Below are 57,393 nucleotides of genomic sequence, written 5' to 3'. Positions count from 1 at the left end.
CGGATTGCTTACGTTAAAAGGAGGTTTCATGAATGGGCACCGCATTTATTAATTATGTTTTTCAGGGCATTCCAGAAATGGCTGCCCTAATTTTTACTGCGTTTTCTCTTGTAGGTCACCGGACTACGCGATGGAAAGTTCTCTGGTTTGGTGTTTTTTTAGCATCATTAACTTGGTTACTGCGGCTTTGTGCAGTGATACCTTTCGGTTTGCATACATTGGTAGCAGCATTCACTTTAGCAATAATAATCTATAGAGAGGTAAAGATATCTCTTGGAAAATCTTTTTTCATATCATTTTTCACATTTTTTTTACTAATGATTTTGGAAACAGGTTTTCATTATATAATGGAAAATATTTTAGGAATTACATTTAGTAACCAGGGTTGGACCTGGGTAATGGCTGGATGGCCACAGGTACTTGGACTTTTGGCATTATCTATAATACTAAGAAAGTACATCCCCCCCCGGTTATTTAATTCTTAAATCACGGGGTATTTTAAGATGAACAAATTAACACCAGCGGATCAACTAAAAGATATATACTGGGTTGCTCATTTTTTCTTTTTCTTCATTATTTCAGTTACTAGAGTCATTGAAAAACCGGAGCCTGCGCCGATAGGTAAGATCTTGTATGAGTATTCATTTTCATTCCTACTGGCGTTCAGTGTTTTCTTTTTTATAAATAGCATTTTTCTTAAAGCAATAAATGAAAAATTTTCAGACAAGGGAAAACTGTTATATCAGATACTATATTCTATGTCTCTGGTTGTATTCACTATTGCCTTTATCGTGACTGCAGAAGAGAAAGTAAGTAATTGGATATATGTTGTTCCGATAACGATGGTGTCACTTACTTGTGGTTTTAGAATTGGTCTTGCCACAACACTACTACTTGGAATACATATGCTTTGGATGGATGGAGATATTTCTGTTCATAATTTGCCTGTATTTTTATGCCTCCTTTTGATGTCTTGGCTGGTAGGGCAGATATCGGAGGTTAACTTCCGCCAGGCTTTGCAGTTGGAGAGTGAGAGAAGGTTTCTGGCTGATTTAATTGAAACCTTTTCCGGCGGTATAGTTGTGAGTAATTCGGATGGGGAAGTAATTCTTTGTAACCGGGAAATAAAGAATGTATTCCATAGGGAGAAGGCAGATATTATCGGTAAAGGGGAATCTTTGCTGTGGGTTAATAGCTCAATACCCTTTCACAAATGGCAGTCTAACTTTATTAATATGGAATTATCTATTGGCTCCAGGGAATACCTGGTAAGCCGATTTTCAATAGCAGGGATCGAACCAGGGAAAAAATGTTATGTAACTGTTCTAAATGATATTACAGAAGTCCAAATGCAGAGAGAAAAGCTCCATAATCTTACCACACTATCCGCCCTAGGGGAGCTGGCCGCCGGGGCAGCCCATGAAATAAAGAACCCGCTGACCACTATCAGGGGTTTTTTGCAACTGCTTAGGGATAAAAATGGCAGCCATCAGCTAAATGAACTGTATGCCTTATCAATTGAGGAATTGGATCGGATTAATTATATAGTTAATAGTATGCTGCAACTGGCAAAGCCGGATATGGATGAGCCCCAAAAACTCAGCCTTTCATATCTTGTGAAAGAGACCTGGGAGCTATATACTTGCTCTGCTGTTAAAAAGGGGATTAGAGTTGAAAATAATCTTGACGATGATTTACACGAGATTATGGGCAGTAGAAAACAAATAAAACAGGTGCTGCTAAACTTTATTCAAAATGCCGAAAAGGCATGCTCCCAAGGAGATAAGATCATAGTAAAAACCTATATGAATTCGGGGTGGGTATGTCTGGAGGTAAGGGATACAGGTAAGGGTATCCATCCGGACCACGTTGATAAATTATTCTCCCCATTTTTTACCACCGAGGCAGAAGGAACCGGTATTGGACTGGCCATATGTAAACGCATTATCTCAGATCATAATGGACGTATTCAGCTAGAAAGTGAGTTAGGACTAGGAACCAGCTTCACTGTTTCTTTTATCCCTATAGATAATCAGCCGGCTGGTTAAAATATACTAAAATTAGTCCCAATTAAAAATAAAGCCCAGATCCGAGATCTGGGCTTGTTATGATGCTTATTTAGGCCTTTTCACCAGCCAATTCCATTTTGGGAGCTCCAACGGAACCATCTGAGAATTTATCTACCATCAACGCTATGGCACCGTCACCAGTTACGTTGCAGGCTGTACCGAAGCTGTCCTGGGTCAGGTAAAGGGCAATCATTAGGGCCAACTGGGCTTCAGTAAAGCCCAGCATAGATTGTAACAGCCCCAGGGCGGCCATTACAGCGCCACCAGGAACTCCAGGGGCTGCCACCATGGTTATGCCCAGCATTAGAATAAAGGGGAACATGGCACCGAATGCCGGTGTAATTCCTGACATCAGCATTACGGCTATGGCACACATGGTCAGGGTAATTGTACTACCCGACAGGTGGATGGTAGCGCACAGGGGTACGGCAAAGTCAGCCACTTCATTGGAAACATTATTCTTCTTAGCGCTACGCAGTGTAACGGGAATGGTAGCTGCAGAGGATTGGGTACCAATGGCTGTAAAATACGCCGGGATCATATTTCTCAGGGCAGTAAAGGGATTCCTTCCAGTTACGGCACCAGCGATAGTATATTGGGACAAAATCATCAGCATATGGGTAATAATGATGATGGCAAATACTACGCCAAAAACCTGCATGATTCGTGCAACTTCACCCGCATAGGTCATATTGGCAAATATACCGGCTATGTGAATGGGCAGCAGGGGGATAATTACCCCTTGAATAACCTTTTCAATAATACCCTGGAAATCTTTAGTCACTTGATAAAGGGATTTATTTTGCAGGGCCGCCATACCTAGGCCTAACATAAAAGCGGTAACCAGTGCTGACATTACGCCCATAATTGGGGTGATGCCTATGGAGAAAAAGCCGCTAACCAGAGCCTCTTCAGGATTTTCAGCATGCCCTCCCACAGAAGAAACAATTTTTGACAATATTCCGGTTCCCACCAGGAAGGCCAGGGTGCCGGCAGTAATGGTAGACACATAGGCCAGAAGAGTTGTTATACCTAAAAGCCTGCTGGCACCTCTACCCAATTCCGCAATCCCGGGAGCGACAAAGCCAATAATGATTAAAGGGATAATATAAGTCAGGAAGCTGCCGAAAATACCGTTAAAGGTGGCTAATAAACGTACCAGGAAATCAGCTTGAATGATTTCTTTAGAAATAAAACCTACAAGGATACCAAGGGCAAGGCCGATAATTAATCTTGTAAGTAAACCTAGTTTTTTCATGGGAAACCCTCTCTTTCAGCTAGTAGTTATTAAGTCTGGTTTCCAAATACAATTTTGTCATAATCACTCCTTAAGAAACTGATTGACTAATCATCCAAGGGGGTTTAGGTTAAAACCCTCTGCAGAACGGATTTTCTGAAGGTAGTTATAGACTGTATATTTAGATACTCCTAAAACCGTAGCAATGTAATCCACAGAACCCTTGATCAAAAATGCACCCCTTTGTTCAAGGGCAGCAACGAATCTTATTTTATCCTCCATTTGCATATTAGCTGGAGCTTTGCCTACAATTTCAACAGCTTGATTTACCAGAGAGTCGATGGTCTCATGAACCGCCGAGGTAAAAGTTTCCCGCCTTTCGTCAGAATTTTGACTTGGTAAATTTATTAAATCTCCCAGGGTACTTTGTAATTGTTGAAGGTCGGTTATATCAAAGTTGATACACAGGGCGCCGATGATTTTTCCCTGCTCGTTTCTAATAAAGGTGGTGGAAGACTTCAGTATGCGGCCGTCAGGGGTAATGCTTTTATAACCTACCATATCCTGGGCCTGATCTCCTTCCTGGTGCAGCACCCGGACCACCAGATCGGTAATTGGGGCACCTGGCTTACGCTTAGTTATGTTACCTGCAATATAAATTAGAGATTTATCCAGATTAGCCAGGTCATGTACTGCAACCTCGCAATTGCGTCCGAAGGTGTCCGCCATGACTTGGGCTATACGGATCAAGTTTTTAAAAATTCCCTTTTCCACTGCTGCACCCCCTGTAGAGGAGATTAACGTTGATTATTTTTTTTCTTAATCACATGTTACAATTTTGCTGCAATGATTACAATAAATTTTTAATATTCTATACAATGTAAATCATTCCTCTACAAGAAAAAAGAGGCCCTGGGGGGCCGCTTTAACATTCATGATCCTATCTAGTTATAATTAATATATATTCCTCATTTTGTTCCTGGACTTTGACCAGCCACCCAAGATTTTCAGCTGTTCGGGTGATATTTTCTACGGCGGTTTTATTGTCCACTATGACTTCCACCTGATCGATACCCTGCTCCTGGAGTACTCGCCTGGTTAATATAACCGGCTCAGGACAGGATAGACCCCTGGCATCCACTACCTTTTTCATATTTAACGTCACCTCCAACCTTAAACTTGCAAACAGCAAAGGCTATAACAAAGGTAAAGACTAAGCCAATAACTACCGCAAACTTTCCATTTAGGGGAACCCCATTACCACTGGCCGCCAGCCCAAAGTTATGGGCAAAGGCTGCTCCTGCTATAATACCAAGGACAGTAATTGCCGAATCGGTATTACCCTCTGAGGCTGAGACTAACTGGCGGAGTGGGCAGCCTCCTAAAAGAACCGCAGTGAATCCTGCCAGCAGCATTCCTAGGAAATTCCACAGACCATCGGTATGGGCTAAGGGCTGGCCTGTGAAACCAAGTTTAAAGGAACCCACCAGGAGATTGCCAATTAAGGCAGCAACAAAAACGGCAAGGAAACCATACATCAAATGAAAGTCTTTAAAGAAGATTAAGTCCCTGATTCCCCCAGCCATACAAAGACGTGAACGCTGGGCTATGATGCCAATAAATAAACCTGCACCAAGGGAAATAAGCAGTGGTGCATGCATTGAGCCAGGACCCTCTTGACTTATAAAGATAAAGGCCGGTGCTGCTAGAGCTAGAAGCAATAGACCAATAACCAGTAATGGGAAGACATAACCATTGGAAGGGGGCTGCTTTGCTGTCCTGCCCAAAGAAAAACCTTTAATTAAAAAATATGTGCCAATTACTATACCAACAATAAGTCCAATTAAACCAACTCCGGCATTTAAATCCCCACCGGCAAGGCGAAGTACTGTTCTAACGGGACAGCCAAGGAACACTAACATGCCAATCATACCTACAAAACCAAGGGAAAATCTGAGGATGGGACTTGAGCCACCGGTAGTGCGGAACTCCTTGGTGGCAATTGCTGCCACAAAAGCACCCAAACCCATGCCAATTATTTCTGGGCGAAGGTATTGAACCACTGCTGCCCGGTGTAAGCCTAAGGCTCCGGATATATCCCGCAACATACAGGCAATACAAACGCCATAGTTGCCGGGATTACCCATCAGGACCAGAATTACTGCCAAAGCCCCGATACTTAAACCAGACATAATAATCAATAAATGTCTTTTCAAAATTGGTCCCTCCCAAAATTATAATAAGCAAGATTATGTGATTTATTCAGACCCCCTTTTAAAGTTTTGGTATAATTTATCTATTTATATTAAAAATACCTTTATATTAAATATGAATAAATGTTATTTAAATTTAGCGATTAATAAACTTAGATAATATAATGACAGCATTTGAGCTTGTTCTCGAAATTTCGGACATATATTTGGTGCCTAAAAATAAAAATGCTACCTCCCAAAGGTGGTAGCTAAGTATTAAATGTAATTATTTTTCTTCTTGATTTGAGTCAGGTGGCTCTACTACATTTCCCCGGTTATTTAACATAGCCTGGAGTTTTTCTCTGCCCGCATGTATCACCAAGGAGTTAAAATAGCTGAACATTGTTAGACCCAGCAACAGTAGTAATGTTTCTTGTAGGGTTGCCTCAACCAGGTAGCTAATTACCAGAGCTACTCCTGCCCCAAGGACTAAGGAAGGAATGGTCCAGGCCTTTTTCCTTTCCCAGCCCTTTTTCTCATAACCTATGGAAAGCCTGATAGATACAACCCAAAGTCCAATACCTGCCACAATAAGTATTAATAATTGTTCTGCATTCATTTTTATACCCCTAGTTATTTATTAAAAATAAGAATGGCCATACCAAACTGTATAATACTAAGTTAGTTTATGTGAAAATCGAAAAATTATGAGAAAGAAAAAGCTCAAGGTATACACCAAGGCGAGGCACTTCAGGCACTAGTTCTTTGTTTCTCCAAGAAATTCCAGAAAGTTTTCAAATTCTGTCATAGCTTCAGGCTCCAGATAATTATCATAGCCACAGTGGTGCTTTTTGCATTTCTTTTCATGATCACCAATTATTGGTACTGAAACTAGCTCTTCCCGAGAAATTACCAGTTTAACTTCTAGAATCACTTTAATAATTATATTCCATTTTTGGCAATTAGCACTATCAGGAACACCCCTGACGCTTATAGCTTTAACTTTAACCTTTTCCTGAACATGATCATCGGGACATAAGTTGTCAATTTTATGAACGGATTGAACAGGTACAACAACTTCCCTGACAATTTTCCTTCTTGCATCAGAACATGAGGTGGGACAAGGATCATTAAATGTTAATTGCAGCTTAAGAAATCCTTGATTAATAAGTAAATTTTTTTCGATTTCGGGTTTTAATACTACGTTGCCCATTGGTTTGATATTAATCGGAACCTTTAATTCGCCAGTTTTGTGATCAATATCAACCCCAATTGGAGCAGGTAAAATGGTTTCACCAATTTTTAGGATATTTTTTTGGAAGATAACCACAAGAGTTTTAATTTCTTTAATTTTTTTGTTGCATTCCATGGCAATTCTCCTTTTGGTATTTTCTACATAATACTCCGAAAAATGTATAATGTGAATTTAGATAAATGGTAAAATTTTGCAATAGAAAAATTTATTAACAGCAAGACTTCAAAGGGATTCTTAAGTAAAACTAAGAATCCCTTGCTCATAAGTGATAGAAAAAATTATTTACTTTGGACTTGAACGCAGATAATTTCTTCTCGGGCAATGATAACCTCAACTTGCAGAGTAACTTTTATTAGTAGATTCATTTTTCGACCGGCAAATTTGGAAATAGACTTATCAGGAATGCCTTTAACTTTAATAGATTTAATTTCGACCTTTTCCTGAATATGGTCCTCTGGACAGATTTCCTCGATTTTATGAACAGACTGTATTGGAACTAATACTTCATGGCTGATACTCTTTCTAACATCAGGACACGGCCCTGGATATAAATCCTTGAAAGTTAACATAATCTTAAGGGAGCCTTCATTAACTAATTTGTTTTTGCCAATTATGGGGTTTAAAACAACGTCTCCCATTGGTGTAATTTCTAAGGGAACATTAACCTCACCGGTTTTGGGATCAATATCAACCCCGATGGGAGCAGGTATAGTTGCTTCACCGATTTTTGTTAATGTATCTCTAAAAACTACTACAAAGGTCTTTATTTCTTTGATGGTTTTGTCACAGTTCATAACAACTCTCCTTTGGTATTTTCTAACATAATACTCTGGTGGTTTTTTTATGGTGATTTAGTAGGATTATTATCTAATTGGTAATTTATCTCAGGTAAAAATTAATAACTAAAAAAATAAATATTAAGTCCTTGGCCTCTTTTGAGAGACCAAGGACTTGTGGTAGCATATAAAATCTTGTTTTAACTTAGCTTAGTGGTTTAGGGGCAAGGACAGAACAGGCTGGCGGCATTAACCTTAAGAATTTCTTCTCTGCTGATAACTGCGCAGCCTTCAACGATAACGGTAATTAGCAGGGTTAATTCAGTTATCAGACCATCAACCACAGTAAAGTCAGCAACAACAGGCACGATAGGCTCTAACACTTGTAGATCATGCTTTTGTACGTTTACTGTACCATCAGGAACGATGCCTGAACATACAATTTCACCTGTAATAAAGAAGCCAGGGATATCAAGTGTAAGAACTTCTACACCTAATAATGTAACAGTTACTGTTAAGGGAACAGAGATAGTGTTTAGGACCTTGTTTGGTAATACTGTGATGTTAGGTACTGTAGGAATACCTGCCTCTACATCAAACACAAGTAGATCAAGGTCGGCAACTGGGAGATCAATACCTACTGCCAGGCCGGGAAATGCGGTTGTGCCCATTTCTTGGAAACAATCTTGACAGAGAACCTTTAATACCTTTAGCTTCTGAGGAACGAAGTTGGTTGTACTTACCTGATTAACAAACGCCATATATATAACCTCCTTTTTATTATTTGCTACATGATATTCTGCAGCTGGAAAATTGTGATCTACTTACAATTATTTTCCTGTTATTTTTGGATGATTTTATTTATGTGTTATTTTTAACTATCCTCCTTTTATTATTTGATAAAGAATATTCCACAAAATGGTATAATGTGAAAGAAAAATGTAAAATTTTATCATTGATGGAAAATTTTATTTATGGTAGAATAGGTCTAACGATAGCCTTCCAAATAAAAACCCTTGGTCTCTGTTCAAGACCAAGGGGGAAGAGAATAAAGCTATTTGAATTTTTGCTTGGGCTTTAGAGCACGTGAATTAATCACAGTTGCACATCTGGCTGGCGGCATTAACCTTGAGAATTTCTTCCCGGCTGACAATAACGCATGCTTTAACAATGGCTTTGATAATCAAGTGAAGATTTAGGGCACAGGTTGCGGTATCGTACTTTTGGATTGGCGAAAAGACTATCCCTTCAACGTGTAAATCGTGCTTTTGTATATTGGTTTCATCATCTGGCTCTGCACCAGTACATTCAACGACCCCTTGAAAGGGAACCTCTAACAGAGGGTAAATAACACAATCATCCACTAGTAAACGAACGGGGACGACGCCCATGTTAACTACTTTACCCATTAGAACTTCAATGGTTCGAACTTGCGGGGAACCAATAAGCTCTAGAGTTACAGGGGCGTTTAGCAGGCCGGTTTTTGGATCGAGGATTAGGCCTGTAGGTGCAGGAATAATAAGGTCCCCAATTTCCTGCACACATTCTTGGCAAATTACCTTTAATACTTTGATTTTCTGGTCAACAAAATTTGACGCAGTTACTTGATTGACAAAACCCATTTAATACTCCCCCTTTTAGTATTTGCAACTTAATCTACCGAAATAAAAGTAGGATTCAGTTTGCAAAATGTTTAAATTAACATAAAAATTATAAATATCCGCATGATAGAACAGGAATTATTTCCTCACGGCAGATAGTTAAATTAACCTCAAGAATAATTTTGATAATAAGGTTCACTTTTCTGCCGCTAGAATTAGAAACTGAGTCATCGGGAATACCCATGACACTAATTGACTTAATCTCAACCTTTTCTTGAACATGGTCGTCCGGACATATTCCTTCAATATCATGATAGGACTGAATTGGGATGGTAGCCTCTTTTACAACACAAGTTTTTGCATCAGAGCAAGGTTCGGGACCTTGATTGTAGGCAATTAACTTAATTTTTATAAATCCCTCATTAATCAGCAGACTGTCTACAATTTTAGGATTTAATACCACCTCCCCAACTGGGACAATTTCTACCGGCACAGTTAATTCTCCAGTTTTGGGATCAATTTCAACTCCAACTGGAGCTGGTATAACCCCTTCACCAAATTTAATAATTTTATCCTTGTGCAGTAATACTAAGGTTTTTATCCTTTTTACTACGACATCTTCAACGGAAGCAGGTATCTTAAAATCCACCAATGCGCGGGTTGATGTGTTGTTTGCTTCGGTTGATGTAATTTCGGGTGTAGGTAAAGATTCAACTGTGGTAGGAGACTCTGATGTAGTGGTATCTGCAGAAGCGGATGAAGATATAGGCTCAGCTGAAGTTATAGCTGGAACTGCAGGCTCATCTGCGATGCAGGGTGAGCTTGTAGGTTGTGGTCTATTTCTAGTTCTGGAATAGAGGTAGTCCAGAAATTCAAAAATTTGATTATACACGTTTGTTCTTCCCTCCTTTATATGAAAGTACCAAGCTAATAAAATTCAGCCAAAATATACTAACTTAGACTAATTTATACTATTCTAGCTTGCTAAAATGGTTACGTCGTAGTGCTCAAAATGAAGTAAAACTCAATAAATTATCAAAGGAAGGCTGCCTATTGGCAGCCTTCCATGTTAAACTCCTTTATTAATTTTGTTAGTGCCCTTTTCTCAATACGGGAAACGTAAGAGCGGGAGATGCCTAGGGTTCGGGCAATTTCCCGCTGGGTTTTGCGGGCGGTTGCACCTAGGCCAAATCTCATTTCAAGCACCCTTTTCTCCCGGCGGTTTAATTTGTGTACCTTTTCCAGTAAGCGCTTCTTTTCAAAGGCCGACTCCACTGTATCGGCCACAACCTCCGGGTCTGTTCCTAAAATATCTATTAAGCTTATTTCATTTCCTTCCTTATCCACACCGATCGGATCATAAAGGGATACTTCAGCTTTTACCTTCTTGATGAACCTTAAGTGCATGAGAATTTCATTCTCTATGCAACGGGCCGCATAGGTAGCGAGACGAGTGCCTTTGTCTGGCTTAAAGGTGTTAATGGCTTTAATTAACCCAATGGTACCAATAGAAATTAAGTCATCTACATCTTCTCCGGTTGAGTCAAATTTTTTAACTATATGGGCAACTAGACGGAGGTTTCTTTCTGTAAGCACGTTTCGAGCATGTTCATTACCCTTGGACAATTGCTCCAGGTATCTGGCCTCTTCAGATTCACTCAAGGGTTGGGGAAAGGTGTTGTTGGCAATATAAGAAACCAGCGCCATTACCCCATTAACAACCGACAGGACAGTGACCGTCCACAGGCCGGGTAGCATCAAGTAATCCCCCCTTAGAAAATTAAGTCAACAATATATGTTATGTATGTAGCCTGGTTTGGTGTCTGTCCCTGGGGATGTAAAGAATGGTGGGGCAAGTGTGCAGAAGGTTTGACAACTAGCATAAATAATCTGATGCTAAAGTTGACTATTAGCACAGAAAGCAAATGTATAAACATGTGCTTTTTTGTTTCCAAGTGTAATTACAAGTGTTATAATCAATAATATAAGGAAGGTGGTGTTATTGAAAAAGAAGTGTTATTCATCCACGGAACTGCTAAAAATACTTAAAAAAGAAGGCTGGATTATAAAGGGTCAGGAAGGTTCTCACATACATCTGATTCACCCAACGAAACTAGGGAAAGTAACAGTTCCACATCCAAGAAAAGATTTTAAACAAACAACACTCCGGTCAATACTAAAGCAGGCGGGTCTAGAACTAAAATAAGCCCCGCCCCAAAAAGGGGGTTTTAATATATAGATGAAAGATAAATATATTTTTCCGGCCATTTTCCAAGCTTGTGAAGAAGGGGGATATTGTGTTACCTTCCCCGATCTTCCTGGATGTATTACTGAAGGTGATACAATGGAAGAAGCATTTTATATGGCAAAAGATGCACTTTTGTTACATCTCTGGTGTATGGAAGATGAAGGAGATATTATTCCAGAACCTACACTGCCAGATATGATTCAGGTAATAGCAGGGGGGTTTGTAAGCCTAGTAGAAGTGTGGATGCCATCTATGCGAGATAAAATGGCCAATAAGGCAGTGAACAAGACGCTAACCCTACCAAAATGGCTAAACGATTTGGCAGAACAAGAGAAAGTCAATTTTTCATATATACTCCAAAATGCTTTAAAACAGTATCTTGGGGTTTCAGAGTATAGGCCAGCAATTAAAAAATAGTTTATTAAAAGAATAATATAATAGTGAAGCAGGGAAACTCGCAGAAATTCGAGTTTCCCCTTTTTTAATATAGGTAGTGAGAGGAATGCCTTTGACGAGCATAAATAATCTGATGCTAAAGTTGACTATTGTTGTAATAAACAGGTAAAATAGGCACATGCAATTCATAAATAAACGGTGCTACGGTACCATATAAAAGTGGTGTAAAATGCTATCAAAACTATATCCTAAGATGTACGTTACTAGTCTGTTTCAAATAGATCTGGAAGACCTAAAACAAAGGGGCATTAAGTCTATTCTTTTCGATATAGACAATACCGTGATCCCTTGGGACAGCCATAAGATGGCCCCGGAGATTGAGCGCTGGTTTAGAAGCTTATCTGAGCAGGGATTTAAGGTGTGCTTTGTTTCAAATAACAATGAGCATAGGGTTTCTAAACTTTGCTCCTCATTACAGGTTCCTGGTGTACATAGGGCTGCCAAACCGAGGCGTAGGGGATTAAGGCAGGCTCTTAGGCTGCTTGGAACAAAAATTAATGAAACTGCCTTCGTAGGGGATCAGGTTTTTACCGATGTGCTGGCCGGCAATAGGCTAGGAGTATATACAATACTTGTTTCACCCCTAGCAGGCAAAGAGTTTATTGGGACCAAAATTAATAGGCAACTGGAAAAACTAGTTTTAAAACGCATCAAAAGGAAAACCCAAGGGTGAGTCAGGGAGGTCCCAAATGAGTCAGGGGACGGTTCTCTGACTCACTTGTTAAACTACACAAAAATGAGTCGAAGAAACCTGACTTATTTTGGGGGGAAGATAGATGTGGCAGGAGATTAATGGAAAGTCTAGGGTCTGTGGCTTGTTTGGACATCCGGTGGAACACTCCTTTTCCCCGGCCATGCATAACGCAGCCTTTGCTGAAAAGGGGCTAAACTGGGTTTATGTTCCGTTTGATGTCAAACCGGAAAGTTTAGCTAGGGCGGTAAGTGGAATAGTGGCACTAAACTTGGCAGGGGTAAATGTAACCGTCCCCCATAAGCAGGCAGTAATGCCTTTGCTGGATGAAATAGATCCAATTGCCCAAATGATCGGGGCAGTAAATACCATTGTCAACCATGGGGGAAGGCTTATTGGCTATAATACTGATGGCAGTGGTTTTGTGGAATCCTTGGCCAGGGAAGGGGACTTTTCGCCTGCAGGAAAAAACGCCCTAATACTGGGAGCGGGAGGAGCAGCCAGGGCTGTGGCTGTTAAGCTGGCCCTTTCGGGAGTAAAGACATTAGCTTTGTCCAACAGGTCACTGGATAAGGCAGCAGCCCTGGCCAGTCAGATTAGTAAATTAACCGGGGTTCAGGCCAAAGCTTTACCCTGGGGCAAGGAACTACCCAAGGAAAGGGTCGCGGAAAGCCACTTGGTGGTACAAACAACCCCTATAGGTATGAGCCCCGGTAAGGATTCATATCCTGAGTTTCCCTTTGAGGTATTACAACCAGGTCAATTAGTGTGTGACTTAATTTATAACCCGGACCAAACCTGCTTTCTAAAGCTGGCAGCCCAGAGAGGAGCAGCTGTTTTGAATGGTATCGGCATGCTTTTATATCAGGGTGTGCTGGCCTTTGAACTTTGGACAAAAGAGAAGGCCCCGGTTGAAGTTATGAAAATTAGCCTGCGGGAGCAGGTTTGTAAATAGAGGAGTGATTATTTAGTGCTTCGTTTTTTAACTGCGGGGGAGTCCCATGGCCCAGGTCTCACGGCAATTGTGGAGGGCATGGTGGCCGGCTTGCCCCTGACCAGGGAATATCTGGATAGACAGCTGACCAGACGCCAGGGAGGTTATGGCCGGGGTGGTCGTATGAAAATAGAACAGGATCAGGTGCAGTTTTTATCAGGTGTTAGGGGAGGCACAACCACCGGCAGTCCCATAACCCTACAGATTACCAATCGGGATTGGGCCAATTGGTCGGAAATAATGTCGGCGGAACCAGGGGCCAAGCTTGAACAAAGGGTGGTAACCAGGCCCAGGCCGGGACATGCGGATCTGGCCGGGGCCATAAAATATGCTCATCGGGACATGCGCAATGTGCTGGAGAGATCAAGCGCCCGGGAAACGGCTGCCCGGGTGGCTGTGGGAACACTGGCCAGGCGATTGCTGGAGGAACTGGGTGTTACAATTCACGGTTTTGTTAGACGTATTGGTTCGGTGGAGGCTGAGGTCGGCAGCAGCCTTTCGGCAATGGAGCAGGAGAATATTCAAAACTCCCAATTGCTTTGCCCGGATTTAAAGGCAGAAAAACAGATGATGCAAGGGATCGATCTAGCCAAGGAGCAGGGGGATTCCTTGGGAGGAGTCTTTGAAATACATGCCTATGGCCTGCCGGTAGGTTTGGGCAGCCATGCCCAGTGGGATCGCAAACTGGACAGCAGGCTGGCCGGTGCCCTGATGGGTATTCAAGCCATTAAGGGGGTAGAAATAGGCTTGGGCTTTGGGGCAGCGGAAGTACTAGGGTCCATGGTACATGATGAAATTAATTATACCCCTGAAATAGGTTTTTATAGGGCTACCAACCGGGCTGGGGGAATCGAGGGAGGCATAACCAATGGTGAGCCGGTGGTTGTCCGGGCGGCCATGAAGCCAATTCCCACCCTATATAAACCCTTGCGCAGTGTTGACCTGGAAACTAAGGAGCAGTTTGAGGCCTCGGTGGAGAGATCCGATGTATGTGCTGTGCCGGCGGCCTGTGTTGTGGGTGAAGCGGTGGTGGCTTGGGAGCTTGCTATTGTCTTTTTGGAAAAATTCGGTGGAGATAGCTTGCAGGAACTTAAGGAGCGGGTTGATCTGTGGAATATGCAGGTCAGGCAGGTGTAAATAATGAAGAGTGTTATTTTAATTGGCTTTATGGGTTCAGGGAAAAGCACAGTGGGCAGCAGATTGGCTAAAAGGCTGGGCTATAAGTTCATTGATACGGATTGCGCCATTGAGGATGTAACGGGGCTGACTGTTGAGAGGATTTTTTCTAAATACGGGGTTAAAAGATTTCGTGGGGAAGAGGCCCTGCTAGTTACCAAACTGGCTGGTAAAGATAATTTGGTGATTTCCACTGGGGGAGGGCTGGTCTTAAGTGAGGAGAATGTAAGGCTCCTTACCACCAATGGGGTGTTTGTAAGTCTAAGGGCTACAGCAGATACCATCATGAAACGGGTCAGAAATAAACGTACCCGTCCCCTGCTAGCCAAGGGTAACCTGCGGGAAACTGTAACATCCCTCCTTGAACAACGTAAAGAGGCCTATGGCATTGCGGAATTAACTATTGATGTGGACCAACTGACTCCGGAGCAGATAGTTGACATAATATATAAGTACCTTAAGGAAAGGGAGTATATTTAATGAGGACAATTCCCGTGTCACTGGGCAACCGGAGTTATCCCATCTATATAGCCGGCAATATATTGCACCGTTTAGGTGAGATAATGGCAGAGCAATCCCTGGGTAAAAGGGTTTTGCTAGTAACTGACACCAATGTGGGCCCCATTTATGGAAAACAGGTCACTGATATACTGGTACAAGCTGGTTTTCAGGTATCCCTGGCCATTGTTGCTGCTGGGGAGAGTTCCAAAACCTTAGAGCAGGCTGAGAAGCTATATGATGCAGCCTTTAAAGGGGGACTCGACCGTTCTTGTCCAGTAGTTGCCCTGGGTGGAGGGGTTGTAGGTGATTTGGCCGGATTTGTAGCTTCCACCTATATGAGGGGAGTTCCCTTTGTTCAGGTACCCACTACCCTGCTGGCCCAGGTTGACAGCAGCGTGGGAGGCAAGGTGGCGGTAAATCACCCCAGGGGGAAAAATATTATTGGCTCCTTTTATCAGCCCAGGCTGGTGTTGATTGATGTGGTTACCCTGGGTACCCTTGGTGAGAGGGAAATCAAAGCCGGATTAGCAGAGGTTATTAAATACGGAGTCATCTGGGATAAGGACTTTTTTGCCTGGCTGGAGGAAAATATATTTAAGGCCCTTGAATTGGACAATGAAGCCTTGGAATATATTATCGAAATCTGTTGCAGAATTAAGGCAGAAGTTGTTGAACAGGATGAAACTGAACAGGGTCGTCGTGCTATTTTAAATTATGGACATACTGTTGGCCATGCGGTGGAAACACTGTCCGGCTATGGAGCTTATTTACACGGTGAAGCGGTGGCCATAGGTATGGTGGCCGAGGCCAGGCTGGCACAGGATATGGGCTTAATAGCTCCTGGAGAAACAGAGCGGATCGTGAATTTGCTAAATCAGTCAGGACTTCCGGTAAAACAGCCCTCAAAGCTAGATATTGGGCAGATGATCGACTCCATGTACACGGATAAAAAGGTTACCGACAGTAAATTAACCTTTGCTTTGCCCCAGGGTCTGGGATGTGCCGGGGTATATAAGGGACTGGCTGAAGAGGCCATTATAAAGATAATTAAGTAACAAATAGGCTATATGTGCATGATTAAGGAGCCTCCGCCCCTTTAGGGGTGGGGCTTTTAATTTTTGGAGGTAAGGAAATGGCGGAAGCTAACGATTTTTCTCTAAATGAAGAAATACAAAGGATCCTAGGCCCGTCTGTGGCTAATGAAGCAGCGCTCCCCTATCATTCAGGGGTTGAGCGTGTTCCAGAGGAAGCTGGAATTGGTGATGCACCAGTGGTTAGAGTGTTAAACACTATTATTAACCAGGCAATAAGGGATAGAGCCAGTGATATTCACATTGAGCCCATGAAGGGTCAATTAAGGATAAGATTCCGTATCGACGGGCTGCTTCATGAAAAAACATTCCTCTCCCCCTCCGTTCTGCCTCCCCTTGTAACCCGCATAAAAATCCTGGCCAGCTTGGATATTGCAGAAAAAAGATTACCCCAGGATGGACGCTTTCATGCCAAATCAGACAAGGGGGAAGTTGATTTAAGAATATCTACCCTGCCCACAGTATTTGGTGAAAAGGTGGTTATCCGAATCCTTAGCAAAAGTCCGGAGCTTTTGCAAATGGGGCGCCTTGGTTACAACCAGGCAAATCTAATGAGGCTATCGGAGATAATTCGTTATTCCTGCGGCATGATCTTAATTACCGGCCCTACCGGCTCAGGTAAAACTACCACCCTTTATGCATTGATCAACCAATTGAATAATAGTGAAAGAAATATTGTTTCCATTGAAGAACCCGTTGAATATGTTATGCCCGGGGTAAATCAAACCCAGGTAAATAATAAAACAGGTCTCTCCTTTGCTGCCGGTTTACGATCCATTCTTAGACAAGACCCAAATATCATCATCGTGGGGGAAATTAGGGATTTAGAGACTGCTAATATTGCCGCTAAGGCTGGTAATTCGGGACACCTGGTACTTAGCACCCTACATACAAATGATGCCCCGGGGGCTATAGCCAGACTAGTTGATATGGGGGTTGAACCCTATGTGGTGGCCTCATCGGTGGTGGGGGTAGTTTGTCAGAGACTGGTAAGGGTTCTCTGTCCGGGCTGCAAGGAACCCTATCAACTTGAAACGAGGGGTATGGAGCGGGATTTTTCCGGCATTCCCAAGGGGCAAGATGTCATTCTGTACCGACCCAGGGGTTGCCCGGCGTGCCGGCATATAGGCTACCAGGGGCGTACCTGTATCCAAGAAATTCTGCCGGTTTCAAATACAATCCGGCAAATGATCAAAAACAGGGCATCCGAACTGGAGATCAAGCTGCAAGGGATTGCCGAGGGAATGAAAACCATCAAGAAGGATGGACTTGAGCGAGCCATTGAGGGAGTAACATCCATTGGTGAAGTGATGAGAGTGGCATTCTCCGAGGAGGAAAATTAATTAAATTAACTAATAAATCAATTTATTTTGACAAATTAGTTGATTTATTAGACGGTTTTTTGTAAAATTTACCTGTATAGCCAGTGGAATTTAATGACCTTTGAGAATTCACATTTAGACGGCTGTCCGGGAATTAGGGACAGGCTGATAGAGAGTACCGATAGTTCCAAGCTTAGGCTTGGAATTTTTGTTTTTGGAGGAGTTATGACGACCTTTCAATATAAAGGAAGGAAAGAAGACGGAAAAAAGGTATCTGGCTTTATGGAGGCTGGTTCAACCATTGAAGTAGCAGCCAGTACCAGATTGCAGGGTATCTTTGTAACGGATATCCGGGAGGTCTGTGGGGGATGTGGTAAACCCAACAAGTTAGTTAACATAATTAAATATTTGCCTGGTTACAGGAAGAATAAATTAGAACATTTGGCATCCTTTTGCAGGCAGTTATCTACTCTGGTTAATGCCGGCATTCCCATTACTAATAGTCTCGATATCTGCCGTGCCCAGACTGGCTCACGGGAGCTAAAGGGGGCCTTGAAAATAATTATCAAGGGTTTGGAAGAGGGCAATTCATTAGCCCCGTCCTTTGCCAGATTTCCAAACCTGTTTCCGGAAATATTTATTTATATGGTAGAGGCCGGGGAATTGGGGGGAGTTCTTGATGAGGTGCTGGAACGCTTGGCTGACCACCTTGAGCGGGAGCATGAATTGTATGAGAAGCTTAAATCCGCCTTGATTTATCCCCTTACGGTACTTGTATTTTCCCTCATAACTTTAACGGTAATGTTGACCTTTATTTTGCCAAGGATTATTGAAGTACTTCTTGTCATGGGAATTTCTTTGCCACTACCAACTAAAATAGTCATGGCTGTCAGCGAGTTTTTCAGTAGGTTTTGGTACTTGAGTCCCCTTATATTAGCAGTACCTGTACTGCTTCTAAAACAAATTAAATCCAACCCCGGAGGCAGGAGAATATTAGACTCATTAATCCTAAAGACACCTATCTTTGGCCTGGTATATACAAAAATTATCACAGCTCGCTTCTGTCGAACCCTGGGCACCCTCCTAAAGGGCGGTGTAACCATAACCCAGGCCCTACAGGTAGTTCAAAAGTCCACGGGAAATCTCGTGGTGGCAGATGCGGTAGGGGTTGCTCTAGAAAGGGTACAAAGTGGTTCGGAATTATCGGCCCCCCTTGGAGAATGCGGAGTCTTTCCTCCACTGGCAGCAAGAATGATGGCCGTAGGTGAACAAACTGGATGCCTTGACAAAATGATGGAAAAGGTTGGCCTCCATTACGACAAGGAGGTGGGTATTTTGGTGGGACGTCTATCAAGCATTATGGAGCCAATATTAATTGTTTTCTTAGGCGGCATTGTGGGATTTATTATCCTTGCGGTAATGTTGCCAATGATGAGTAGTGTAGTGGGCGGATTTAGTTAGTTAACTAATAGGTATTATGTAAACTAATTAAAGGGGAACCAGCAGCCTATGTTATTAAGAAACTGCCAGGGCCTTACCCTGGTTGAATTAGTGGTGGTTATCGTAATTATCGGTATTTTATCTTCGATAATTGCACCCAATGCAGTGGCCTCTATTGAAAAGAGTAGAGTGGCAGCTACCCTGGCAGATTTTCAGGCCATCAAAGGGGGAGTATTAGCCTACTATGGGGATACCGGGAAGTGGCCCCAATCAAATGAACAGGGAAAGGACCCGGGGCTGGCCACTAAGGATTCCACCAGTGGTTGGAATGGTCCCTATATAGACCGATGGGTTGAAAAATGCCCCTTAGGAAATCAATACAGCTATAACCGGGGTCAAAATATCCCCAATGGTTTAAATATGGATAGCAAATATAAGTTCATTACCATAACTGGTATAGCAACCTCGGCGCGGGATCGCTTAGAAAGGGAATTGGATGGCACGATCAGTGCCAATGCGGGGGTTGTTCGCTATGGGGGAAGTGATGACAACTGGACAGTTTATTTAATTATCTCGGAGCATTAAAGGAGCTTCTAGGAAGTCAGGCACTGACATTGCTGGAAACGGTTACCGCCACAGGTTTGCTGGCAGTACTTATTGTGTCCTTTTCTGGAGTTATGAGCACCGCCCTTTTTACTGCCCATATAGCCAGGGAACAATCCGTAGCCTTATACCTTGCCCAAGCAAAGATGGAAGAGATCTTGTCAAGTAGAAGCAACCAGGAAAGAACTGCTTCGGGAAGCTTTGAGCAATTCCCCGGGTATGTATATGAATATAAGGTGGAGAAATATAAGCAATCTGACCTATTGGCTATAAAGGTCCAGGTTTTTAGATGGGAAGAGGATAAACAGTGCAACCAGGTGGAGCTCTTTACCTTGAAGGCCAGGGGTACCAGTAAATGAAGCTCCCCTTTGCTAGTACCAAGGCAGGCTTTACACTGATAGAAATAATGGTTGTCACCTCCCTGGTCTGCATCCTACTGGCCATAAACTATTCCTTGGTGCAAAACCATACCCTGCTGGCTAAAAAGGGCTACTACCGGGGGGATGTTCATGAAAACCTTAGACTTGCTGCAAACCGTATGTCCAGGGATATACGCCAAGCCCTGGAATATACCATTGGGGTAGATCAAAGGAGCATTCAAATTACCCGATCGGAAAGGGACGGGGCTGGGAATGAGGTCATTAGATATATTACCTATTCCCATGATCCGGTGGACATGGAAGTTGAACGAAGCACCAGGCTTACTGGCCCGGTATCATCTCCCCTACCCCTGGCCAGCCACATCTGTTCTTTGAAATTTGAGCAGGAAGGAAATGCAGTAGTCATTACCATTACGGGTGAAAAAACCTATGTCAAAGAGGGTGACAAGGGTAATGAGCTATACGACTGGCAGCCCTATGGCCTGGTGCTCCAGACAAAGGTTACGCCCAAATTATATAGGGAGCTGCAATAATGGCTTTGCCCTGCCCATGGTTATCATGACCACCGCCCTATTGATGGTTTTAGCCGTAGGTTTTATGACAGTTGCCAGTCGTGAAAGGCAGGGAACCAGTGACGAGATTAACCTTACCAAGGCCCTTTACCTTGCAGATGCAGGTGTAGAACTCACTTTACAATATTTGGCGGAAAGTTCGTTTGTTTGGTCCGATTTTGTTACAAACCTGGGTCAGGGACAGAGCGTTAAGGTGTCCAGAGCGGTGGGGGAAATTGGGGATGGCAGCAATGAAGTGTGGCACTTTAATTCAGAGGGTACTATTGAGGATGAAGAGGGCAAGGTCTTAGCTAGAAGGAGCCTACAGGCCACCGTGAAAAGGGCCTTTTTACCAGGCCAATTTACTGAGGGCGTCGACCCAGGCAACTCCCTACTGCTGGGAGGCAATGAAGACCCCCAGGAGGCTATTTTTTATCACCGGGGAGATTTAACGCTATTTGGGCAGGGAGAATTTAGGGGTAGGTTTATCCTGGCGGTGGACGGAAAAATAACCGTGGAAGGCTGTTTGCAGCCAGGGGAAGCCGAGGACTCCCTGACAATAATCAGTTCCCGGCAGGTTGAACTGGCCGGTGGCTGTACCCTCTGGGCTGTTATTTTTACACCTACCTGCCTTTTGGGTAATCACTCCTCCCTATTTGGCCGAACAATCTGCGGCACAGTAATCAAGCAACCAGGTTCAGTACAGGTGAGTGATAGTTCCACTTACTCATTTGAAGAGCAGTCAATAAATTTTGTCCAAGGCATCGCCCCCTACCGCCCTATGTTGGTTAGATGGCGTGAACTATATCCGGTATTTTAGTTGAACTAAGGTGTATTTATTATGAGGGAACATGGCTTTACAATTATTGAGACCATCCTTGTCCTGTGCATCTTTATTTTTCTTCTGACTACCACCCTAGCCCTTTGGCCAGGTCATCTGCATAAGCATCAATTGGAAAGGATAGCAAGGGAGCTGGTAGCAGATATCCGATATCTCCAGCAGCGTTCCTTGACGGATAACAGCTCCTTCTACGATATCAGGTTTAGTACAGCCTCCACCGGCCATTATTATGAGCTGAGGCTGGCCGAGGGCAATCAAATGAAGAGGATTAAGCGGGTTTACCTACCCGAAGGAATAGAATTTGCAGCCTTTACCTTTAACGACACCACCATGTCATTTACCCCGAAGGGAACTTCCGCCAATCCCGGCACCATTGCAATGGTACACAGGGGATTGAATAAATTTATATACATTAAAGTGGCGGTAACTACCAGCAGGGTTAGAATGACTTACCTTAATACCAATCAATCAGATGAAAAGTAAAGAACGGATGAAATGTATGAGTTACTGGTTAAGAAACGAGATTTGTGCCGTTGACTTAGGGAATCATAGCATCAAAATAGTTCGTATGCAAAGAAATGGTCTAAGCTGGAGGGTCTCCCATAGGATTGCCTGCCCAATCCTGGAATTTGGGGACAGCAGCCATAAAAAAAATGCAGAATTACTCAAGAAGGCCATTGGGCAGTTGGGAATACAGGGAAACAGGGTTGTTTCCCAACTTGGGGCTCCCCAGGTAATTATTCACCAGTTAATCATGCCAGATATGCCCACCAAGGAGCTTGCTAAAGCTGCTAATTGGGAAGCGCAGAAATTACTATCCGTACCGGTTTCTGAGGCTGAAGTTCGGCCCATAGTATTGGAGAGGATAAAGGGAAGAAAGGATCGCCAGGAGGTTAAGATACTCCTTGCCGTTGTCCCCCACTCCCTGCTCTATGGTTTTTATGAAATATTTGAACGGGCTAATCTTATCCTATTAAACCTTGAACTATCTATATTGAATCTTTGGAGGGTCTTCCATAGAGAAACCTGTAAACCTGAGGCAACCAAAATACAAGGGGTTATAGATGTGGGATATGACTCCAGCGATTTTATTATTATTAATGAAGGAAGACTGTCCTGGGTCAGGAACTTTGCCCATGGAGCCAGTTCAGGTATACAGGTCGTACATCAGCTAATAACAGGGCTTAATGAAGAATTGGAAGCCTTTCGTTTACAGGAGATGGCCGGCAGGCCGGAGAGATTGCTCATAACAGGTGGTGGCAGTGAGCTGGCTGGATTACCCGAAGGTCTGGAGGAAGGCTTGGGACTGCCTGTCCAAATTGGCTATCCGATGTTGAAGGACGAAAGGGGTGTCCCGCAGACCCTGGCACCACAATATTCAATGGCCGCTGGCTTGGCCCTGGGAGAGGTTTGTCGATGAATTACCGGGTTAATCTCCTGCCTGAAGATTTAACACCCAGGGATACTGGTGGGATGAAACAGCTTAGGCCCTATGGTTTTGGCTTAATTGTTTTGTTCTTGGGGTTCCTTCTTTATTTCAGTATGGTAACAGCAAAAGAGGTGCAGGCTGATTTATTAGCAGTAGAAGCACAGCTTGACCAATATAGACCAATTACTAGGGAATTCCAGGAAATTAAACTGCGACAGGGTGAAGCTCAGGAAAAAGTACTTCATTTAAATAAATTGATCAAGGGTCGGAAAAACTGGTCGGTTTTTCTGGCCGAATTAAGCAGTCAGATTCCCGAGGGGATATGGATAAATAAGATACATTTATATCATATAGCCGAGGAAGCCCTTGACGAGGAAGAGAGGCCGGTACCACCGCCAAACTCGCTGCTAATCAGAGGTAGCAGTGAGGGGGTGGAAAATATCGGCAAGCTGATATTTGCACTAAATCAGCTAAGGGAGCTGTCTTCTATAAAATTAGATGAAATAAAGGAAGTGTCCTCAGGCGATTACAGCTATACAATTACTGCCTCTATAGGAGTAGGGGGAGGTAATTAAGGAATTGTTTAACAGGAAGATAAAAGTACAAAGTCAGTCCTTTAGATTGGTTGTTCTAGGATTATGCCTAATCTACCTGGCAATATTATGTATACTTGTAAGGGAGATTTACCAGGGCAAGGTGGCCATTGCCCTGGCAAGGTCAGAATTAGCCAGTATCAGTAAGGACATAGGTATGGTTGAGAAAAACAGGGAGGGGCTTATTGCCTTAGAGGCCAATTTAGAGTCCCTGTATAAAAACTTCGCTGCCAACTATCGGGACGGTCAGTTCCTGGTAAATCTGGATCGCAGCCTAAGGGAGGCGGGGGTCAGGCTAATTGGTCTTCGAACTATCGGTATAACCCAGGAAGAAGGATGTTTTGCCCTGTCTTTGGAGATTGAGCTGTCAGGTGATTACAACAGGCTCTGTGGAATCGTCGGGTATTTAGAAAACCAGTCTAATCTCACCGAAATAAGAGAACTACTGATCACCAAAGCTCTAACCGAGTCTAAAGAAGAGGACCTGACAGGAGCCGATCCTTTGCCTGGCGAGGTACCTGGTTATTTGCCACCGGATCAGGTTGTCGCGAAGTTCACGATGCTGATTTTTTTCCTGGAACCAGGGGATGTAGGACTTTTACAAGAGGAGGTAAAAAATTGGTCCTTTGGCAGGCAAAACCCCTTTTTGACACCTTCCAGGTAAATACAAATGAATAAACATCTTTAAGAAAGTAGACAATAGAATGATAAAGGGCTAATATATTACCAGTATTTGCTTTGGGAGGCGTTATTATTGGTTGATAAACAGCTATTAAAAGAGGTGCTTGGTGTTGCCCTGTCCAACGGGGGAGACTTTGCGGATATTTTTTTAGAAGAAAAACAAAGCACGGGCATAGGCATGGAAGCTGGCCGCATTGAGAGGGTTAATTCCGGCCTTGATGCCGGGGCAGGTCTAAGGGTACTGTCCGGTGAGGCCACTGCCTATGCCTATACCAATGATACCAGCAAGGAAGGACTGCTGGAGGCAGCTAAAATAGTTAGCCATGCGGCCCAGGGGGGCAAAAGAGATGTTAACCTTGATCTAACAACTATTAAGCCCCTAGTGGATTTTAAGATTAAAACCAGGCCCGAGGATGTACCTACCCATGATAAGGTGGAGCTTGTCAGGAAAGTAGATAATGCTGCCAGGGCTGTGAACGGAGAAAAGATAAAACAGGTCATTGTAGGTTATGGCGATACAGTTCAAAGGGTAACCATCGCCAACAGTCAGGGTACCTTTGTTGAAGACGAAAGGGTGCGTACCAGGCTGATGGTCAATGTGGTGGCCTCGGAAAATGGTAAGATCCAGACCGGCTATGATGCAGTGGGCAGTCACAATGGCTTTGAGCTGTTTGAACAGTACGACCCGGAGGCCCTGGCCCGGAATGCTGCCAGACGAGCTGTGAGCATGCTGGACGCCCTGCCGGCCCCTTCGGGAAAGATGCCGGTGGTTATGGCCGGGGAAGCTGGTGGCACCATGGTCCATGAGGCCTGTGGCCATGGGCTGGAGGCTGATTTAGAGCAGAGGCAGCTCTCGGTCTACTCGGGCATGAAGGGACAGCAGGTGGCCAGTGAACTGGTGACTGTGGTGGATGATGCCACCATGCCGGATCGATATGGCTCCTACCGTTTTGATGATGAGGGAGTACCCTCTGAAAAGGTAACCATGATTGAAAATGGTATACTAACGGATTATCTATATGATCGTTTGTCGGCAACCAAGGAAAACCGGGAATCCAATGGTCATGGACGAAGGGAATCCTACCAGCATAAACCCCTGCCCAGAATGGCCAATACCTATATTGGGCCGGGCAAGGAAGAACCTGAAAATATTATTAAAGGTTATAAAAATGGACTGCTGGTTAAAAAGATGGGCGGCGGACAGGTCAATACCACCACGGGAGATTTTGTTTTTGATGTGGCTGAAGGGTATCTAATCAAAGACGGTGAAATCGGTTCCATGGTGCGGGGTGCCACCCTTACCGGAAATGGACCGGAGGTATTGCGGATGGTGGAGCGGGTCGGCTCTGATTTGGGCTTTACCATCGGTACCTGTGGTAAGGACGGTCAGGGGGCGCCTGTTTCAGATGCCCAGCCCACCATGGCCATCAAAGAGCTGGTGGTAGGAGGAACAGCAGGCGGAGACGAGGGTGCCTCACTGTCGCCATATTTGGATACCAGTTTTAAAAAGATTAAAAGAATTTAAGAAATTTGGTCGGGGTTGTCAAAAAACCCGGCCAATTTTTATACATTAAATTTTTATTAAATATTGGCAAATTTATATTATTTATATAGGATTTTTTATAAATTAGTCGAATACAGTTTCAATAAATATTAATGTTGGAATCTGCTATTACATGATTAAAAATAAGGAACAGTGTGAGTAATTAATGTTAGAGTATATAGCTATCTTTGTCTTAGGACTGTTGGTGGGAAGTTTTTTAAATGTTTGTATCTACAGAATACCCCGGGGTGAAACGGTTATTACCAACCCATCACACTGTTTGGCCTGTCATACTAGAATCAAACCCTGGGATTTAGTGCCGGTGGCAAGTTTCCTTGTACTGGGTGGCAGATGCCGTTATTGTGATACCAGATTATCCTGGCAGTACCCTTTGGTTGAGTTGGCTACAGGCATTCTATACCTGACTGCCCTTTGGAAATGGGGTGTCGGCTGGGAAACCCTAGCCATGCTGGTTTTCTTCTCTATGTTACTTGTTGTTACTGTGATAGATCTATATCATCAAATTATACCTAATAGAGTATTGCTGGTAAGTGGTGTGCTGGGCCTCCCCCTGATATATTTACAATCATTTGAAATGCTTAAAACAGGAACCATCGGGTTCTTTGTTGCTGGCACATTGTTGTTTATTATAGCAGTGGCATCCAAAGGTGGTATGGGTGGCGGAGATATTAAGCTGGCCGCAGTGATGGGAATGTTCCTTGGGCTTAAGTTGGTAATGATTGCCCTATTCCTGGCTTTTCTAATTGGGGGTATAATTGGAATTATACTTTTGGCCACAGGTCAAAAGGGCAGAAAGGACCCAATACCCTTTGGTCCCTTCTTAGCCTTAGGCTCACTAATAGCTGCCTTGGTTGGCGAAAAAATAATTAGCTGGTATACTGGATTTTGGTGATAAAATATTGTAACTTATTAAATAAATACTTGTTTTTTAAAGGCAAACTTTCCGAAAGGAGAGGACGCAAAACCACGGGCCTAAAGGAGAAATCCGATGGCGGCCGGGTTGCCTTAGGAAATCAGGCCCATGACCTAAGTTAAACCTTACAGTTATGGGCTTTTTATTTTAACGTTTTAAAGTATTAGCCTATCATGGAGGCAAAGGATGAATTTAAAGCAAAACAATAATTACCTGGGAACCTGGTTAGTTAGGGAAGGAGTCATTACCCAGGAACAGTTAGATAATGCCCTGAGTAGTCAGTCCCTCAAGCAGGGTAAGAAAGCTATGATCGGTCATTCTCTAATTGAACTGGGTTACTGCAGCGAGGATGATATTGCCAAGGTTATTGCCAAAAGGGCTGGCGTTCCCTTTGTTTCCCTGGAAAATTATCCAATAGATCCGGCAGCCTTAACTACCATTTCAAATGATGCCATTAAGCGCTACAGGGCACTGCCCATTGCCTTTAGTGAAGGAAAACTATTGGTGGCTATGCAAAGACCCACCGATATTATGGTTATTGATGATCTCCGTTTGTTAAGCGGGTTTGATATAAAGCCGGTATTTGCCCCCGATAGCGAGCTGGAGGTGGCTATAGAAAAGCAAATTCGGGCGAGCATTGAATTTGATAAAACAGAGGAAGAAATCATCCCGGAGGAAGATATCCTGGGAGCATCGGAGGATTCCGACCAAAAACCCGCTGTTCAGCTGGCAAATATGATTATCTCCCAGGCAGTAGCTGCCAAATGCAGCGACGTACATATAGAGCCCTACGAAAAAGCTTCCCGGGTGCGCTTTCGGATAGATGGAGTGCTGCATGATGTCATGGAGCCCCCTATAAAAATACATGCCTCCCTGGTTTCTCGGATAAAGGTTATGGCAAATATGGATATAGCCGAACGCCGGATACCCCAGGACGGTAGAATGTCCCTAAAGGTTGAGGGTAAAAACATTGATATCAGGGTGGCATCCCTGCCCACAAGTTTTGGTGAAAGACTTACTCTGCGGCTTTTGGATAGTTCCAGCCGGGTGATTACCTTGGAGGAGTTGGGTGTAAACCCCTCTATCCTAAAAAAATATAAAGAAGTTATCAAGATGCCCTACGGACTGATCTTAGTAACTGGACCAACTGGAAGTGGTAAAACCACAACCCTATATGCCAGCCTTGGTTCAGTGGATCGGGTGCTAAAAAATGTTATAACCGTTGAAGATCCGGTGGAGTATAGAATGGCTGGCATAAATCAAATCCAGATCAACACTCAGGCAGGACTAAATTTTGCCTCGGGCCTAAGATCTATTCTGCGGAATGACCCGGATGTGATTATGGTTGGTGAAATTCGGGACAGGGAGACTGCTAAAATTGCCATTGAGTCAGCCATGACGGGACACATGGTGTTTTCCACCCTCCATACCAATGATGCACCTGGGGCAGTCAGTCGATTGATTGAAATGGGTGTGGAGCCATTTTTGATTTCATCATCCCTTGTATGTGTGCTGGCCCAGCGCTTAGTACGACAGCTCTGCCCCCATTGTAAGGAAAAATACCTAAAGACCCGGGAGGAATTGAGCAGCATACCGGATTTTCCACTGGAAAGCTGGGAGAAATCCGTTACCTTGTATCACCCAAGGGGCTGCATGAGATGCAGCAATACCGGCTACCGTGGCAGAGTTGGAGTTTACGAGCTGCTTTTTATAAGCGAGAATATACAGCGTTTAGCCCTGGAAAGGTCTTCCGCCAGGGATATTAAAAAGGTGGCAGTGGCTGAAGGTATGATCACACTGCGTGAAGACGGTTTAGACAAAGCCAAACAGGGTATTACATCCCTTGAGGAAGTAATGAGGGTGGTATTATGAGCGAAATTAATATACCTACAATTGGTGATATACTGGCCCAGGCTGTGAAAATGGACGGCTCGGACCTTCACATATCTGCAGGGGTTCCCCCGGTGGTTAGGGTTTATGGAGAACTGGTGCGCATGGATTTTCCGAAACTTATGCCAAAGGACATTGAAGAATTGATTTTTCCAATATTGCAGCCCCACCAAAGGGAGCAGCTGGATAGGGATTTGGAGCTGGATTTTTCCTATTCAGTTCCGGGACTAAGCCGTTTTCGGGGAAATATTATGTGGCAAAGGGGCTCCCTGGCAGCAAATTTCAGGGTGGTTTCCATGAGCATACCCTCCTTTGATAGTTTGGGACTGCCACCGGCAGTAAGGGATTTATCCCGTTTGCCCAGGGGTTTAGTCCTTGTTACCGGACCAACAGGCAGTGGTAAATCAACCACCCTGGCATCCATCATTGATTTAATTAACCAAGAGCGTGCCCTTAATGTTGTGACTATAGAAAACCCCATAGAGTTTTTACACAGCCATAAAAAATCCATGATCAAGCAAAGGGAAGTGGGGATAGACACCCACTCCTTCGCCAACGCCCTGAGGCATGTGCTGCGCCATGATCCGGATGTCATACTGGTGGGTGAGATGAGGGATATGGAGAGCATCTCCATTGCTTTAACCGCTGCTGAAACAGGACACCTGGTCTTCTCCACCCTGCACACCCAAACCGCTGCCCTGGCTGTTCACCGGATTGTGGATGTTTACAGCGACAGTATGAGAAACCAGGTTCGGCAGCAGTTGGCAGACTCACTGCAGGCGGTGGTGGCCCAGCAGCTCATTCCCCGCTCCGACGGCAAAGGAAGGGTAATAGGGGTTGAACTTCTCCTGACTAACCCGGCAGTTAGAAACCTGATCCGGGAAGGAAAGGAACACCAGCTCTATACCGTAATGCAGACCTCCCGCAGCGCCGGGATGCAGACCATGGATCAAGCCCTGGCAACCCTTTGCCTATCAGGGAAAATCACCCGGAATATGGCCCTGGAACGTTGTGTTGACAGACTTGAGCTGGAGCGGGCCCTAAATAAAGGCTTTAGCTTCTAAATTAGACATAAGGTGGAGATAGCCTTGCCTTTGTACTCATATCAAGTAATGGATAAAACAGGCAATACCTTAGATGGTCGATTGGAGGCCGATAATGAATGGACTGCAGCTTCCAGGCTAAGCAGTATGGGCTATGTTCCGCTGGAAATAAATGAAATAGCGGATGCCAAGAAAAAGAAATCATCCAGCTTATTCAGCAAGAAAATAAAGATAGCGGATCTTAGTTTTTTTACCCGGCAGTTATCCGCCATGCTTAATGCCGGCATTCCCCTGACCCGCTGTCTCTATACCCTGGGTGAGCAGTCAAATAACCCCCAGTTGGCCCAAAGTGTATCTGAGGTAGCTAAGAAAGTAGAGGGAGGCATGAGCTTTTCCGATGCCCTAGGTGAGCATCCCAAGATATTTAATACCATGTATGTGGAAATGGTCAGAACAGGTGAGATAGGCGGTTCCCTACATGAAATTTTAAGACGGCTCTCTGAACAGCTTGAGCGAGAAAAGAGCCTCCGGGATAGTATCAAAGCGGCCACCTTTTACCCTTCAGTGGTATTAATATTTGCCGGTTTGGTTGTATTGGCCATGATGTTTTTTGTAGTACCCATCTTTGTGGGCTTTTTCCCTGAGGGAATAGAATTACCCCTTGCTACCAAAATTATCATGGCTTTCAGTGAGTCCCTACGCAGCTCCTGGTATATGTATATAGTTGGCCTGATTGTTTTCGTGATAGGTATGAAGATATTTATTGCGAGCAGTTTTGGACATAGGATTTGGGAAAATATAAAATTTCGGCTGCCAATTTTCGGTGATCTTTTCAAAAAGGTTACTATCGCACGTTTTTCTCGGACCTTGGCAACCTTACTGTCAGGAGGTATCCCGGTACTGCAGGCCCTGGCTGCCGTTGGCCCCGCCACTGGCAGCAGCCAAATTGCCGAGGCCATGAAGTTTACCGGATCCAGTATCCAAGAGGGGCAAAGCATTGCGGCGCCCCTCAAAAAAAGTGGACTATTTCCACCCATGGTAATTAATATGATTGCCGTGGGTGAGGAGACCGGGCAGTTATCCCAGCTTTTAGGCCGGGTGGCGGACTTTTACGAGGAGGAAGTTGCCACCATGACCAAGGGACTAACGGCAATTATTGAACCCCTATTACTGATTACTGTAGGTGCCTCCATTGGTGGGGTAGTAATTGCTATTTACCTGCCGATCTTTACCGTGGTGACAACGGTAGCAAAATAAAACTGACAACAAGGGGCACCTGAGGAGGAAATCACAAGCATGGGTTTACTTAAATCAACCCCCGCGGTGGGCTTAGAATTTGACACCGGAGCAATTAGGGCTGTGCAGCTTAGGGGAACAGCCCGTTCAGCAAGCATTGAAGCTATTGCTAAAGTAAGCATTCCGGAAGAAGCCGTGATAGAAGGTGTCATTATAGATACAGAAAGGGTGGCCGTCGCCCTGGAGAACCTTTGGAGTACATATCAGATCAAAAGTCGCGAAGTAGTGCTGGGCATCTCCAACCAGGGTGTATTTATGAGAAATGCCACTTTTCCCAAGATCCCGGAAAAGAAGTTGGCCCAGGCCCTAAGATTTCAGGCCGCTGATTATTTTCCCATACCCATGCCTCAACTAATATTTGATTTTTCCGTGGTGGGAGAACATGCCGGTGAAAGCAGCACGGAGTTGGAAGTGCTGATGGTGGCAGCCAGGAGAGAAATGCTGGATAATTTTTTGAAGGTACTGGAGAAGGCCAAGCTGCAGCCTGTAATTGTTGATGCCTCCTTCCTGGCCCTCCTGAGGGTTATACCGGAGAATCGCCTTTCCGGAACAGTGCTATTGGCCGAAATAGCGAATGGGCTAGCCACATTACTGCTTATTAGCGGGGGGATTCCCCGTTTTGCCAGGCTAATTCCCTATTCCCTGCAATCCTATGCCAGGGAGATGAAACTACAACTGTCGGAAATCCTGACTGCACTACCCCAGGTTGCAGCAGCTAAGGAGGAAGAAATTTCGGAAGCTTATAATGTATTCCCCGTTGCCTGGGGCTCCATCCTGGCGGATGATATACGCTCATCGGTAAATTATTATTTAACCCAGCGCAGTGACAATGCAGTGGATACCATATTTCTTAGCGGACGGGGTGCCCAGATACCCGGTCTAAAAGAATTCCTGTACCAGGAGCTAGAAGTCCCGGTTGAGATTATCAACCCCCTGACAGCCCTGGGAGATTACCTGCCAACTAATGATATAAAAAAAGAGGCCCCAGAATTTTCTGCAAGCATTGGCCTGGCCCTACGGGGGTTAGAAGGGTAATATGCAAATAAGAATTAATTTACTACCCCCTGAAATTATAGCCAGGCAGGAGCAAAAGAGAAAGCAGAAGAAGCTGTTGGCGGTGGGAAGTCTGGTTCTCTTGCTTTTTATCGCTGTTTACTGCACCTTATCGTTCCTGACAAGTCAGGTTCATAACGAAATTGCTGACATCCAAAGGGAAAGGGAAACCCTGCAAATACAAGCGGGAGATCTAAGGCAATTTGCAGAGCTCCAGAATCACAAAAATAAAGTGGAGAATATAGTGCGTCAGGCTACGGAAGGAAGCCCAGAATGGTCGGTAATCTTAGAAGATATAGGCCGAAGCATTCCTCCCGATATCTGGTTGGACAGCTTTACAGCTAAGTATGTTTATGAAGAAGGCAGCACTAAATCAACAAAGAACGCCTCTTTAGTTCAGCAGGCTGTGGCTGATGTCCAGGCCCAGGTGCAAAAACTGCAGGAGGTTGAGGAAACACCCAATGGAGAAGTTGTGCTCCAGGGTTGGGCCCCGGACAATTCTTCGGTGGCAAACTGGCTGGAGAAGCTTCAGGGAATATCCGGATTAACGGAAGTAAGGTGCACCTTTTCCACAGAAGAGACTATCAATGGACAAGTACAGAGAAGGTTTGAGATCAAGGCAATGCTAAACTTAAAGAAGCCTGCCCAGGCCGCAAACAAAAAGGCAGGTGAGTGAATTTGACAGCAAAGTTGACCAAAGCAGAATTGCCTTTAATAATCGGTATTGTTGCCCTATTGCTCATTCTCTTGTTGATATACAAACAGGTGGGTCTGTTAAATCAAGCCAGGCAGGAATTGCAGACTGAACAAGCGGCAGTAACCCAGGCCACATCACAGCTGCAGTCTCTGGTGAAGATTAGGGACCAATCCGAGCACTTCCAGCAGGAGCTCAAAATGTTAGAGGAGATAATGCCTAAGGAACCCAGGGAGAATTTATTAATCAAACTACTGGAAAGTAAGGCTGCCAAAAGTGGAATGCAAATTAAACAAATAAAATTTGGACAATATGAGTCGAAGCAGGAACACTATGAAATTCCCATCTTTTTAACCCTGGAGGGGCAATATCATGGGCTGCTCAACCTGCTGGACGAACTACAGGCAGGCCCGCGTGCCTTACGTACGGAAGAAGTAAAAATCGGCAAGGGCGGGAATTTATCTTCCATCCAGGTGGAGTTGACTGCCAAAGCCTTTTATTTGAAATAACATTTTAATTTTTATTTTCTTTGTAAATTGTACAAGCAACTTCCTCGAATAAAAGGTTTTTGGGAGGTAAGACCATGTCCGACAAGGAATCAACTGCCGAAAAGTTAAAGCGTATCTGGGACAAGCTTAACAACACCAGACATGATGAAATAATCCCTTTAATAAAAGCTAATAAAAAGGTGTTTATCATTTCCGCTATCTCAATGGTGGTTGTCATAGGAGCGGCCTTTCTAATAAAGATAAACTATGATCTTATGGGTAAGGCAAATCAACCAGCAAACAACCCAATAACCACCACACAGAACAGCTCTAACCCAAACACCGGACAAAACCCTAGCTACACCTATCTGCCCGATACCAAAAGGCAGATAGAAAATCGTGATGATATCAGGGACCCCTTTGCCGGGACCATGCTCCTTAAGGGAGTAATAACCGGCGGTGGCGGCAAAGATATGGCCATCATCCAGGTGGGCAATATCTCCCACATTGCTGAGGTGGGAACCGAGCTTTCACCAGGACTATTCCTGGAAGAGGTAAAAAAGGATACTGTGGTACTTAAATCTGAAATAGAGATCATTCAACTAGATATTAACGGGAAAACCAAGACAGAAATAATCCAACAGGAAGAGGACAAAAATACTGGTGAACAAGGCGGTGGCAGCAATGATCAAAATAACCACTAGAAACATAAAGCTACTCTTTCTCACTGCCATCTTTGTCTTTAGCCCTATGCTATCCTTTTTCAACCTGAACTCAGCCCCAAGCACCCAGGCCTATGCAGAATCTGGAACTATGACAATGGAAGTTAGAAATGCTGACCTAAGGGATGTGCTATCTGCCCTGGCTATAAAAATGGGGGTTAATATTATCCTGGCAGATGTTACAACCGAGGAGATAAACTTCAGTGTTCAAAACGTAACTCCACGGACTGCCCTGGATATGCTGATCCAAAGCAGGGGTCTGTCCTATATACAAAATGGCGACATCATAGTAATTGGGTCATCGGGCACCCTGGAAAAAGACTTCTTCAACCAGATGATACTAATCAGATTTGATACATATTATATATCATCAAAGGACCTACAAGGATTGATTAGTCAGTTAGGCATCCAAGGTGTCAAAAGCATATATTTAGATTCAAACCCCAATACCATTTGGGTTCAGGGTACAACCCAGGGTATACAAAAGGTAAATGAACTTATAAATCAGGTTGACATACCGGCCAAGGTCGAAGAAGAAAACAAAACCCGCTTTGTATATACCCTAAGCCACATAGTCGCCGAGGATGCAGCCAAAAGGCTAAGCCAATTTGGCTTTGGGGATAAGCTCACAACCATATACACCGAGGATGATCGATTTGGCAAGCAGCTAATGGTTCTCTGCACTAAAGACATCGAAGTCCAAGTAAAAAGCGTCCTAACCAGCCTTGACGCCCCCCGGCAAAAAACAAAAGCCCCCCTGGTAACCAAATCAGGCTCAGGTGCTTACGAAAGCCTAGGAGTCACCCGGGATTTACTCAGCGAACTAAGCGGTGTCTCCACTGCCAGCATGAGCATATCAAGGAACCTAGGAAACACAGCTAACCCAACCTACGTCCTATGGGTAGAAGAAACACCCGACCGCATAAAGCTACTAAAAGACCTAGTGTCCGAGGCTGATTTATAGGAATAATTTTAGAGTTAGAAAAAATTTAATCGAAAGGAGGTGAAAACATGTTTAACAGACTATGCTACACCTTAAAAAACCGTAAAGGCTTCACTCTGGTGGAATTGATGGTAGTTGTAGTTATTATCGGGATTTTAGCTGCTATTGCTGTGCCTTTGTATAATAATTCACAACAAACTGCAGAGAGAAGGGCTGTGGAGGCCAACTTAAGAATTATTGATGGTGCTATAAGTCAATACCAAGCTAATAACAGCGGAGGTAACCCCACAGATTTAGCTGCTTTAGTGGGTACCTATTTACAATCTACTCCGACAGGACCTGGTTCTGCTACCTATAGTGTTGGTGGTACTCCACTTAGAGGTTTAGTTAGTGGTACAGTAGGAGGCAAGACTTTTTCTGCTGGAACATCATTGTCAAGTACAATGTGGGACTAATAGAGAATTAGGGTGCCAGGCACCTAACTTATTAACTTAATTGACTAGAATGAAGCACACCTCTGGCTTAGACACGTCAGGGGTGTTGCTTTAGCATAATATGTTGGTAACAGTTGCGGGAGGTTAGATATCGGTGACAACAAAATCAGGGATTGCGAATGCCAACCACCGTACTAACACAATCAAATCAACAAATAGTCGAGGGTTTGTTTTTACAGAACTGCTGGTAGTGCTCATAATCATAGCCATTCTAGTTGCAATAGCGGTACCATTTTACAGCTCGGCAAAGCAGACATCCAGAGATAGAGTGGATCAAGCCAACATAAAAATCCTAAACAGTGCCACCCTGCAATGGATGCTGTCAAACGAAAACAACGACCCCCGTGGACCGGGTATTAATACCGATTCGCTAAAAGAACAGTTAGAGGGTGTTTACATAATGGAGTGGCCAACATCCCCTAACAATAATAGCTACATCCTGAGAAATGGTCAGTGGACAGTTGAATAGGGTGCCAGGCACCTAACTTATTAACTTATTATTTAGGCATACCTCCAATAAGAATATAGCAGGAGGTGTATTGTTTTGGGCAGAAGGCCTAGGGTGGAGTATAGTGGAGCTATTTATCATGTGATTCAGAGGGGGAACAATAGGGAATACATATTTCAAAGAACAGAAGACAAATTATTTTTGCTGAATGAGCTTCAAAAAAGAAAGAGGTTAAAGGAATTCCTTCTCTTTGGTTATGTATTGATGGGAAATCACTACCACTTAATTCTTCAAACCACTGGCATCAGTCTTAGTAAATTAATGCATCTTATTAACAGCAGTTATGGTCGCTACTACAACAAGAGCCGTAAGCGCACAGGGCATATTTTTAATGGACGGTATAAAGCAATTCCTATACAAAACGAACAATATCTATTTGCAGTATTGCGATATATTCATCAGAATCCGGTTAAAGCCGGGATTTGCCAGAGAGTCCAGCATTATAAATGGAGCAGCGACATAGATTACCGCGACAATCAAGAGGGACTTGTGGACATTAACATTTTATTAAACATGATGTCCGACAATAGAGCAGAAGCAATAAAAAAATACTCAGCCTATGTTGAGCAGGAAGATGAAGAGGAATATGATGAAATAGATGTCTTAGGGGATGAGTCATTTGTCTTGGCTATTCAACCTAGTAAAAAATCTCCGACCAGAAAGGACCTTGATCAAATATTAAGGGATACAAATCTAAGTTCCACAGATTTTGAGCATCTTAAAAGGGGATCGAGAAGAAGAGACTTGATTCGGTATAAAGTTGATTATGTACGAGAGGCATTGCTACAGGGTTATACTTTAAAGGAAATTGGTGAAAATATAGGGATTTCAGCGACTGCTGTAATTAAGTTAACGAAACGGTGACTGGCACCTTGAGGTTAACTTGTTTGGGGGTGGGGGTATTAATATTAAAGAGCTTTTGGTACTTGCTTTGAAATATGAGGCATCTGATATTCATATATCGGTGGGGAAGCCCCCTTGTTTTCGGGTAAATGGTGAGCTTAAGTTTTTTGATGATCCGTATATTCAGAGGCAATGGGAGTTGTTGCCGGAGTATGCAGTTTTCTTGACGGATGAGCAGATTGATTTGATGCTTAGGGATATTACTTGTGAGAATCAGTATGATTCCTTCAAAAGCAATCTGGATATAGATTTTTCCTATGAGATGGCTAATGGTATGCGTTTTCGTGTCAATGCTTATCATCAGCAGGGGCATCCTACCATTGCTATAAGGCTTATTAGATCTGAAATTTATACTTTAAAGGAACTGGGTTTGCCCCTTATCTTAGAATCCTTAGCTAAGAAAAACGGGGGGTTGGTGTTAATTACCGGACCGGCAGGGAATGGTAAATCTTCAACCCTGGTTACTTTAATAGATTATATAAATGAGAATTTCTCCAAGCATATTATCACCCTGGAAGATCCTATTGAGTTTGTACATAATCGTAAAAAATCCCTAATCAACCAGCGGGAGATTGGCAAGGATTCCCACTCTTTTGCCTCGGCTTTGAGGGCTGCCATGAGGGAAGATCCCGATGTGATACTGGTGGGTGAAATGAGGGATGCTGAAACCATTGCAACGGCTATTACTGCCGCAGAGACCGGGCATTTGGTTTTTGGAACTTTGCACACCTTAAATGCCTCCCAGACCATAGAAAGAATTATCGACGTATTTTGGCCCCAGCAGCAGCAGCAGATCAGGGCACAATTGGCCAATACTCTGCAGGGAGTTGTGGCCCAGCAGCTTATACCAAGAATAGACGGGGCGGGCAGGGTGCTGGCTGTGGAAATAATGCTGGCAACACCGGCAATTAGAAATCTTATCAGGGAAGGAAAGACCTTTCAGCTAATAAACCAAATTCAGACAGGGGTCAAGTTTGGTATGCAAACCTTAGATATGTCACTAAAAGAATTGTATAAAGCTAATGTTATCAGTTTGGAGGAAGTGCTAAATAGATCCCTTGATCCCGAAGCTGTACAAAGGAATTTGGGATAACTAATTATAGAAAAAAGTAGTTAATGTAGTATTTCGTTAGATTTATATATTTTTAAACATGTTAGATTATTTTCATAAATTTAATGGTAATGATGGATTTTTTTATAGTAAATTATGTTACTATGTGATTAGTAGGGAAGTTAGAAACATTGAGTTTTAGCAGGATAATTTCAGAAGCACAGCAAGGTTAATTACTTATCAGTTAAGGAGTCAGTTAAATAGCAAAACCTGTATTATATTTGGGAGGCGTTATCATGATAAGAATAAGGAATTTATTAAAGTCAGAAAAAGGCATAGCCATGATTGCCGCTTTAATAACAGGTTTTATTGTTGTAGTGATAAGCGGCATGTTCTGGCAAGCCAGTTCCTCCAGGACAATACATGCCACAAGGAATGAAAATCAAACACAGGCCTTCTTCTTTGCCAGATCAGGTGTGGATGCTGCAATAGGATTACTTCAAACAGAGGATTTTTTCCCTTATGACAGCTTTCCCATAACCTACCATGGGGACCTGGAAAAGGACTTTATTAAAGGTAATGGTGACGACTATTCAATCAAATTTACCATATCAGAAGTTGCGGAAGGATTAAAGATTGAGTCCGAAGGCCGGGTCAGAGGAGCACAGGGGGCGGAAAGTACGGCAGAGGATTTAACCTTGTTGCTGCCAGGATGGAGCTCCGCCACTGGCAAGCCGCCAGTTCCCGGCGATAACGGTGGTGGCGGTGGTAGTTTTACCTTTGATTATGCTGTCTTTACAAGGGATAATATTAGTATTGCCAGATCTATCAATGAACTTAATGGTAGTGCTTGGATTGAGGGGCCGGTGGGAACAAATAGAGGCAAAGTTGTTTTTGGCAACTCAACCTCCTGTAAAATAACGAATTCAGGAAGTTATCCGGGGGTCCTATATCTTGGACCTGGAGCGACCGTTAATAAGCCAGAGCGGGTAAGGGACGGGGTTGTAAACTTTAGCCCTGAAAAGCAGTTTCCTGAAGTTCCTGAAATTCCAAACTTACCACCGTTACCTGATTATCCCGACTATCCTGGCTACCCAGGATATATTGGCTATCCCAATACTAGTGGAATTGCTGCTGAGCAAATAAATGTAAATAATAACATAACGGTTAATCTTAACCCAGGCCTTAAATTATATAACTCTATTAGGTTTGATTATAATAAGACGTTAACCTTTAATCTAAATGGAGATGCAACGGTAGTTGTCAAGGAAATTACTAATTCATCTGGGCATTTAAATATCTCAGGCCAGGGAAAACTAACTTTAGTGGTAGAAAAAAACCTTGATAACTTGAAAGACATCAATGTTAATGGGACACCAGAAAAGCTGGATATATTATTTACCGGAACTTCGATCAGTAGGCCAGCAGACTCAACAGTAATTGGAAATCTTTATGCTCCAAATGCCAGTTATGCAACAAATAATAAAGTTACCAGCAAAGGGCATCTTTTAATTGGTGGAAACAGTGTCAATATAGGTTCGTCGAATACCATTGAGGGTTCAATTTATGCCCCCAATGCTCAATTAACCACTAGCAATGCCGGACATATCAAGGGAGATCTAATCATCGGGGGCAGCAGTGTTAGCCTGGGCTCAGCAAATAACCTAGAAGGTTCAATTTACGCACCAAATGGTCAATTGACTACCAATAGCGGTAATGTTGAAGGGGATCTGGTCATTGGGGGAAGTAATATCAGCCTAGGCTCAGCAACAAGCATATTGGGCTCCATTTATGCTCCTGTGGCAAATCTCAGTACTACTAACCCGGTTAATATTTCAGGGAATATTGTTACAGAGGGCAAAAACATTAGTTTTAGCGGTGTATCACACAAAGGAGACCTTTACTCATATAATGAAAATTCAATAATCAAGTATACCAGTAACAGGGCATATGTATCCGGGACCATTACAAATATATACTCCAAGGGAACAAGGGTAGAGATAGATACCGCACATTTAAAAGGAGATATTCATCTCTCTAACCCCAATGCAGACTTTGTATTGGGAGGTAGTTCTACTCTAATAGGTGACATTTATACGGCCGGTAAATTTATTAATGTACAGGGTTCATCTGTCTATGAGGGTTATCTTTATGCACCTAACAACAGCTCCAGTGTGTTAATTGAAGGTGGCTCTAAAATAGAAAGCACCAGTGGCATCATTACTGCAGCCAGAGATATTACTATTAGTGGTTATTCAACAGCCCCTTTTAGGCTTGCTGTTTTTGCGCCCTATGCAGATGTTTTAATTAGCGGTAGCTCAAGGATTTCCGGTTCGGTTGTTTCAAAGTCCTTTAACGCCGGAGAGGGAGGTAGGGCAACAGTGACCTATGTCCCGGTATCAAGCGAATACTTCCCCCTTCCTATTCAAATTCCTGGAGAGCCAGGAGAACCCATTAGTACTGAGCAAGGTTACAGGGGGGGCATATGGATAAGAAATGCTTAATTGTTTAATGAAAAGCAAACCCTTAAAAAAGCCAGCTACAGGGGGATTTACTCTATTAGAGGTTTTGGTGGCCATGGCCCTATTTACCATTTTTATTCTGGCATTTATCTTTGTATATGGCTGGAGCTTTGAAAATACCTTTCTCATGGGGGAAAAAAGCAGGGCGGTGGCCAAGGCCCAGGAAGTGGTGGAAAGGCTGTATATTGACATTAATGATCCTAATATAGACCTTAACCGTGTAACCAACCCTGACGATTTATATGTCTACAATGAGAAGGGTAATTACTATGTTAAGGAAGCAGTGAAATATGCCATGGATGTTGGGGATGAAGAAGATAAAGTGGTTGAAGGCTACAATGTCACCACCGTTGTTTTCTATAAAGGTGGAGCACGCTATGTGGAGATTTCTAATTTTATCTTAAAAGAGAGCACAGAAGAGTAATGACTTGACCCAATAGGTGAAAAGGGAGTGTTAGGCTATTCCGAGTTTGCGCAGGGATGTAAGGGGTCTAACGATTATAGAATTATTAATAACCCTTGCCATTCTTCTTTTGGTATTGGCTGTGTTTTATTCGTTTTATTTTTATTCTATAAAATCCATTGATAAAGCGAATAATCAAAGGGAAGTCCAACAGAACGTCCTTCTTGCCAAGGAAGATCTGGAAAGAAAAATTCGCTTTGCCGACTGCCTAATAATATTAAAAGAGAACCCTGACGTTCCGGGTGAAGAGGGATGTGAAGGGTTTACAAGCTCACAGGAGCTTTATGCAACCGGGACTGGAGTATTGATGCACACCATGCAGGATGAAACCCCTAAGGAACTCCTGGGAGCTGTGGCAAGGGATACAAAGTTTAATTTGGAGTTTAAGAAAAACAGCTCAAGGATATTAAGCTTTACCATAAAAGGTGATTACAAAGGGGAAAAATTTGAGCTAAGCTCCGACATTGCCCTATTAAATATAAGTGATATACAAGAGGAAGAAACCGGGGCAAAGGGTGCAGCCATACGCTATGCCTTTAAAGATTAGTGAACTATAAAAGATGGTTATACTACTACCGTTTAATCTGAACGGAGGCAGTATAACCATGTTTTTATTGCCGGCTATAGTCCTACTAACACTGGCAGACTTACTATTAACCTATCATGGACTGAAGCTGGGACTTATTCAAGAGTTTAACCCATTAATGGCCTGGCTGTACCAAATCAATCCAAAGGTCAGCGTAGCCATAGTGTTTTCTTTAGTAGCTTTGGGATGTTTATTTCTCTATTTAGTACAAGGACAAGTGAGCTGGCTGCCAACTGCCCTTGCTGCCCTCTTGGTAATAAAGTTAGGCGTCCTGGGCTTGCACCTGGGGTGGTTAGTACAGACACTAGCCCTTGGAAGCTATCTTAACTCATGGAGTATCATTTTTTAACTTCAGCAAATACACCTGCACCCCATCATCCCTAACAGGATTCCATTTAAGCCTATCGGCCCACCAACCAGTTACGGTCAAGCCACTTTTTCCCTGTTGAATAGAAAAATCCTGACTAAACTTCTCGTTCTCCAGGGTTTTTTCCCACACCCTATAACCATATCCATCGGTTCTAACAAGGTACAGATCAAAGCCGCTGCGGTCCTTAGACAGGGTCCAGCCAGCCAAGAGGTAGCCTCCTGCCTCAAGCTGCCTCACAGACTTACCTATTGAATAGCCAACTCCAGAATATTTCCTCTCCCACTGGAGATTGCCCAAACTATCTGTTTTTACCAATGAGGCAACTAATCCTGTTGCATTTTCTGCCGCACTTTCCCCGGCTAAAATAAAACCGCCTTCAGGGGTTTCTTCAACATGGACCGCTGTATCCCAGTCTGTGCTGCCAAGGACCTTTTCCCAGATCTTGTTGCCCTTGGGATCTGTCTTTACCAAATATATGGCATAACTATCCCCAAAGGAATTGGACCTGCCAACCTGGAGGTAGCCACCATCCCTTGTTTCTATGACCGAGGTGCAAATTTCAGTTTGTTTTCCCCCAAAGGTCTTCTCCCACAGTACCTTTCCCTGGTCATCTAACTTAATAAGGTAAAAATCAGATTCTCCTGCCCCGGAGGAGGTGGTTTGCCCTGCCACTATATAACCTCCGTCAAGGGTTTGACGGACACAGGAGCCTGAGTCCTCACCCGTACCTCCCAGGGTTTTAAACCACATTTCCACACCTTTATCATCTGTTTTAACTAAATATATTTTCTCATCAGAACTTCTATTAAATGATTTGGTTGAACCTGTGAATATATAGCCTCCATCGGTGGTCTGCTGAATAAAGGTACCGAGGTCATTACTACCTCCTCCATAGGTTTTCTGCCACTGAATATAACCCTTATCATCAAACTTCACCAGGTAGGCATCGGTACCGCCGGAACCATGCATGTGGTAGGAGTTGGTTTCACCTAATACAATGAAGCCCCCATCAGGGGTTTCAATGGTGTGGAAGCCCCGGTCACCTTGTCTGCCTCCAAAGATTTTTTCATATTCCGGGGTAAATGAACCTGCTGCCTGAGCCCAGGCTGATTGCTTTACCGGGGGACTCAAAATAACTGCCAAAAAAAATATTGATAAAGCCCCAAAAATTATTCTAGCTGAAATAGACTTATTATAAATCCTGTTATAATTAGTTAACATAATATCCCTCCAGGGTAGATGATAATTTATGATCTAAGTATATCAAAATGAAGAAAATATTTCCGTCATTTAATCTAATTAGCTATTTTATTTAACCTCCTACTCCTATTAAATGCTAAATATCACGGCTTATTCAATAACAGCCAAATTCCACCACCAAAGACTCTTTTGTGGCCATACACACCTTGTGCCGTGATGTCATATGTTAAATAAGGAATGGTGCAGGTTAACTTTTGCCTGATATGCATTGGATTTGCACTTCTAGGGGGTAATGGGTGGTGAAAATAGGTGATATTGTAACCAGAAAAATTTACGGCGAGGACATGCAATTTTGTGTTTTGGGGTTTTATACCAATCAGAGAACAGGGGAGAAGGTGGCTATCCTGGCACTGTTGGACCCTAATTTGATTGTGGAGGCCTCGGTGCAGGAGCTAAACCCGGTGTCGGCCAGAAAGCTTTTTGCTTTAACCCAGAACTTTGTTCATTAAACCGCCTCATTAGAGGCGGTTTTGCCTTTCAAAAACATTTGAAACTTCCGATGATTTTGGTTTAGAGGTTAATCAAATTGACATAATAAGAATAAAAATAAATGGGAGGGACTCTTTTGACTAAGGACACTTGCGAACTTTGTAACATTGAAACTGATTTTGATTTAATTCCCGGCTCCCGTGTGACCTGTCCTGACTGCAATACGGAATATGTTTTAAAGCAGGAGGAAAATCATCTGAGATTTGATACATTATATACGCCTTAATTTTAAGGCGTTTTTTATTGGGTATTTTTTCTTAGTTTATTTTGGTTATAATTAACATTAGATTTCTTAATTTAAATAATTATTTGGGAGTTAGTTACAGTTATGTATATCAAAGACGCCCTATACCAAGAATAATTATTGTGTAAGGAAAGGGGATGCCCAGTTGAATAGTGACGGAAAATTTTTAAACATAGCGGAAAACGCAGTGCAAAGGGCTGTGCAAAATGGTGCTGCCATGGCCGAGGCATATTTGCTTAGCAGTAAGGAGCTATCCATAGAGGTTCGAGATAGCGAAGTGGAAACCATGAAACTGGCCGAAGACCGGGGGCTAGGTGTGAGGGTAATATCCGAAGGTAGGGTAGGCTTTGCCTTTACCACGCGCTTGAGCAATGACGGATTAGACCAGGTGGTTCAACAGGCCATTGCTAACGGCTCTAATACTGAACCTGACCAATACTATACTTTGCCTAAAGTTTCCGGTGGGTACCCGGAGCTTAATGTCTATGACCCAGGGATCAGAGGGGCCACCGTAGAAGGGAAGATCAAAATGGCCCAGGAGATGGAAAGGGCCGCTAAAGCCTATGATCCAAGGGTGAAGATTATCGAGACCTCAGCCTACCAGGATGCTGAGGTTGAGGTTAGTATTGTCAATTCCTTAGGCTTGAAGTCCCATTACCAGGGGGCCTACTGCGGTATTTATCTGGCCCTGGTGGCTGGGGAGGGTGAGGATAGCCAAACTGGTTTTGCCCTAAAATACGGTCTTAAATATTCAGAACTGGACCCAGCGGCCATCGGCAGCAAGGCTGCTGAGCGGGCAGTGCGTATGCTGGGAGCTAAGCAGGTGGGCAGCCAAAGGGTACCGGTGGTTTTGGACCCTTATATTGCCACCAGCTTTTTAGGGCTATTGGCACCGGCATTGTCCGGTGAGGCAGTGCAAAAGGGCCGATCCCTATTTGCCGGTAAGGTGGGCCAGCAGGTGGCCAGCAATTTGGTAACCATTGTGGATGATGGAAGGCTGCCCGGTGGAATTGCTTCCGCACCCTTCGACGGTGAAGGTGTGCCAACCTCCGAAACTGTGCTAATCCAAGGTGGCCAGCTTAAGGGGTTTTTGCATAATACCTATACTGCTGCCAAGGAGGGCATTTGTTCCACAGGCAACGGTGTAAGAGGCACCTTTAAAGGTACCCCGGAAGTGGGGGTAACTAACTTCTTCATTAAGCCAGGTCAGCAGGAACATAATAATATTATTAAGGAAGTAAAAAACGGACTTTATGTAACCGAAGTAATGGGTATGCATACAGCTAATCCCATCTCCGGCGATTTTTCCGTTGGGGCAGCGGGCATCTGGATTGAAAAGGGAGAATTAACTAAACCCGTCCGAAATATCGCCATAGCAGGTAACATTATGGATTTACTTGGGGCAGTGGATGCTGTAGGAAGTGAACTGGAGTTTTTTGGCGGCAAGGGTGCGCCGACCCTTCGGATATCTTCTATGTCCATAAGCGGCAGCTAATGCTGGTTTTGCAACTAAATATTGACCTAGCACCTTTCCAAGACCAGCTATTTTATGGTAAAATGTGTGTCGGTACTATGGGGTTTGACAATCCCCAGCAGTGGAGGAAGGGTAATATATCATGAAAGTTTTGGTACTTCACGGACCTAATTTAAACAGACTGGGTAAACGTGAGCCGGGTATCTACGGTGGTACTACCCTTGATCAGATAGATCAAATGCTAGAGGAACTGGCCAAAGAGCTTGGTGTGGAAGTGGAGTGCTTCCAATCCAACCATGAAGGGGAACTGGTAGATAAAATACACTCTGCAGAAGGAAATGTATCAGCGGTGGTGTTTAATCCGGGAGCCTACACCCATTATAGTATTGCCTTGAGGGATGCGGTGGCTTCAATTGACCTGCCCCTGGTGGAAGTTCACCTTTCCAACATTCATGCACGGGAGGAATTTAGACACACTTCGGTCATTGCACCCGTTGCGGTGGGTCAGATCTCCGGCCTTGGTCCCCAGAGCTATTTGCTTGGGCTAAGGGCGGCGGTGCATCTGGCACAGGCTGGGAGGAAAATTAATTGATTCGCAGATTAGAAGTCCTTCGGCAGCTTATGGCTGCCAGGGGGATAAATTATATATTGATTAGCAAGCCGGAAAACCGGAGCTATCTAAGCGGCTTTACCGGAACTGACGGTACATTGCTTGTTGGACCGGAGACAGCAGATATTTTTGTCGATTTTAGATATGTTGAACAGGCCAAAGCTCAAGCTGCCCATTTTAATACTATTAAGGTAGAACAGGCTTCCCTTGGAGTAACCTCCGAAGTGATAAGGAATTATAAAATAAATAAGCTTTATATTGAAGAAGATTATTTAACCGTTAAACAGTATGCCTACTTAAAGGATAAGTTAGCCGGAATTGACTTGGAACCTGCCGGAGGATTGGTTGAGGAACAAAGGAAGGTAAAGGATGCTTTGGAGGTACCCTTGATCCGTCAGGCAATGCATATCGGTGATCTGGCCTTTAGTCATATATTAAAGCAGATAAAACCAGGGGTGAGCGAATCAGCCTTGGCCCTTGAACTTGAGTTTTTCATGCGTAGGCAGGGTGCTTCGTCCTTGGCCTTTGACACCATCATGGCCTCGGGACCAAGGTCGGCACTACCCCATGGGGTGGCCAGTGATCGGGTGCTGCAGGAGGGGGATTTCCTGACCATGGATTTTGGCTGTGTCTACAAAGGATATAATTCTGACATGACCCGCACCCTTGTACTGGGCAGGCCTAACCAAAAGCAGCAAGAGATTTACCACATCGTGCTGGAGGCCCAATTGGCCGGGCTTGCAGCCGTAAGGCCGGGAGTAATTGCCAGGGAGGTCGACAGGGCCGCCCGCAGTGTTATTGAAAAGAGGGGCTATGGTCAGTATTTCGGCCATAGTACCGGCCATGGTGTGGGGCTGGCCATTCATGAAAGACCTAGACTTGCCTCCAATGATGAAACGGTTCTGGAGGCGGGTATGGTGGTTACCATTGAACCCGGCATTTACCTGCCTGACTGGGGCGGGGTGCGTATAGAGGACAGTGTTTTGGTAACGGAAGAAGGCTGTGAAATTCTAACCTCTTCACCTAAGAAAGAATTATTAACTGTTTAAACTAGTATTAGGAGGCGAAACCAGTGATATCTACAAGTGATTTTAAAACTGGACTGACAGTTGAAATTGACAATGATGTTTATCAGATTATTGACTTCCAGCACGTTAAGCCTGGCAAGGGCGCTGCCTTTGTGCGCACCAAGATGAGAAACGTTCGTACCGGAGCAGTAATTGAAAGAACCTTCAACCCTAACGAAAAACTCAATCCGGCTAGGGTTGAGCGGGCAGAGGTGCAGTATCTTTATAATGATGGTGAAAGCTACAACGTAATGAATGTTGAAACCTATGACCAATATGCTGTATCTAAGTCTGACCTGGGTGATGCCATCAAATGGCTAAAGGAGAATATGAATCTAACCCTCTTAAGCTTTAAGGGAACCATCATCGGTGTGGATATGCCCAACGTGGTTGAACTGGAGGTTGTTGATACTGCCCCTGGTATCAAGGGTGACACCGCTTCCGGTGGTGGTAAGCCTGCTACCCTGGAAACCGGCGCAGTGGTAACAGTACCCTTCTTTGTGAACATTGGTGACAGACTGCAAATTGACACCCGCAACGGCAACTATGTAAAGAGAGCTTAAATATTGCCATAAAATGTTTAAAACCCCCTTTGTTGAGGAATAATACAGTAGTGTTACTCTCGGGTACACAAAGTAAAGGGGGTTAGAACCATGGATAGCTTGAAAGCAAGGGTAGCATACCTTCAAGGCCTGGCAGAAGGTATGGATTTGTCGGCGGAAAGCAAAGAGGGCCGGTTGTTTGCTGGTATCATTGATGTACTGCATGATTTTGCTGAAACGGTAGAGGGTCTGGAAGAGGCCCAGGAACAGCTGGAGGATTATGTAGAGACCATTGATGAAGATCTGTACTCTTTGGAAGACGATATCTATGAGTGTGAGTGCCAGGAAGAAGATGAAGAAGATTTTGTAGAGGTTGATTGTCCCGGCTGTGGGGAAACGGTAATGTTTCACTCGGGTATTTTAGAAGATGAGGACATCATTGAGGTAACCTGTCCTAACTGTGATGAGGTAGTATTTATTAATGATGATGCCTTTATGAGTGGGGACGAACCGGAAATGTTGGAGAACAACAGCAGGGATAATCACAACGACTTTTAATATTTAGGCGGCCTATGGGCTGCCTTTAAAATTTAGGGTAAATAAACATTTTTTTATTATGTTTATTCTTGCCAAAGCTAACAATAAGGTTTACAATAAGAGTCATATTACAACCTTGAATGTCTATGAAGGAGAAAAGTAAGTCAGACCCAGTCTCACAGGGAGGAAGTGTCACCGACTGCAAGCACTTCCAGATATGGCTGCCTGAAGTTCCCTCCGGAGATGCCAGCTGAAATAAAGTAGGCTAGGCCGTAATTTCCCACGTTACAGGGAAGGGGGTATCGGACTTTGTTCCCGTACCTTTGTGTGAGGTGGATCTCATTTTTGAGATCAACTAGGGTGGTAACGCGGAAAGCTAAGGCTTCTCGTCCCTATTAGGGTGAGAAGTCTTTTTTATTTGCTTTTAACTGCCGTCCGACACTAGGTGGGCATTTCCCGTACCCAGGTAGAGTTGGGCCTTTGGGCCAAAAAGGGTGGTACCGCGGAAGTATGCGACTTTCGTCCCTTATTTAAGATTCGCATAAATCATATTGGAGGGATGAATTTATGGTTGTAGTAATGTTACCCCAGGCCAGTGAAGAGCAAATTGCGGAAGTGGACGCCAAATTAATCGCCATGGGTTGTCGTACTCAGGTAATTCATGGGGTGAAGAGGACGGTTGTAGCAGCCATGGGCGACAGAAGGGCCGTTGAGGCCATGGGATTGGAGGCCATGCCTGGAGTGGAAAAGGTGGTCCCCATCATGAAACCCTTCAAATTAGCCAGCCGGGAAGTAAAGGAAGAAAATTCTGTTGTAAGCATAAAAAATGTCACCATTGGTGGTAATGAAGTGGCCATAGTCGCTGGCCCCTGTGCCGTAGAAGGGCGGGAGCAGCTTCTGGAAGCCGCCCGTATTGCTAAAGCTGCCGGTGCAAAGCTGCTGCGGGGAGGCGCCTTCAAACCCAGAACCTCTCCCTATAGCTTCCAGGGTATGGAGGAAGAAGGACTTAAACTGCTGGCTGAAGCCGCTGAGACCACCGGTTTGGTAACTGTGACAGAAGTCATAGATGAACATAGCCTGGAGATTGCCAGGGACTATGTTGACATATTACAGATTGGCACCAGAAACATGCAAAATTTCCGACTCCTTAAGGCGGCAGGAATGTCCGGCAAGCCAATTGTCCTGAAAAGAGGTCTTTCAGCCACCATTGAGGAATGGCTCATGGCTGCCGAGTATATTATGTCTGAAGGTAATAAGGATGTTATTCTTTGTGAGAGGGGTATCAGAACCTTTGAGACCTATACCCGCAATACCCTGGATCTAAGTGCGGTACCCCTGGTTAAAGGCCTAAGCCACCTGCCGGTTATTGTTGATCCCAGCCACGCCACGGGCAAGCGGGAATTGGTGGTGCCTATGTCCCTGGCGTCGGTGGCGGCAGGGGCGGACGGATTGCTGGTGGAGATGCATCCTGACCCGTCCAAGGCCCTTTGTGACGGTCCCCAGTCCCTTGATCCCGAGCTCTTTGGCCAACTTATGGCCTCCCTGGAGCCGGTGGCAGCGGCTATGGGTAAAACCATTCATTAGATTAGGTGAGGTGTGCCTTCCAAAGGGTGGCACACCATTTTTAATTAAGATATTATCTGTCATACGAATTGTTAATGGTATTAACAGGGGAACATGTCTTGAATCTGTTCTAAGATTGGAGTTATAATATAAATGTGATATTTTGACAAGAAATGGGGGAGCAAGTATGTCCAGGAAAATACTTATTATTGGCGGTGTAGCTGCAGGTCCGAAAACTGCGGCCCGGGCTCGCCGGTTGGACCCGGATGCTCAAATTACTGTATTAGAAAAGGGTAAATACATATCCTATGCCGGTTGTGGCATGCCTTTTTATCTTTCTGGCCAAATTCATGATTTTGATCACCTGTATTCGACTGCCTACGGGGTAAAGCGTGACCCGGAATTCTTTAAAAATGAGCGTGGTGTTGATGTACTGACCGGTATGGAGGCCATTTCCATCGACCGGGCAGCTAAAAAGGTAACTGCCCGCAATGTGGATACCGGAGAAGAAACTGTCTTTGAATATGATAAGCTGGTACTAGGAACCGGCTCTAACCCCATTACTCCTCCCATAGAAAATCTTGACCTAAAGGGTGTTTACCGGCTAAACCATCTCACCGATGCTTCAGCCATTAAGCAGGCCATGGATGCCGGGGAAGTAAACGATGTGGTTGTCATCGGCTCCGGATTTATTGGGATGGAAGCAGTGGATGCGGTTTTTAATCCCAGACGTAGCGTCACCGTGGTGGAGTTTAGAGATACACTGCTCCCCGGTATTTTAGATACCGACATGGGCCAACTCCTCTACAAGAATTTTTATGAACAGGGACTGGAAGGCCGCTTTGGTGAAAGGGTTCTGAAGCTAGAGGGAGAAGACGGCAAGGTAACCAAGGTTATCACCGATAAAGGTGCCATTGATGCCGATGCTGTAATTCTGGCCGTGGGCGTTCGCCCCAATGTCGGCCTGGCCCGGGATGCAGGGATTACCATTGGTGAGACAGGAGCCATTGTAGTTAACGAATATATGCAGACAAGTGATTCCGATATTTATGCACTGGGCGATTGTGTTGAGAACACTCACCTGTTAACAGGCAAGAAAGTACTTGCCCCGATGGCTACCTATGCTAACCGTCAGGGTAGGGTAGTGGGTGATAACGTTACTGGTGGCAGCTCCACCTTTAAGGGTGTTTTGGGCACCGGTGTATTGCATTGCATGGGGGTTAATGTAGCCCGTACCGGATTGGGGGAAAAACAGGCCCTGGATCTTGGCTATGATATAGAGTCAGCCCTGGTATCCACCTTTGATATGACCCACTACCATCCCGCCAGCAATAAGGTATTACTGAAACTTATTGTTGAAAAGGGCAGCAAGAAAATCCTTGGTGCCCAGGGCATTGGCAAGGGAGAACTGGCCAAACGTATTGATGTGGTAGCCACCATGCTTTATTACGGCGGCACCCTGGATGATCTCCTTAACCTTGATTTAGGCTATGCACCTCCCTTTAGCACGCCTATTGATCCCCTGGTGCATACCGGCAATACTGTTAAGAACAAGCTGGAAGGTGTGGCTAAGACCTACACTGCCAAGGAAGTTCAGGAAAAATTGGAGCGGGGCGAGGACTTCCTCCTGCTGGATGTACGGACACCCCAGCAATTTGTAATGCGCAATATCGAGGATAACCGGGTACAGCAGCTGACCCTGGGTGACCTGAGATATAAACTGGATCAGGTTCCCAAAGATAAGGAAATTGTCACCGTATGCGTAATGGGCTCCAGGGCCTATGAGGCAGCCAGAATCCTTGAGGGCGCCGGCTTTAAGGATGTTAAGTTTATGGAGGGCGGCATGGAAGGTTGGCCCTTCGATATGGAATAGGCTTTAAGAACCCGCGTAATAATCTATGCGGGTTCTAGTTATTTATTGGAACATTGTGACTAAAGTCCTTATTTTTCTTCTAATACAGGAAAATGAATATAAAATGTAGAAGGTCTTAATTTAAGGGCACTGGCATAAGGGTTGTTTAACAATAACTGGGTGCCTTCGGGAGCATCGTATAAGTTGAGACTCTTGATAAAAGATAGCTGAAAATTTGTTTACCAAGTTAATTATAAGGAGGATGATTATGAAAAAAATTATTGTCTATACCATGGTGGTTATGCTCTGGCTGGCCATGGCCCTGCCCGCGGGGGCCCAGACCCTGTCAGCGGAGAAACAAGCACTGATTAATAAGTTAGACTCGGGTGGCTCCCAGACACAGAAGCAGATGTCAGAAACTTCCGTTGGTTCTGGTGAATACCAGCTTGATAGGGCTGGTGGCAGTCTTTTAATGATGGTTCCGGCCCTTTCAAAGGTCCAGGGAGCAGAACTAAATTTTGATTATAAGCTTAATACCCCGGCTGAGCTAATGGCTTTTAATTGGAAGCTTAGCTTACAGGGAAAGTCCTATCAAGGGGAAGTATATATAACTGGCTCTCAGATCATATTCTCGGGTGATTTTATCCAACTAATGAAGGATATAAAGCCCGATGGAAACTACCCTGAGAACTTACCTAAGTATGTTTATTTGGATGCACCTGAATTGGCCGGAATATGGACTACCCTTGCAACCTCCAATGGACAGCAAATCCCACCCCAATATAAAGAACTTTTTGCATTTGCCCTTGAGGCTATTCCCGATAAATACTTTAGCACTACAGGTGATCAAGTTAAGCTTAGTCTAAAGCAAAGTGATTTAAAGGATTTAATTGTTGCGGTAACCCATAGGATAAAGGCTGAACCTGAGAGGTTTGCCGGTGCGGTGGCTAAGGCTAGCTCCTCGGCATATTCCGTTGGAATGCCTGCTAAGAGTTACGACGAAACTAAAGCTGAGATCCTGGCCGGTTTAAAGGAAAGCATTGCAAAGGGAGATTTTCCCCCGTTAGTTGGAGAAGTTGAAGAAATCCTGGCGGCTTCTCCACTAGAGCTGGAGTCCTTTTCTTTAGTAACACCCAAGGGAACCAACGGCACAACTAAAATGAACTTAACCCTACAGTTTAAAAATAATCCAGCATTAAGCGGCAGTATAATTATGGAGGTAGAACAAAAAAGAAATGGTGAAACCATCGATGGTTTTGTCAATCTGATGGCTGAGATAGCAGTTCAACCCCAGTCCATGGATATTACCGTTGGGATCACCGGAAGCAACAGTCAGTCAAATAATGCCGCCTCCTCTGAATCAAAGATTGTAATAAAGGCTGTGAATGGTGCAGTTCCCCTGTTGGATGTAAAGCTGGACAGCAAGGCAAAGGCCCAGGTGGATAAAAATGTACAAATAGCTGTGCCGGTACTGACCCCCGCAAACAGCATCGACTTTAATGAGCTAAACGTAGCCGAGTCCCAGCCCGAGCCTGAGGCTAAAATAACTGGTTTTCCAGGGCTGGAGCAACAGGTTGATGTTGTAATTGACGGAAGATATATAAATTTTGATGTTAAACCCTTTATCAAGGATAAGCGCACAATGGTACCGATCAGAAACCTGACTGAGGCTCTGGGCTGCAAGGTTACCTTTGTGGGTGACCGGGAAGTGCACATCAGCAAGGATAATAGTTACATTATCATGACTATAGGTGAAAAGAAATATTCAGTAAACGGCTTAGTCAAGGACATCGATGTTCCTGCCTATGTTAAGGATGGGCGGACCATTGTGCCGCTAAGGTTCATAGCCGAAGAATTTGGCTGCCAGCTAAAGCTGGTGGATGATACTGTGATAATTACAACTAAGTAATGAAATTTTGAGTGCCAAGGGCACTCTTTTTTTGTGTCTTAAACAAGCTAAAGATTGGTATAAATTGGAGCTTTGTCCAATATCTATATTAATGGGGGAGGGACAATCTCTTTGAAACCAATAAGACAAGTAATAACTAGAACCGAAGCAATAAATAATTCTGCCCTTGATGAGGTATTGAATCTGCTGCCCATAAACCTGAGGCAGATGCTTAGTGACCTACCTGATCCCGTAAAGGATACGGTGGAAGAAATTCGCATACGTCAGGGACGACCCCTTATGCTGGGTCTGGCAGATGGAGATTGTTATGTTACCTATAGGGGTACTGTGACCGCTGAACAGCTTGAGGCCTACCAGGTAGACGCCGGGGATGTGGAGAGGGTAACCCAGCTTATAAGCCGCAGTTCCCTATATGCACTGGAGGAAGAACTGCGCAATGGCTTTATTACTCTCCAGGGTGGCCATCGTGTGGGTATTACCGGCAAGGTTCTAACTGAGCAAGGCAGGGTCAAAAACATAAAATACATCTCCGGTTTCAATTTTAGAGTCTCCCGGGAAGTGCCTGGGGTGGCAAACAAAGTCCTGCCTTATCTCATTTCACCGGAGGGAAGGTTTTATCATACGGTATTGATATCACCACCCCGCTGCGGAAAAACCACCCTTTTAAGGGACCTGGTCAGGAGACTAAGTGAGGGTGTGCCAGAGCTGAATTTTAAGGGAGTAACGGTGGGTGTGGTGGACGAGCGATCAGAAATAGCCGGCTGTTTTAGGGGTATACCCCAGAGGGACCTGGGGCCAAGGGCTGATGTGCTGGATGCTTGTCCAAAGGCTGCCGGCATGATGATGCTGCTGCGCTCAATGGGACCGGACATAATAGCGACGGATGAAATTGGCCGGCAGGAGGATGTGGCTGCCCTGGAGGAAGTTTTTAACGCGGGTGTAAAGGTGCTGACCACCATTCACGGCTCCTCCCTGGAGGAACTGGCTGATCGACCGGCCCTCCAGTATCTATTTCAAATAAAGGCGGTCCAACGCTTTGTGTTGCTGGGAAGATCCCGGGGTGTTGGAACGGTGGAAGATATTATTGACGGCCATACCATGGGGTCGTTGGGGGTGAGACTTTGTTAAAGCTACTGGGTGCAATTATAGTGGTATTTTCTTGTACCTTAATAGGCCTAACCGTGGCCAGTGCTTATAGTCGCAGGCCTGGGGAAATCAGAGCGCTGCAAAATGCCCTGCAGCTGTTGGAGACCGAGATCTCCTATGGAGCTACCCCCCTGCCCGATGCCCTTGCCAGTGTCTCCGAGAGATGTGATACCAGAGTGGCCCTGTTATTTAACCGGGCGGCCCAGGAACTTATGACCATGAGGGGTATCACCGCCCGTGAAGCCTGGGAAATTGCTTTGAGTGAGTATTATCCCAAATCCGCCCTCAGCCGAATCGATCGTTCTATTTTATTGGAACTGGGAAACAGCCTTGGGGTCTCGGATCGGGAGGATCAAGTTAAGCATCTGATGCTGGCCAAGGAACAGTTAAAGCTGGAACAGACCAAGGCTGAGGATGCTTCTATCAAAAACACCAAGGTATATAACTATCTTGGCTTCCTGGGCGGACTGACATTAGTGCTGATCCTTATTTAGGAAAGGGGAAGAGTGAAATGGGAAATATTGACCTTATTTTTAAAATCGCCGGGGTTGGCCTTTTGACCGCTGTATTAAGCACCCTGCTTAAGGAGTACAAGAAGGATGATTATGCCATTTTGGCCACCCTGGGTGGTTTGACTGTGGTGCTTTTCTGGGTGGTACAACTGATGGGAACCCTCTTTGACCAAGTTAAATCCGTGTTCAAGCTATTTTAAGGAAGGAGAGGGGAAGTTCTCTACTTTTTTGGTTATTCTAACTAACTGTTGTCACAAATGAGGTGGCGTCTATGGATATTTTACAAGTGGTGGGTCTGGGACTGGTGGTTTGTATTTTGGCAATAATCTTACGCGTTCAAAAACCACCCATGGCCACGATGCTTAGCATTACGGCGGGTATTATGATTTTCTTTGCCATGATGCCCCAAATCACTTCGGTTTTTAATGTGCTAAGGGATTTGGCCGGTCAGGCCAATGTGAGTATGGTATACATGGGCACCATTTTAAAAATAGTGGGCATTGCCTATATCGCTGACTTTGGCTCCCAAATTTGCCGGGATGCCGGTGAAGGGGCACTGGCCTCTAAAATAGAATTTGCGGCCAAGGTAATTGTTCTAGTCATGGCGGTGCCGATTATTGTGGCGGTGCTGCAGACCTTGATTAAACTGGTGCCATAAGGTGGGGAGAAGGTTGCCTAGAAGCATATTAATACTCTTAATTTTATGTTTACTTCTGTCCCCGGTTTCTGTACAGGCCGATGAAGGTCTAAGTCCAGAGGAGCAACTGGCTGAACTGGAGCTTAGCAAATTGGAGGAGTTTGTAAACAACCTGAACGCAGAGGTAGAAGGAGCGATTCCCAGGCTGGATCTTAAGGAAATGGTGGTCAGCCTTTTAAAGGGGGATCTAAACTGGCAGGTTTCAGATATCTTTACAGGTCTCCTAAAGTATCTGTTTAAAGAGGTTGTGGCCAATGCTTCTCTACTGGGTAAATTGGTGGTGTTGGCGGTTATCTGTGCAGTACTGCAAAATTTAATGGCTGCCTTTGAGAAGAGCACCACAGGAAAGCTGGCCTATGCGGTAAGTTACCTGGCCTTGATTACCCTGGCAGTGGGCAGCTTTACCCTGGCGGTTAATATTGGCCGGGAGGCAGTGGACAACATGGTGCATTTCATGCAAGCCCTGCTGCCACTACTCTTAACCCTGCTGGCTGCCATAGGAGGGGTGGCTTCCACAGCCATCTTCCATCCACTAATCTTTGGTTCCATCAGTGCCATTGGGACGGTAATAAAGGTGATAGTATTTCCCTTAATTTTTTTTGCGGCGATTCTAAATATATTAAGCTATCTTTCGGAGAAATTTCAAATATCCAGGCTGGCAGATTTAATGAAAACAGCTGCCATGATGGTTATGGGCCTGTGCTCTACGGTTTTTTTGGGAGTCTTTGCCATTAAAGGGGTGGCTGGCTCAGTTGCTGACGGGGTTGCCATCAGAACAGCTAAATTTGCCACGGATGCCTTTATACCTGTGGTGGGGGGCATGTTTTCCGATGCCCTGGATGCGGTCATAGGTTCTTCATTACTTATGAAAAATGCCGTTGGCATTATGGGTGTGATAATCATCTTCTTGCTTACCATCATGCCCATGCTAAAGATATTTGCGGTAGCCTTTGTGTACAAGCTGGCAGGGGCATTGATTCAACCGGTGGGGGACAAGCAAATGGCCGATTGCCTAACGGGGCTTGGCAACAGCCTTTTAGGTATTTTTGCGGCGGTGGCCACGGTGGGACTTTTGTTCTTTTTTGCCATTACCATTGTGGTGGGAATGGGTGATTTGATGACCATGCTGCGGTAAGAAGGGGTGATGATACATTTGGATGGTATCAAGGCACTGGTTCAGGTTTTGGTCGTCATAATTGTACTGGCAGTTTTTATAGAAATGCTGCTGCCAAATAGTAATATGCATGACTATGTAAAGATGGTTATGGGACTCATGGTTATTGTGGTGGTTCTTGAGGCTGGGGCTGGCATGGTAAATAAGGATTTTAAGTTTGACTTGCCCGCCATGACCGGCAATGCTGAAGGGACACCAGGCCTGGAACGAATCCTGGAGCAGGGGCAAAGGCTGGCCGAGACAAAGAGGCAGCAGGCCATGGAAGAGTATCGACAAGGATTGGAAAAACAGGTACTGGCCTTGGCCAGACTGCAGCAGGACCTGAATGTCACCGGAGCAACCATTACAACAGCAGGTAATTCTAATGATCGAGAGCTAGGCAGACTAACCGAGATTGTCTTAGAGATATCTCCTGATAAACAGGAGGATGGAACAAGTATATCAAAGGTCAAGCCAGTGGACATAACAGTGGGGGCCAGCTCCGGGGGGGGAGAGGACAAGGCTAAGTATACCCCTATTAATGATAGCCAGGCCAGGGAACTGGCCAGGACGGTGGCAAACTTTTATAACATTCCGGAGGATCAGGTTAAGATAGTGGAGGCCAAATAAGGAGGGATTAAAATGAGCTGGATTAAAAAATTAACTGGTGAGGGAGAAGGGGACGGGCCCAAGAAAGAGCAGCTAAAG

67 protein-coding genes, 1 riboswitch and 1 other annotated feature (1 of these 69 only partly in view) are annotated in these 57,393 nt (G+C 44.4%); of the genes, 55 read left to right on the top strand and 12 right to left on the bottom strand.

Going from position 1 to position 57,393, the window contains the following annotated elements:
* The 3 genes in view from P6N53_RS15670 to P6N53_RS15660 are tightly spaced (at most 18 nt apart) and all read left to right on the top strand, a layout consistent with a single transcriptional unit that may run on beyond the window.
* On the top strand, positions 1-17 hold the 3' end of the coding sequence (locus P6N53_RS15670; RefSeq protein WP_304544839.1) for a cyclic lactone autoinducer peptide. Its footprint begins 103 nt before the window's first position; the window shows 17 of its 120 coding nt (coding positions 104-120); its start codon lies beyond the left edge, outside the window; the stop codon is at positions 15-17.
* Between the two features lie 15 nt (positions 18-32).
* A complete protein-coding gene (locus P6N53_RS15665; RefSeq protein WP_304544838.1) occupies positions 33-485 on the top strand; it encodes a hypothetical protein in 453 nt (150 codons plus the stop codon).
* A gap of 18 nt (positions 486-503) precedes the next feature.
* Positions 504-2,048 carry a two-component system sensor histidine kinase NtrB gene (locus P6N53_RS15660; protein WP_304544836.1) on the top strand — a complete coding sequence of 515 codons (1,545 nt, stop codon included), beginning with the start codon at positions 504-506 and terminating at the stop codon, positions 2,046-2,048.
* Between the two features lie 70 nt (positions 2,049-2,118).
* Here P6N53_RS15660 and P6N53_RS15655 read toward each other — a convergent pair whose 3' ends face one another.
* The 8 genes from P6N53_RS15655 to P6N53_RS15620 form a co-directional block, all read right to left on the bottom strand.
* Positions 2,119-3,327, bottom strand: coding sequence for a dicarboxylate/amino acid:cation symporter (locus P6N53_RS15655; protein WP_304544834.1), 1,209 nt, complete (start codon positions 3,325-3,327; stop codon positions 2,119-2,121).
* A 90-nt stretch (positions 3,328-3,417) separates the two neighbouring features.
* The gene (locus tag P6N53_RS15650; protein WP_304544832.1) at positions 3,418-4,080 is read right to left on the bottom strand and encodes a helix-turn-helix transcriptional regulator; all 663 of its coding nucleotides are present in this window, start codon (positions 4,078-4,080) and stop codon (positions 3,418-3,420) included.
* 166 nt (positions 4,081-4,246) lie between these two features.
* A complete protein-coding gene (locus P6N53_RS15645; protein WP_304544831.1) occupies positions 4,247-4,459 on the bottom strand; it encodes a sulfurtransferase TusA family protein in 213 nt (70 codons plus the stop codon).
* Positions 4,419-5,522, bottom strand: a complete 1,104-nt coding sequence (gene yedE, locus P6N53_RS15640) for a YedE family putative selenium transporter (protein ID WP_373323062.1) — start codon at positions 5,520-5,522, stop codon at positions 4,419-4,421. The genes P6N53_RS15645 and yedE overlap by 41 nt, the downstream gene beginning before the upstream one ends.
* Positions 5,523-5,784: 262 nt before the next feature.
* Positions 5,785-6,117, bottom strand: a complete 333-nt coding sequence (locus P6N53_RS15635; RefSeq protein ID WP_304544830.1) for a hypothetical protein — start codon at positions 6,115-6,117, stop codon at positions 5,785-5,787.
* A gap of 138 nt (positions 6,118-6,255) precedes the next feature.
* Entirely contained in the window at positions 6,256-6,867 is a 612-nt protein-coding gene (locus P6N53_RS15630; protein WP_304544828.1) for a hypothetical protein, read from the bottom strand.
* A 164-nt stretch (positions 6,868-7,031) separates the two neighbouring features.
* Positions 7,032-7,547, bottom strand: a complete 516-nt coding sequence (locus P6N53_RS15625) for a hypothetical protein (RefSeq protein ID WP_304544826.1) — start codon at positions 7,545-7,547, stop codon at positions 7,032-7,034.
* 200 nt (positions 7,548-7,747) lie between these two features.
* Positions 7,748-8,290, bottom strand: coding sequence for a hypothetical protein (locus P6N53_RS15620; RefSeq protein ID WP_304544825.1), 543 nt, complete (start codon positions 8,288-8,290; stop codon positions 7,748-7,750).
* Positions 8,291-8,394: 104 nt separating this feature from the next.
* Here P6N53_RS15620 and P6N53_RS15615 point away from each other — a divergent pair, with 104 nt between their 5' ends.
* A complete protein-coding gene (locus tag P6N53_RS15615; RefSeq protein ID WP_304544823.1) occupies positions 8,395-8,610 on the top strand; it encodes a hypothetical protein in 216 nt (71 codons plus the stop codon).
* A 10-nt stretch (positions 8,611-8,620) separates the two neighbouring features.
* On the opposite strand, the gene P6N53_RS15610 is transcribed toward P6N53_RS15615, so the two are convergent.
* The 3 genes from P6N53_RS15610 to sigK all read right to left on the bottom strand — a co-directional run bounded on the left by P6N53_RS15610 (position 8,621) and on the right by sigK (position 10,888).
* Positions 8,621-9,151 (bottom strand): hypothetical protein, encoded by a 531-nt coding sequence (locus P6N53_RS15610; RefSeq protein ID WP_304544822.1) that lies wholly within the window; start codon positions 9,149-9,151, stop codon positions 8,621-8,623.
* Between the two features lie 88 nt (positions 9,152-9,239).
* Complete coding sequence (locus P6N53_RS15605) at positions 9,240-10,022, bottom strand: hypothetical protein (protein ID WP_304544820.1); 783 nt, start codon at positions 10,020-10,022, stop codon at positions 9,240-9,242.
* A gap of 158 nt (positions 10,023-10,180) precedes the next feature.
* A complete protein-coding gene (gene sigK, locus P6N53_RS15600) occupies positions 10,181-10,888 on the bottom strand; it encodes an RNA polymerase sporulation sigma factor SigK (protein WP_304544818.1) in 708 nt (235 codons plus the stop codon).
* A gap of 244 nt (positions 10,889-11,132) precedes the next feature.
* Here sigK and P6N53_RS15595 point away from each other — a divergent pair, with 244 nt between their 5' ends.
* The 35 genes from P6N53_RS15595 to P6N53_RS15425 all read left to right on the top strand — a co-directional run bounded on the left by P6N53_RS15595 (position 11,133) and on the right by P6N53_RS15425 (position 41,609).
* Complete coding sequence (locus P6N53_RS15595) at positions 11,133-11,336, top strand: type II toxin-antitoxin system HicA family toxin (RefSeq protein WP_304544816.1); 204 nt, start codon at positions 11,133-11,135, stop codon at positions 11,334-11,336.
* A 33-nt stretch (positions 11,337-11,369) separates the two neighbouring features.
* On the top strand, positions 11,370-11,795 hold the full coding sequence (locus P6N53_RS15590) for a type II toxin-antitoxin system HicB family antitoxin (protein ID WP_304544814.1): 426 nt from the start codon (positions 11,370-11,372) through the stop codon (positions 11,793-11,795).
* Positions 11,796-12,003: 208 nt separating this feature from the next.
* Positions 12,004-12,507: a YqeG family HAD IIIA-type phosphatase gene (locus P6N53_RS15585; RefSeq protein ID WP_304544812.1), complete on the top strand. Its 504-nt coding sequence runs from the start codon at positions 12,004-12,006 to the stop codon at positions 12,505-12,507.
* A 103-nt stretch (positions 12,508-12,610) separates the two neighbouring features.
* Positions 12,611-13,480 carry a shikimate dehydrogenase gene (aroE, locus tag P6N53_RS15580; RefSeq protein ID WP_304544811.1) on the top strand — a complete coding sequence of 290 codons (870 nt, stop codon included), beginning with the start codon at positions 12,611-12,613 and terminating at the stop codon, positions 13,478-13,480.
* Between the two features lie 15 nt (positions 13,481-13,495).
* Positions 13,496-14,656, top strand: a complete 1,161-nt coding sequence (gene aroC / locus P6N53_RS15575; RefSeq protein ID WP_304544809.1) for a chorismate synthase — start codon at positions 13,496-13,498, stop codon at positions 14,654-14,656.
* Positions 14,657-14,659: 3 nt separating this feature from the next.
* Positions 14,660-15,175, top strand: a complete 516-nt coding sequence (locus tag P6N53_RS15570) for a shikimate kinase (RefSeq protein WP_304544807.1) — start codon at positions 14,660-14,662, stop codon at positions 15,173-15,175.
* Positions 15,175-16,251, top strand: coding sequence for a 3-dehydroquinate synthase (gene aroB, locus P6N53_RS15565; RefSeq protein WP_304544805.1), 1,077 nt, complete (start codon positions 15,175-15,177; stop codon positions 16,249-16,251). The genes P6N53_RS15570 and aroB overlap by 1 nt, the downstream gene beginning before the upstream one ends.
* A gap of 77 nt (positions 16,252-16,328) precedes the next feature.
* A complete protein-coding gene (locus tag P6N53_RS15560; protein ID WP_304544803.1) occupies positions 16,329-17,630 on the top strand; it encodes a GspE/PulE family protein in 1,302 nt (433 codons plus the stop codon).
* A gap of 93 nt (positions 17,631-17,723) precedes the next feature.
* The gene (locus P6N53_RS15555; protein ID WP_304544801.1) at positions 17,724-19,070 is read left to right on the top strand and encodes a type II secretion system F family protein; all 1,347 of its coding nucleotides are present in this window, start codon (positions 17,724-17,726) and stop codon (positions 19,068-19,070) included.
* A gap of 48 nt (positions 19,071-19,118) precedes the next feature.
* Complete coding sequence (locus P6N53_RS15550; RefSeq protein ID WP_304544798.1) at positions 19,119-19,634, top strand: type II secretion system protein GspG; 516 nt, start codon at positions 19,119-19,121, stop codon at positions 19,632-19,634.
* A 29-nt stretch (positions 19,635-19,663) separates the two neighbouring features.
* Complete coding sequence (locus tag P6N53_RS15545) at positions 19,664-20,011, top strand: type IV pilus modification PilV family protein (RefSeq protein WP_304544796.1); 348 nt, start codon at positions 19,664-19,666, stop codon at positions 20,009-20,011.
* Complete coding sequence (locus tag P6N53_RS15540) at positions 20,008-20,565, top strand: prepilin-type N-terminal cleavage/methylation domain-containing protein (protein WP_304544794.1); 558 nt, start codon at positions 20,008-20,010, stop codon at positions 20,563-20,565. Before P6N53_RS15545 ends, P6N53_RS15540 begins: the two co-directional genes overlap by 4 nt.
* Entirely contained in the window at positions 20,486-21,403 is a 918-nt protein-coding gene (locus P6N53_RS15535) for a hypothetical protein (protein WP_304544792.1), read from the top strand. Before P6N53_RS15540 ends, P6N53_RS15535 begins: the two co-directional genes overlap by 80 nt.
* 21 nt (positions 21,404-21,424) lie before the next feature.
* Positions 21,425-21,907, top strand: coding sequence for a pilus assembly FimT family protein (locus P6N53_RS15530; protein ID WP_304544791.1), 483 nt, complete (start codon positions 21,425-21,427; stop codon positions 21,905-21,907).
* A gap of 16 nt (positions 21,908-21,923) precedes the next feature.
* Positions 21,924-22,844: a type IV pilus biogenesis protein PilM gene (locus P6N53_RS15525; RefSeq protein WP_304544790.1), complete on the top strand. Its 921-nt coding sequence runs from the start codon at positions 21,924-21,926 to the stop codon at positions 22,842-22,844.
* A complete protein-coding gene (locus P6N53_RS15520; protein ID WP_304544788.1) occupies positions 22,841-23,428 on the top strand; it encodes a PilN domain-containing protein in 588 nt (195 codons plus the stop codon). Before P6N53_RS15525 ends, P6N53_RS15520 begins: the two co-directional genes overlap by 4 nt.
* Positions 23,429-23,432: 4 nt before the next feature.
* Entirely contained in the window at positions 23,433-24,110 is a 678-nt protein-coding gene (locus P6N53_RS15515; protein ID WP_304544786.1) for a hypothetical protein, read from the top strand.
* A 90-nt stretch (positions 24,111-24,200) separates the two neighbouring features.
* Complete coding sequence (locus P6N53_RS15510) at positions 24,201-25,652, top strand: TldD/PmbA family protein (protein ID WP_304544784.1); 1,452 nt, start codon at positions 24,201-24,203, stop codon at positions 25,650-25,652.
* A 184-nt stretch (positions 25,653-25,836) separates the two neighbouring features.
* Positions 25,837-26,583, top strand: a complete 747-nt coding sequence (locus tag P6N53_RS15505; RefSeq protein WP_304544783.1) for a prepilin peptidase — start codon at positions 25,837-25,839, stop codon at positions 26,581-26,583.
* A 31-nt stretch (positions 26,584-26,614) separates the two neighbouring features.
* A riboswitch (cyclic di-GMP riboswitch) is annotated at positions 26,615-26,699 on the top strand.
* A gap of 91 nt (positions 26,700-26,790) precedes the next feature.
* Positions 26,791-28,476 (top strand): GspE/PulE family protein, encoded by a 1,686-nt coding sequence (locus P6N53_RS15500; RefSeq protein ID WP_304544782.1) that lies wholly within the window; start codon positions 26,791-26,793, stop codon positions 28,474-28,476.
* Positions 28,473-29,558, top strand: coding sequence for a type IV pilus twitching motility protein PilT (locus tag P6N53_RS15495; protein ID WP_304544781.1), 1,086 nt, complete (start codon positions 28,473-28,475; stop codon positions 29,556-29,558). The genes P6N53_RS15500 and P6N53_RS15495 overlap by 4 nt, the downstream gene beginning before the upstream one ends.
* A gap of 24 nt (positions 29,559-29,582) precedes the next feature.
* Positions 29,583-30,794, top strand: coding sequence for a type II secretion system F family protein (locus P6N53_RS15490; protein ID WP_304544780.1), 1,212 nt, complete (start codon positions 29,583-29,585; stop codon positions 30,792-30,794).
* A gap of 39 nt (positions 30,795-30,833) precedes the next feature.
* Entirely contained in the window at positions 30,834-31,868 is a 1,035-nt protein-coding gene (pilM, locus tag P6N53_RS15485) for a type IV pilus biogenesis protein PilM (protein WP_304544778.1), read from the top strand.
* Position 31,869: 1 nt separating this feature from the next.
* Positions 31,870-32,562, top strand: a complete 693-nt coding sequence (locus P6N53_RS15480) for a PilN domain-containing protein (RefSeq protein WP_304544776.1) — start codon at positions 31,870-31,872, stop codon at positions 32,560-32,562.
* Between the two features lie 2 nt (positions 32,563-32,564).
* On the top strand, positions 32,565-33,089 hold the full coding sequence (gene pilO / locus P6N53_RS15475; protein WP_304544774.1) for a type 4a pilus biogenesis protein PilO: 525 nt from the start codon (positions 32,565-32,567) through the stop codon (positions 33,087-33,089).
* A 74-nt stretch (positions 33,090-33,163) separates the two neighbouring features.
* Positions 33,164-33,772 (top strand): hypothetical protein, encoded by a 609-nt coding sequence (locus tag P6N53_RS15470; protein ID WP_304544773.1) that lies wholly within the window; start codon positions 33,164-33,166, stop codon positions 33,770-33,772.
* Entirely contained in the window at positions 33,753-34,754 is a 1,002-nt protein-coding gene (locus P6N53_RS15465; protein WP_304544771.1) for a type IV pilus secretin PilQ, read from the top strand. The genes P6N53_RS15470 and P6N53_RS15465 overlap by 20 nt, the downstream gene beginning before the upstream one ends.
* A 47-nt stretch (positions 34,755-34,801) precedes the next feature.
* A complete protein-coding gene (locus P6N53_RS15460) occupies positions 34,802-35,188 on the top strand; it encodes a competence type IV pilus major pilin ComGC (RefSeq protein ID WP_304544769.1) in 387 nt (128 codons plus the stop codon).
* Between the two features lie 133 nt (positions 35,189-35,321).
* Complete coding sequence (locus P6N53_RS15455) at positions 35,322-35,696, top strand: prepilin-type N-terminal cleavage/methylation domain-containing protein (protein ID WP_304544767.1); 375 nt, start codon at positions 35,322-35,324, stop codon at positions 35,694-35,696.
* A gap of 75 nt (positions 35,697-35,771) precedes the next feature.
* On the top strand, positions 35,772-36,599 hold the full coding sequence (locus P6N53_RS15450; RefSeq protein WP_304544764.1) for an REP-associated tyrosine transposase: 828 nt from the start codon (positions 35,772-35,774) through the stop codon (positions 36,597-36,599).
* Positions 36,600-36,618: 19 nt separating this feature from the next.
* A complete protein-coding gene (locus tag P6N53_RS15445; protein ID WP_304544762.1) occupies positions 36,619-37,731 on the top strand; it encodes a type IV pilus twitching motility protein PilT in 1,113 nt (370 codons plus the stop codon).
* Positions 37,732-37,985: 254 nt separating this feature from the next.
* Positions 37,986-40,193, top strand: a complete 2,208-nt coding sequence (locus tag P6N53_RS15440; RefSeq protein ID WP_304544760.1) for a DUF7305 domain-containing protein — start codon at positions 37,986-37,988, stop codon at positions 40,191-40,193.
* Positions 40,186-40,635, top strand: a complete 450-nt coding sequence (locus P6N53_RS15435) for a type IV pilus modification PilV family protein (protein WP_304544759.1) — start codon at positions 40,186-40,188, stop codon at positions 40,633-40,635. The genes P6N53_RS15440 and P6N53_RS15435 overlap by 8 nt, the downstream gene beginning before the upstream one ends.
* A gap of 46 nt (positions 40,636-40,681) precedes the next feature.
* Entirely contained in the window at positions 40,682-41,221 is a 540-nt protein-coding gene (locus tag P6N53_RS15430; RefSeq protein ID WP_304544758.1) for a prepilin-type N-terminal cleavage/methylation domain-containing protein, read from the top strand.
* A 58-nt stretch (positions 41,222-41,279) separates the two neighbouring features.
* On the top strand, positions 41,280-41,609 hold the full coding sequence (locus P6N53_RS15425; RefSeq protein WP_304544756.1) for a DUF5658 family protein: 330 nt from the start codon (positions 41,280-41,282) through the stop codon (positions 41,607-41,609).
* Here P6N53_RS15425 and P6N53_RS15420 read toward each other — a convergent pair.
* Positions 41,589-42,851, bottom strand: a complete 1,263-nt coding sequence (locus tag P6N53_RS15420; RefSeq protein ID WP_304544754.1) for a hypothetical protein — start codon at positions 42,849-42,851, stop codon at positions 41,589-41,591. The genes P6N53_RS15425 and P6N53_RS15420 overlap by 21 nt on opposite strands.
* Before the next feature lie 275 nt (positions 42,852-43,126).
* Between P6N53_RS15420 and P6N53_RS15415 the strand changes: the two genes are divergently transcribed.
* The 16 genes from P6N53_RS15415 (at position 43,127) to spoIIIAF (ending at position 57,315) form a co-directional block, all read left to right on the top strand.
* Positions 43,127-43,339 carry a sporulation peptidase YabG gene (locus tag P6N53_RS15415; protein WP_011877409.1) on the top strand — a complete coding sequence of 71 codons (213 nt, stop codon included), beginning with the start codon at positions 43,127-43,129 and terminating at the stop codon, positions 43,337-43,339.
* A gap of 116 nt (positions 43,340-43,455) precedes the next feature.
* Positions 43,456-43,605: a hypothetical protein gene (locus P6N53_RS15410; protein ID WP_304544746.1), complete on the top strand. Its 150-nt coding sequence runs from the start codon at positions 43,456-43,458 to the stop codon at positions 43,603-43,605.
* Positions 43,606-43,768: 163 nt separating this feature from the next.
* The gene (locus P6N53_RS15405; RefSeq protein WP_304544745.1) at positions 43,769-45,118 is read left to right on the top strand and encodes a TldD/PmbA family protein; all 1,350 of its coding nucleotides are present in this window, start codon (positions 43,769-43,771) and stop codon (positions 45,116-45,118) included.
* Between the two features lie 121 nt (positions 45,119-45,239).
* Positions 45,240-45,689 (top strand): type II 3-dehydroquinate dehydratase, encoded by a 450-nt coding sequence (aroQ, locus tag P6N53_RS15400; RefSeq protein WP_304544743.1) that lies wholly within the window; start codon positions 45,240-45,242, stop codon positions 45,687-45,689.
* A 29-nt stretch (positions 45,690-45,718) separates the two neighbouring features.
* The gene (locus P6N53_RS15395; protein WP_373323064.1) at positions 45,719-46,756 is read left to right on the top strand and encodes a M24 family metallopeptidase; all 1,038 of its coding nucleotides are present in this window, start codon (positions 45,719-45,721) and stop codon (positions 46,754-46,756) included.
* 23 nt (positions 46,757-46,779) lie between these two features.
* Positions 46,780-47,337: an elongation factor P gene (efp, locus tag P6N53_RS15390; RefSeq protein ID WP_304544740.1), complete on the top strand. Its 558-nt coding sequence runs from the start codon at positions 46,780-46,782 to the stop codon at positions 47,335-47,337.
* Between the two features lie 90 nt (positions 47,338-47,427).
* Positions 47,428-47,874, top strand: a complete 447-nt coding sequence (locus P6N53_RS15385; protein ID WP_304544738.1) for a CD1247 N-terminal domain-containing protein — start codon at positions 47,428-47,430, stop codon at positions 47,872-47,874.
* Positions 47,875-47,990: 116 nt separating this feature from the next.
* Positions 47,991-48,250 (top strand) — a binding site (T-box leader).
* 170 nt (positions 48,251-48,420) lie between these two features.
* Entirely contained in the window at positions 48,421-49,437 is a 1,017-nt protein-coding gene (gene aroF / locus P6N53_RS15380; protein ID WP_304544736.1) for a 3-deoxy-7-phosphoheptulonate synthase, read from the top strand.
* 166 nt (positions 49,438-49,603) lie between these two features.
* Positions 49,604-51,289, top strand: a complete 1,686-nt coding sequence (locus P6N53_RS15375; protein ID WP_304544734.1) for an FAD-dependent oxidoreductase — start codon at positions 49,604-49,606, stop codon at positions 51,287-51,289.
* A 247-nt stretch (positions 51,290-51,536) separates the two neighbouring features.
* The gene (locus tag P6N53_RS15370; RefSeq protein ID WP_304544733.1) at positions 51,537-53,177 is read left to right on the top strand and encodes a copper amine oxidase N-terminal domain-containing protein; all 1,641 of its coding nucleotides are present in this window, start codon (positions 51,537-51,539) and stop codon (positions 53,175-53,177) included.
* Between the two features lie 120 nt (positions 53,178-53,297).
* Complete coding sequence (gene spoIIIAA / locus P6N53_RS15365) at positions 53,298-54,305, top strand: stage III sporulation protein AA (RefSeq protein WP_441315724.1); 1,008 nt, start codon at positions 53,298-53,300, stop codon at positions 54,303-54,305.
* Complete coding sequence (spoIIIAB, locus tag P6N53_RS15360; protein WP_304544731.1) at positions 54,299-54,817, top strand: stage III sporulation protein SpoIIIAB; 519 nt, start codon at positions 54,299-54,301, stop codon at positions 54,815-54,817. The genes spoIIIAA and spoIIIAB overlap by 7 nt, the downstream gene beginning before the upstream one ends.
* Positions 54,818-54,834: 17 nt before the next feature.
* Complete coding sequence (gene spoIIIAC, locus P6N53_RS15355) at positions 54,835-55,035, top strand: stage III sporulation protein AC (protein ID WP_304544730.1); 201 nt, start codon at positions 54,835-54,837, stop codon at positions 55,033-55,035.
* A gap of 71 nt (positions 55,036-55,106) precedes the next feature.
* On the top strand, positions 55,107-55,493 hold the full coding sequence (spoIIIAD, locus tag P6N53_RS15350) for a stage III sporulation protein AD (protein ID WP_304544729.1): 387 nt from the start codon (positions 55,107-55,109) through the stop codon (positions 55,491-55,493).
* A gap of 13 nt (positions 55,494-55,506) precedes the next feature.
* Positions 55,507-56,667, top strand: a complete 1,161-nt coding sequence (spoIIIAE, locus tag P6N53_RS15345) for a stage III sporulation protein AE (protein ID WP_304544727.1) — start codon at positions 55,507-55,509, stop codon at positions 56,665-56,667.
* Between the two features lie 9 nt (positions 56,668-56,676).
* Positions 56,677-57,315: a stage III sporulation protein AF gene (gene spoIIIAF, locus P6N53_RS15340; protein ID WP_304544901.1), complete on the top strand. Its 639-nt coding sequence runs from the start codon at positions 56,677-56,679 to the stop codon at positions 57,313-57,315.
* Positions 57,316-57,393: the final 78 nt, after the last annotated feature.

This window comes from Desulforamulus aquiferis (assembly GCF_030577015.1).
Classification (GTDB): domain Bacteria; phylum Bacillota; class Desulfotomaculia; order Desulfotomaculales; family Desulfotomaculaceae; genus Desulfotomaculum; species Desulfotomaculum aquiferis.
The sequence above is the reverse complement of the archived record's forward strand: the minus strand, read 5'-3'. Positions and strand labels throughout refer to the sequence as shown.

Excerpts from the sequence above, each read along its gene's own strand:
- P6N53_RS15385 (WP_304544738.1), top strand. The coding sequence starts at position 47,428 with ATGGATAGCTTGAAAGCAAGGGTAGCATACCTTCAAGGCCTGGCAGAA.
- P6N53_RS15465 (WP_304544771.1), top strand. The coding sequence starts at position 33,753 with ATGATCAAAATAACCACTAGAAACATAAAGCTACTCTTTCTCACTGCC.
- P6N53_RS15550 (WP_304544798.1), top strand. The coding sequence starts at position 19,119 with ATGTTATTAAGAAACTGCCAGGGCCTTACCCTGGTTGAATTAGTGGTG.
- aroQ (WP_304544743.1), top strand. The coding sequence starts at position 45,240 with ATGAAAGTTTTGGTACTTCACGGACCTAATTTAAACAGACTGGGTAAA.
- P6N53_RS15665 (WP_304544838.1), top strand. The coding sequence starts at position 33 with ATGGGCACCGCATTTATTAATTATGTTTTTCAGGGCATTCCAGAAATG.
- P6N53_RS15470 (WP_304544773.1), top strand. The coding sequence starts at position 33,164 with ATGTCCGACAAGGAATCAACTGCCGAAAAGTTAAAGCGTATCTGGGAC.
- spoIIIAF (WP_304544901.1), top strand. The coding sequence starts at position 56,677 with ATGATACATTTGGATGGTATCAAGGCACTGGTTCAGGTTTTGGTCGTC.
- P6N53_RS15525 (WP_304544790.1), top strand. The coding sequence starts at position 21,924 with ATGAGTTACTGGTTAAGAAACGAGATTTGTGCCGTTGACTTAGGGAAT.
- pilM (WP_304544778.1), top strand. The coding sequence starts at position 30,834 with ATGGGTTTACTTAAATCAACCCCCGCGGTGGGCTTAGAATTTGACACC.
- P6N53_RS15645 (WP_304544831.1), bottom strand. The coding sequence starts at position 4,459 with ATGAAAAAGGTAGTGGATGCCAGGGGTCTATCCTGTCCTGAGCCGGTT.
- P6N53_RS15540 (WP_304544794.1), top strand. The coding sequence starts at position 20,008 with ATGAAGCTCCCCTTTGCTAGTACCAAGGCAGGCTTTACACTGATAGAA.
- P6N53_RS15585 (WP_304544812.1), top strand. The coding sequence starts at position 12,004 with ATGCTATCAAAACTATATCCTAAGATGTACGTTACTAGTCTGTTTCAA.
- P6N53_RS15520 (WP_304544788.1), top strand. The coding sequence starts at position 22,841 with ATGAATTACCGGGTTAATCTCCTGCCTGAAGATTTAACACCCAGGGAT.
- P6N53_RS15395 (WP_373323064.1), top strand. The coding sequence starts at position 45,719 with ATGGCTGCCAGGGGGATAAATTATATATTGATTAGCAAGCCGGAAAAC.
- spoIIIAD (WP_304544729.1), top strand. The coding sequence starts at position 55,107 with ATGGATATTTTACAAGTGGTGGGTCTGGGACTGGTGGTTTGTATTTTG.
- P6N53_RS15425 (WP_304544756.1), top strand. The coding sequence starts at position 41,280 with ATGTTTTTATTGCCGGCTATAGTCCTACTAACACTGGCAGACTTACTA.
- P6N53_RS15505 (WP_304544783.1), top strand. The coding sequence starts at position 25,837 with ATGTTAGAGTATATAGCTATCTTTGTCTTAGGACTGTTGGTGGGAAGT.
- P6N53_RS15460 (WP_304544769.1), top strand. The coding sequence starts at position 34,802 with ATGTTTAACAGACTATGCTACACCTTAAAAAACCGTAAAGGCTTCACT.
- P6N53_RS15635 (WP_304544830.1), bottom strand. The coding sequence starts at position 6,117 with ATGAATGCAGAACAATTATTAATACTTATTGTGGCAGGTATTGGACTT.
- aroB (WP_304544805.1), top strand. The coding sequence starts at position 15,175 with ATGAGGACAATTCCCGTGTCACTGGGCAACCGGAGTTATCCCATCTAT.
- P6N53_RS15620 (WP_304544825.1), bottom strand. The coding sequence starts at position 8,290 with ATGGCGTTTGTTAATCAGGTAAGTACAACCAACTTCGTTCCTCAGAAG.
- P6N53_RS15555 (WP_304544801.1), top strand. The coding sequence starts at position 17,724 with ATGACCTTTGAGAATTCACATTTAGACGGCTGTCCGGGAATTAGGGAC.
- P6N53_RS15375 (WP_304544734.1), top strand. The coding sequence starts at position 49,604 with ATGTCCAGGAAAATACTTATTATTGGCGGTGTAGCTGCAGGTCCGAAA.
- P6N53_RS15440 (WP_304544760.1), top strand. The coding sequence starts at position 37,986 with ATGATAAGAATAAGGAATTTATTAAAGTCAGAAAAAGGCATAGCCATG.
- sigK (WP_304544818.1), bottom strand. The coding sequence starts at position 10,888 with ATGCTACCCGGCCTGTGGACGGTCACTGTCCTGTCGGTTGTTAATGGG.
- P6N53_RS15530 (WP_304544791.1), top strand. The coding sequence starts at position 21,425 with ATGAGGGAACATGGCTTTACAATTATTGAGACCATCCTTGTCCTGTGC.
- P6N53_RS15420 (WP_304544754.1), bottom strand. The coding sequence starts at position 42,851 with ATGTTAACTAATTATAACAGGATTTATAATAAGTCTATTTCAGCTAGA.
- P6N53_RS15625 (WP_304544826.1), bottom strand. The coding sequence starts at position 7,547 with ATGAACTGTGACAAAACCATCAAAGAAATAAAGACCTTTGTAGTAGTT.
- P6N53_RS15610 (WP_304544822.1), bottom strand. The coding sequence starts at position 9,151 with ATGGGTTTTGTCAATCAAGTAACTGCGTCAAATTTTGTTGACCAGAAA.
- P6N53_RS15480 (WP_304544776.1), top strand. The coding sequence starts at position 31,870 with ATGCAAATAAGAATTAATTTACTACCCCCTGAAATTATAGCCAGGCAG.
- P6N53_RS15660 (WP_304544836.1), top strand. The coding sequence starts at position 504 with ATGAACAAATTAACACCAGCGGATCAACTAAAAGATATATACTGGGTT.
- P6N53_RS15370 (WP_304544733.1), top strand. The coding sequence starts at position 51,537 with ATGAAAAAAATTATTGTCTATACCATGGTGGTTATGCTCTGGCTGGCC.
- P6N53_RS15435 (WP_304544759.1), top strand. The coding sequence starts at position 40,186 with ATGCTTAATTGTTTAATGAAAAGCAAACCCTTAAAAAAGCCAGCTACA.
- P6N53_RS15590 (WP_304544814.1), top strand. The coding sequence starts at position 11,370 with ATGAAAGATAAATATATTTTTCCGGCCATTTTCCAAGCTTGTGAAGAA.
- P6N53_RS15655 (WP_304544834.1), bottom strand. The coding sequence starts at position 3,327 with ATGAAAAAACTAGGTTTACTTACAAGATTAATTATCGGCCTTGCCCTT.
- spoIIIAC (WP_304544730.1), top strand. The coding sequence starts at position 54,835 with ATGGGAAATATTGACCTTATTTTTAAAATCGCCGGGGTTGGCCTTTTG.
- P6N53_RS15535 (WP_304544792.1), top strand. The coding sequence starts at position 20,486 with ATGAGCTATACGACTGGCAGCCCTATGGCCTGGTGCTCCAGACAAAGG.
- P6N53_RS15495 (WP_304544781.1), top strand. The coding sequence starts at position 28,473 with ATGAGCGAAATTAATATACCTACAATTGGTGATATACTGGCCCAGGCT.
- P6N53_RS15630 (WP_304544828.1), bottom strand. The coding sequence starts at position 6,867 with ATGGAATGCAACAAAAAAATTAAAGAAATTAAAACTCTTGTGGTTATC.
- P6N53_RS15570 (WP_304544807.1), top strand. The coding sequence starts at position 14,660 with ATGAAGAGTGTTATTTTAATTGGCTTTATGGGTTCAGGGAAAAGCACA.
- P6N53_RS15560 (WP_304544803.1), top strand. The coding sequence starts at position 16,329 with ATGGCGGAAGCTAACGATTTTTCTCTAAATGAAGAAATACAAAGGATC.
- aroE (WP_304544811.1), top strand. The coding sequence starts at position 12,611 with ATGTGGCAGGAGATTAATGGAAAGTCTAGGGTCTGTGGCTTGTTTGGA.
- P6N53_RS15500 (WP_304544782.1), top strand. The coding sequence starts at position 26,791 with ATGAATTTAAAGCAAAACAATAATTACCTGGGAACCTGGTTAGTTAGG.
- aroF (WP_304544736.1), top strand. The coding sequence starts at position 48,421 with ATGGTTGTAGTAATGTTACCCCAGGCCAGTGAAGAGCAAATTGCGGAA.